The following is a 56,665-nucleotide window of genomic DNA, read 5'->3' as shown; positions in this document are numbered from 1 at the left end:
CACAGACTGGTGCCGGTTGAGGGTGTCTTGTCGAAGCGGGTTGCACGCCGTTGTTGAAGGGTGCCGTGCTTGTGAGTCATGTGTCGCGCCCGTGGTGGTGACGAGCAACATCGCTCGTGCCTGGGTGCGGCTTGCATCAAGAGTCATGCCTTCTTTAATTTAAATATATAAATCAATAAGTTAAGAATTTACCTCTTCAGAAATGGTTATTTTTCGTACAAAAACCATGAAAAAGTGCGCAAGCCGCTGCGCACCTGCGCAAGATGTTGCCCAGACGACGGAAGCGCCTGGCTCATAAGGCCTGGCAGAGGTTTTGAGGGGGATTTGTCAAAGAGGGGTGCGCAAGAATTTGCGCATCAAGGCTTGATGCCAGTAGCCATCAAAAAGCTCGCTGCCGGGAGCAGCGAGCTATCTATCGGGTATCAGAAAACCAGCTTGAACAGCGCAATGACCACGATCAGACCGATCAGGAAAATGATGCCGACGGTGCCACCTAGAAACTTGAGCATTTTGTCTCTCCATAAATGAATGCCTCAAGTTAGGGACCACTGTGTTTTGCAGTCGTTTCTTATATTTTTTACATCGACTGCAAAGGTCGGGTTATCCAAAATTCGATAAAACTTTCTCGTTGTTCATCACTCACACCTAGTGACGATCCCGCCGAGCCCTTCACCAAGAGCGGGACGAAAACCTGATGAACCATGGAGATAAATCATGATTTCTGCACCCCAGCTATCCGATGTCAGCAGCCTGCGTGAACGCGCACGTCACAACGTTGAGAACGGTGCCGTCACCGAAGGGTACAGCGCGGACCGGGAGACCATCCTGCGTCTGCTCAATGAGTCGCTGGCAACCGAACTGGTCTGCGTATTGCGCTACAAACGTCACTACTTCATGGCAAACGGCCTGAAGGCAAGCGTGGCTGCTGCGGAGTTTCTGGAGCATGCACAGCAGGAAGCGGAGCACGCCGACAAGCTGGCCGAGCGCATCGTGCAACTGGGCGGCGAACCGGAGTTCAACCCGGACCTGCTGACCAAGCACTCGCATGCACAGTACGTTGCCGGTAATACCCTCAAGGAAATGGTGTACGAAGACCTGGTTGCCGAACGCATCGCCGTCGACAGCTACCGTGAAATCATCCAGTACATCGGCGAATCCGACCCGACCACCCGCCGTATCTTCGAAGACATCCTGGCACAGGAAGAAGAGCATGCGGATGACATGGCCGATATCCTGAACGACCTCTGATCCACCGCGTAGGAGCGAATTCATTCGCGAATGAATTCGCTCCTACATAGCCTGCAGTTTTATTTCACGGTCTTGGGCGCCTTGCCCGCCCTCATCTGCTCCAGCAATGGCCCGCACTGATTCGGTGTGCTGTCACCCGTAGCGACCAGTGCCAGCAGCCCCGCCGCCGGACCGACCGTAGCGCCCAACAACACCATGCCCGCGCCGCGCAACAGCAATGGGCCTGATTGCACGCCTGCATTGGGGCTGGCGAACGGGCCGTTCACGTAGAGTGGCGAGCGCAGCGAGAACACCCTGAAACCCTTGGACTCTGGGTTGATCTTGAGGTCCAGTTGTTCGGTCTTGAAGTTCGCCGTGCCGTCGATGTAGATGATTGCGTTCTCGGTATCGAACACGAACAGGCGACTGGTGGCCAGGCCGTCCTTGATGCCGAAATCCGACGCCGCGCAGTTGATCTTCACGTCCTTGTCGCCAAACAACCTGCCGACCACGTAGTTACCCACGTTGAGCCCCGCAATTTCCATCAGGCCCCGGCTGATGGCGCCGTCGTTGACCAGCATTTTCAAGTCACCATTGGCGGTGCCCAGCAAGGCTGCAATCGAGTTGCCGCGACCGCTGATATCGGCATCGCCATTGAGCTCACCGAAGCTGGTCTTCATGGGCTCGAAGGTCGGGAACAGTTGCTTGAGCTTGAAGTTGCGCGCCGACAGTCTGGCGCGGCCCTGCAATGGCTGGGTGCGGCCATCAAGACGGATTTCGGCATCCAGCTTGCCGCCTGCCACACCAAAGCGTAGCGGCTGAAGGCTCAGTTGGCCGTCATTGAGCAACAGATGCGTATACAGATCGGTAAAGGGCAAGTCCGGGCTCTGGACGATGCGCTTGCCGGTGAATTCCACATCGGCATCCATCGCCCGCCAGCGGTCAGTCTGGAACTCTTCCACGGGCAGGACCTTGCCCTTGGGCTGCTTGCTCTCGCCACCGCGCTTTTTCTGCGCGGCATTGGAGTCGGCACCAATCAGCGGCGCAAGGTCGCTGAACAGCAACTGGTTGGAAACCAGCACACCGCTGAGCTTGGGACGTGGCTGGCTGGCCACGAAGCTCAGGTCGCCATGAATATCGCTGTTGCCGATCTTGCCGTTGAAGCCTTCGTAGCGAAAATTCGCTCCGGCAGCGTCGTGCAGTTTGGCGATCAGTCGGCCATCGGTGGAATAGGCCGGCGAGTCAGGCAAGGCAACGCCAGTCAATGGATAGAGATGGCTCAGGCTGGTGCCGGACAGTTTCAGACGCAGATCCAGCGCACCGAGGTTCTGTGGATCGGTCAAGGTGCCGGCAATTGCAATTTGCGTATCGCCGATCTTCAAGTCGGCCTGCACCGGGAACGGCTGTGTGACGTCCTTCAAGGCCAGCAAACCGCCGACCTTGCCTGTACCGCTCAACTTCTGCTCGTGATACTGGCCTTTGACCGACAGGCCAAAGGCGTAGTCCTGCGGAACAGCGCCCTTGTCCTGAGCCTTCTTCGCCTCTTTGCTGCCGACGATGTCACCGAAGGGGATCGGCTTGCCCAGCATGTCGATCACCAGATCCAGCTGGGTCTTCAGGATCTGGTCATTGAAGCTGACCAACCCTTTATCGAACTTGATCGCGCCGATATCCAGCACCCAGTTGGAAGGCTCGGCATTGGGGTCGGACTTGGGCAGGTCGAAGACCCAGTTGGCGCGGCCATCGGCCAGGCGCTCAAGCCGGGCTTCGGGGCCGGTCAGGTCGATGCGCGGGATCACAACCTCCTGCACCAGCAAAGGCAGCAGGGCAAGACGAAACTCGACTTGCTTGAGGGTGACCATTTGCGGCGTTTTCGACCACTCGGGGTTGCCCAGGCTCAAGTCCTGAGCCACGAAATGCGGCCATGGCACCCAGGCGCGCCAGCCACCGGACTCCGGTTCACGCTGCCAGAGCACGGCAAGGTCACCGTTGATGGCGAACGGACGATGCAGCGCTTCGCTGACTTTTTCGTTGAGGGTGGGTTTGATGCGGTTCCAGTCGAAGGTGGCGATCACAATGACCAATACGGCAAGCACCAGTAACAACGTGGCGCCTGTCCAGGCGAAAATCTTGCGGCTGCGCGTCATCGCACGTCACTCCAAAAACCAACGCACCGGCCATGGTGCGTTGAATACGACATGTTCCTTCGACTGACAAAAGCGCCGAGGGTTTGCTGTGATAGGTAAATAGCCCAACAGGTTCCATTCAATGGAAAAGGTAGCCGCGTCAGGCCATCCCGGCAAAAAGCCTTTCGACGCATGCAAAGCTCATTTGCTAGAGTGCAACATAGTCCAATCGTAGAATTTTTTACCTCATGCTGCCCCGCGCCGAACAGAAACAACAGACCCGAAGAGCCTTGCTGGACGCCGCACATCAGTTGATGGAAAGCGGGCGCGGGTTCGCCAGCCTGAGCCTGCGGGAAGTCGCACGCACGGCAGGCATTGTACCGACCGGTTTCTACCGCCACTTTGAAGACATGGACCAGTTGGGACTGGCACTGGTCAGTGAAGTGGGCCAGACCTTTCGCGAAACCATTCGCCTTGTGCGCCATAACGAGCTGGTCATGGGCGGGCTGATTCATGCCTCGGTGCAGATCTTTCTCGATCAGGTGGCAGCCAACCGTTCGCAGTTCCTGTTTCTGGCCCGTGAGCAATATGGCGGCTCTCTCAAGGTGCGTCAGGCGCTTGGGGCCTTGCGCGAAGGCATCAGCGCCGACCTGACCACCGATCTGGCGAAAATGCCCAAATGGAAACACCTCGATATCAAGGCGCTGTCGGTGATTGCCGACCTGGTGGTCAAGAGCGTCTTCGCCATGCTGCCCGAGCTGATCGACCCGCCTGCTGCCACCCTCGCGGCCCATCTCACTCCCCAGGCCAAGATCACCCAGCAACTGCGCTTTATCTTCATGGGCGCCAAGCACTGGAAAGGTCTTGGAAGTAATGACTGATATCTCCGTCAGAAAAATCGCACCAGCTTGAAACACAAATAAACACTCGCACCAAAACAGAGCAATCAATTGACGCTTTTTTGTTCAGGCCTCCCGTCACGCCTGTCTTTTTATGATTCCTGCACTGTTGGCAAGCCCCTTGCTCTGATTTGAAGCATCGCAATTAGCTGGAAGCTTCCTGATGCTGGTGATTCATAAACGAATCGACCCCCAAACCGAATGGGCCGCCGAGCTGCATTTGAATTTCGAGGCCCGCAGCAAAAGCCGCCTGCGCTGCTTCAGTGCCGAGAACGAAGACGTAGGACTGTTCCTGCAACGCGGCCAGCCGCCTCTTCATGACGGTGAATTCCTACAGGCCGAAGATGGCCGCATCGTTCGGGTCTGTGCACGTCCAGAACAACTGATGCACGTAACCTGCAGCAGCACGTTTGAGCTGACCCGTGCGGCCTATCACCTGGGCAACCGCCACGTCGCTCTGCAAGTGGGCGACGGCTGGCTACGCCTGCTGGACGACTACGTGCTCAAGGCCATGCTCGATCAGTTGGGAGCAACCACCGAAACCATCGAAGCGCCCTTCCAGCCGGAGCACGGTGCCTACGGCGGTGGTCATCACCATTCACGGGCCGGTGAGGAAGACTTCAATTACGCACCGCGCCTGCACCAGTTCGGCGTGCGCAAGTGAACCGTGCCTGGGCGCTTCTGCGTCTGGCCAGCCCTCAGCTTCCGATTGGCGGCTACAGCTATTCACAAGGGCTGGAAATGGCTGTGGAGCAATCCATCGTGGTCGATCCGCAAACTGCTGCGCGCTGGATCGGTGATCAATTGCTGCTCAACCTCGCCCGTTTCGAAGCGCCCTTGATGCTCGCTCATTGCACAGCCGCCGCTGAGGAAGATTGGGGCCAGTTGCTGCAACTGAGCGAGCAGCACCGCGCCAGCCGGGAAACCCGTGAGCTGCACCTGGAAAGCCGGCAGATGGGCTATTCGCTGCAACAGTTGCTCAATGGCCTGCCGGAGCTGGATCGCCCTGCCCGCCGCTTTCTGGAACAGACCGGCGAGCCGCATCTGGCTCTGGGCTGGGCGCTGGCGGCACGGGCCTGGCAGATCAGCCCGCAGGACGCACTCGCTGCGTGGCTATGGAGCTGGCTGGAAAACCAGCTGGCAGTGCTGATGAAAACCCTGCCGCTGGGCCAGCAAGCTGCACAACGACTGACCAGTGAACTGCTGCCCTTGTTGCAGCAGGCCCAACAGAACGCCACTGCTCAAGACAGCCAACAGATCGGCAGCGCCGCTTTCGGTCTGTCACTGGCGAGCATGGCCCATGAACGTCAATACAGCCGGTTGTTCCGGTCCTAGAATCCATGGAGAACTCAATGAACAGCCAACCTCTGCGCGTCGGTATCGGTGGTCCGGTCGGTTCCGGCAAGACCGCACTGACTTTGGCTCTGTGCCTTGCCTTGCGTGAGCGCTACAACCTGGCGGTCGTGACCAACGATATTTATACCCGTGAAGACGCCGACTTTCTGGTACGCAACGAAGCACTGGCACCGGAACGGATCATCGGCGTGGAAACCGGCGGCTGCCCGCACACGGCGATTCGCGAAGACGCCTCCATTAACCTGGAAGCCGTTGACCAGCTCAACCGCCGCTTCGAGGGCCTGGACCTGATCATTGTCGAGTCCGGTGGCGACAACCTGTCGGCGACCTTCAGCCCTGAATTGTCGGACCTGACGATTTATGTGATCGACGTTTCGGCGGGCGACAAGCTGCCGCGCAAAGGCGGCCCCGGCATCTGCAAATCCGATCTGCTGGTGATCAACAAGATCGACCTGGCACCACTGGTGGGCGCCTCTCTGGAAATGATGGATCGCGATACGAAGAAGATGCGCGGCGATAAGCCTTTCGTGTTCAGCAACCAGAAAACCGGCCAGGGTCTGGAAGAGATCATTGCCATTATCGAGCGCCAGGGTCTGCTGACGATCAACGCCTGAATTCAAACCTCCAAGGAAACCTGTCAATGAACTACAAAAAAGCCCTCGGCGTCCTCGCCTTGCTGCTCACTCCTACATTGGCTCTGGCACACCCAGGCCATGGCGATAACGGCCTGATCGCGGGCCTCGGCCATCCGGTCGGTGGTCTGGATCACCTGCTGGCCATGCTTGCGGTCGGCTTGTGGGCCGCGCAACAGCAAGGCGCCGCCCGCTGGGCACTGCCTTGCACCTTCGTGGGCACCATGCTGATCGGCGGCCTGCTGGGCTTTGCCGGTCTGGAACTGCCTGCGCTGGAAAGCGGTATCTCGGCCTCGGTACTGGCGCTGGGCCTGGCCGTTGCGCTGGCTGTTCGTCCACCGCTGGCACTGGCCGTCGTGGCCACAGCCGTATTTGCGATGTTCCATGGCGTGGCCCATGGCCTTGAGCTGCCGGACATGTCCAGCCCATGGGCTTACGCAGCCGGTTTCGTCGCGGCAACGGCGGCCTTGCATGCGGCTGGCTACGCCGTCGTGCGCGTATTGCCTCAAGCCGCTGCGCCGCTGGTGCGGATTGCCGGTGCGGCTTCGGCGGCAACGGGTGTCTGGTTGTTGGCAGGCTGACACACATTTTTTCGCGAATAAATTCGCTCCTTCAAAATCCGTGGGAGCGACTTCAGTCGCGAAGAGGCCAGAAATATCCGTTAGCATGACGACTTGTTTTCCGTGGAAACGGTCATGCCTGATATTCAGCGACTTGTACTGCCCAATGGCTTGAACGTGGTGCTGTGTCATGCGCCACGGCTCAAGCGTTGTGCGGCGTCGCTTCGGGTTGCGGCCGGTAGCCATGATGTTCCACAGGCGTGGCCGGGGCTGGCGCATTTTCTGGAGCATCTGTTTTTTCTGGGCACCGAGCGCTTCGCTGCCGACCAGAACCTCATGGCTTTCGTACAACGCCATGGCGGGCAGATCAATGCCAGCACCCGCGAACGCACCACAGACTTTTTCTTTGAATTGCCTCCCGCTGCATTCGCCCAAGGGCTGGAACGGCTGTGCGATATGCTCGCTCACCCGCGCATGTCACTGCCCGATCAGTTGCGCGAGCGTGAAGTGCTGCATGCCGAATTCATCGCCTGGACTCAGGATGCCAAGGCCCGCCAGCAGATCAGCCTGCTTGAACCCATCAACCCGCGGCATCCCATTCGTGGCTTTCATGCGGGCAACCGTTACAGCCTTTCAGTGCCTAACCCGGCGTTTCAGCAGGCGCTTCATGAGTTTTATCAGCGCTTCTATCAAGCCAGGCAGATCACTCTGTGCCTGAGCGGCCCTCAATCGCTGGCTGAATTGAAGGACCTGGCCGCAGAGCATGGTGCGCTCCTCAGCGCCGGGAGCAGAGTCACGCAGCAAACGCCGCCGCGCCTGATCGATAAACGACCTGATCACAAAACAACCGGTACGCATCTGCTCTTTGCCTGCGAAGGCTTGCCGGCGAACACCGAAGAGGCTGTCGCATTTTTCTGCCACTGGCTGATGGAGCCCCAGAGGGGCGGGCTGGTTGCAGCACTTATTAGCCAAGGGCTGATCGACTCGCTCAAGGCCACGCCGCTGTATCAATTCGAGGGTCAGTTGCTGCTTGATATCGAGTGCGTTGGCGCAGCGCCTGATTCATCCGGCACCCTGGCCACGCTGTTTTTCGACTGGCTCGCCTTCTTCAAGACCCGCTGGCCCGAGCTGATCGATGAATACCGTCGCCTGCAACAACGGCGTCTGCAAACCTGTGGTGCCCTGGAGCTGGCGCATCATTTTTGCCGCAATGCGTCCGGTGACGACCTGCACGCACTGAGTGCAGTGCTCGACCAACTGAAACCCGAAACCCTTCTCACCGCACAGCCTGTGGACAACCCGGCCTGCGGACAAATCGAATGGCGCCTGCCGACCGCCAATCCTTTGCTGTTGGTCGAAAGCACCGACAGTGCCGAAGCGGCCCTCTTTCTGCGCTGGCGGTTGCAGGCCCCACAACTCCGATTGTGGCGGATGCTCAATGGCAGCCTGCAGAACCTGATCGAACAGGCTCGGCAAGCCGGTGTGACAGTATCTTTCAGCGCCTACGGCACTTATTGGGAGCTCAGGCTGAGCGGCATTCACGAACCGATGCCAGCCATCATCGAACACGCCCGGCAATTGTTGCTGCACCCCGACCCGCGCCATGCTCAGGCGCACAGCGGGCCAGCGCTGATTCCGATTCGAGAATTGCTCAAGGCGCTTCCCGATCAGTTCCTGAACATGACTGCCGGGCAATGCAGTGATGATATTCAGACCGTCTGGGCCAGTTCCCGACGGATCAGCCTTGTCGTTGGCCTGCCCGCCCACAGCCTGGCGCTCGTCAATGCCGCATTACAGGACATGCCTGGCGCAGTGGATGACACGGCAACTGAAGCGCCCTCAATACTACCCGGCAAGCGCTGGCACACGCAGGAATCAGGCTCGCCGGAAGATGCCGTGCTGGTGTTCTGCACCGCTCCCGGCCTGTCCATGGAAGATGAAGCAGCCTGGCGTCTGCTGGCGCACTTGATACAGGCTCCCTTCTATCAACGCCTGCGAGTCGAACTGCAACTGGGCTACGCCGTTTTCAGCGGCCTGAGGCAAATCGCCGGACGAACCGGGTTGTTGTTTGGCGTGCAATCGCCCACATGCAGCGCCGGGCAGATTGTCCGGCACATCGAGACGTTCATGGGTGAGCTGCCAGACCTGATCGACGACGCCGACCTTCCGGGACTGCGGCAGACACTGGCCGGGCAGTTCGATACAGCGACAATGCCCCATGAACAGACGGCAGAATTGCTGTGGCAAGCTCGCTTGGCCGGGCATGAAAAGAGCGGTCCCGAGCCGCTTAAAAAAGCACTGTTACATCTGGAAAAACACTCGTTACTCGCTGCCGCCGGTCAGTTGAACGATGCCAGCGCAGGGTGGCTCATTCTGTCCAACCGCCCTGTTCCTGCGGCCTGAACGGGCAACCGCTGATTGTGACAGGCATCTTTCATGAAACTCGCACCCTGCCAAATCGTTAAATTAAGTAAGATAGCTCCCTAAGCATCTGAACGTATGCACGCGCGTACGCACTAAGATGTAGTCACCAACCGCTGCAATCATCTGAAGGAGTCTCCCATGTGGACCAAACCTGCTTACACTGATCTGCGTATCGGCTTTGAAGTCACCATGTACTTCGCAAGCCGTTGATACACATGCGGTGCAAAGCCTCGGTTCGCCGGGGCTTTTTTTATTGGCCGGGCCATTTTTATTTCAGCGTTTCAGGTCACGCGGTATGGAGCTGACATGTACATCCAGATTCTAGGTTCCGCTGCCGGCGGTGGTTTCCCCCAGTGGAACTGCAATTGCGTCAATTGCGCAGGCTTTCGTGATGGCAGCCTTAACGCCAGGGCACGCACCCAATCGTCCATCGCAATCTCCGACGATGGCGTCAACTGGGTCCTGTGCAACGCCTCGCCGGACATCCGGGCACAACTGCAAGGTTTCGCGCCGATGCAACCGGGCCGGGCACTGCGCGATACCGGCATCAACGCCATTGTGCTGATGGACAGCCAGATCGACCACACCACGGGGTTGCTCAGCCTGCGCGAAGGTTGCCCGCATCAGGTCTGGTGTACCGACATGGTCCACGAAGACCTGAGCACCGGTTTCCCGCTGTTCGAGATGCTCAAGCACTGGAATGGCGGTCTGAACTGGAACCGTATCGAGCTGCAAGGCAGTTTCGTCATTCCCGCCTGCCCGGACCTGCGCTTCACGCCCTTCCCACTGCGCAGCGCCGCACCGCCCTACTCGCCGCACCGCTTCGACCCGCATCCGGGCGACAACATCGGCCTGATCGTCGAAGACCTCAGAACCGGCGGCAAACTCTTCTACGCGCCAGGCCTTGGCAAGGTCGATGAGGCGCTGCTGGAAAAGATGCACGCCGCCGATTGCCTGCTGGTGGACGGAACACTGTGGGACGACGACGAAATGCAGCGCCGCGGCGTCGGCACGCGCACAGGCCGGGAAATGGGCCACCTTGCCCAGAACGGCCCGGGCGGCATGCTGGAAGTGCTCGAAGGCTTTACAAAGCAGCGCAAGGTACTTATCCACATCAACAACACCAACCCCATCCTCGACGAAGATTCCCCGGAACGCGCCGAGCTGGTTCGCCGCGATGTCGAAGTGGCTTATGACGGCATGAGCATCGAACTTTAGGAGCCAAGATGAGCGAAGTTGCGCTGTCGCGCGCCGAATTTGAACAGGCCCTGCGCGCCAAGGGTGCCTACTACCATATTCATCACCCGTTCCACGTGGCGATGTATGAAGGCCGGGCGACTCGCGAGCAGATTCAGGGTTGGGTCGCCAACCGCTTCTACTATCAGGTGAATATCCCGCTCAAGGATGCGGCGATTCTGGCCAACTGTCCGGATCGCGAAATCCGCCGCGAGTGGATTCAGCGCCTGCTGGACCACGATGGCGCCCCCGGCGAAGACGGCGGCATCGAAGCCTGGCTGCGCCTGGGCCAGGCCGTGGGGCTGGACCCGGACCAACTGCGCTCGCAGGAGCTGGTGCTGCCAGGTGTTCGCTTTGCCGTGGATGCCTATGTGAACTTCGCCCGACGCGCCAATTGGCAGGAAGCGGCCAGCAGCTCATTGACCGAACTCTTCGCGCCGCAGATCCACCAGTCGCGCCTGGACACCTGGCCGCAGCATTATCCGTGGATCGATCCGGCAGGCTATGAGTACTTTCGCACTCGCCTCGGTCAGGCACGTCGCGATGTTGAACATGGATTGGCGATTACACTTGAGTACTACACCACCCATGAAGGCCAGCAGCGCATGCTGGAAATTCTGCAGTTCAAACTCGACATTTTGTGGAGCATGCTGGACGCCATGAGCATGGCGTACGAGTTGCACCGCCCGCCTTATCACAGCGTCACCAACAAGAACGTATGGCATAAGGGAATCAGCCTATGAGATTCGATAGACAGTTAGTCCCCTCCTGGCGTCAGGGTTATCGCTTCCAGCACGAAGTTGCGCAGAAGTGCGATGTGCTGCTTTATCCCGAAGGCATGATCCAGTTGAATGAAAGTGCAGGCCTGATCGGCGCTTTGGTAGACGGGCAACGCAATGTGGCGCAGATCATCGCATCGTTGCAGGAACGCTTCCCGAACATTCCGGAGCTGGGCACCGATGTTGAAGACTTCATGAGCGTCGCTCATAAAGAGAGTTGGATCAACCTTGACTGAGACAGGGCTCACAACCGGGGACGTCCTCATTCCGCCAACGCCACCTGTGGGGCTGCCACTGTGGCTGCTGGCGGAGTTGACCTATCGCTGCCCGCTGCAATGCCCGTATTGCTCCAACCCGCTGGACTTTGCAAAACAAGGCCAGGAGTTGAGCACCGAGCAGTGGTTCACGGTCATGCAACAGGCACGACAGATGGGCGCGGCGCAGATTGGTTTCTCCGGCGGTGAACCGCTGGTGCGCCAGGATCTGGCCGTGCTGATCGCTGAAGCCCGACGACTGGGCTACTACACCAACCTGATCACTTCCGGGATCGGCCTGACCGAACAGAAAATCATCGATTTCAAGGAAGCAGGCCTGGACCATATCCAGATCAGTTTCCAGGCCAGCGACGAGCAGGTGAACAACATGCTCGCGGGCTCGAAAAAAGCCTTCGCGCAAAAACTGGAAATGGCCCGTGCAGTGAAAAAGCACGGCTACCCGATGGTGCTGAACTTCGTCACCCATCGGCACAATATCGACCGGATCGACAGGATCATCGAGCTGTGTCTGGCGCTGGAAGCCGACTTCGTGGAGCTGGCAACCTGTCAGTTCTATGGCTGGGCGCACCTGAACCGTGTGGGTCTGCTGCCCACCAAGGATCAACTGGTACGGGCAGAAGCCGTCACCAACCAGTACCGGGAAAAGCTGGCGACCGAAAAACATCCCTGCAAGCTGATCTTCGTCACGCCGGACTACTACGAAGAACGCCCCAAGGCCTGCATGAACGGTTGGGGCAAGCTGTTTCTGACCGTGACCCCGGACGGCACTGCGCTGCCCTGCCATGGCGCGCGTCAGTTACCGGTCGAGTTTCCCAATGTGCGCGACCACAGCATGCAGCACATCTGGTACGACTCGTTTGGCTTCAATCGCTTTCGTGGTTACGAGTGGATGCCCGAACCTTGTCGCTCCTGCGACGAGAAGGAAAAAGACTTCGGCGGCTGCCGTTGCCAGGCCTTCATGCTGACGGGCGATGCCGCCAATGCCGATCCGGTGTGCAGTAAATCCCCGCATCACGGAATGATCACCCAGGCCCGTGACGAAGCTGAAACAGCGACCCAAACCATCGAAGAACTGGCCTTTCGCAATGAACGAAACTCACGCCTCATCGCCAAGTCCTGATCTGTTCAGCGCCGCTCAGGCCGTTGCTGCCGGTGTCGACTATGCCGAACTGGCCGCAAGCCTGGTCGGCCTGTTCTGGAGCGAGTTTCGCCCGCAGGATGCGGCCAGCCGGATCTGGCATTGGTCCGAAGGCCATGCCCGCTGCCTGACGCCCGAAGGTTTCAGCGTTCGCAGCCGGGTGTACGAATACGGCGGTGGAGCCTTCTGCATTGCCGACGATGCCGTGGTCTTCGTCAATGAACGCGACCAGCAGCTCTATCGACAGGCACTGGACGCTGGCGCGCCCTTTCAGCTTACACATGGCGAGCGACGTTATGGCGCGGTGCATTTCGCTGACGGGCAGATTCTGGCGGTAGAGGAAGATCGCGCCACTCATCGTCTGGTGGCAATTGATCTGGTTGACGGCCAGCGTCATCTGCTGGCCGAAGGTGCGGACTTCTATTCGTCGCCTGTCCTCAGTCCCGACAAGCAACGATTGGCCTGGATTGAATGGCAACGCCCGCACCAGCCCTGGACCCGAACCCGGTTGATGTGTGCCGAGCGGCTGAGCGATGGCGGCTGGTCCAGGGAACGTTGCGTGGCAGGCGACGGCTCCGAGGACGAATCACTGCAACAACCGCGCTTCGATGCCCAAGGGCGGCTGTGCTGCCTGACGGATCGTGATGGCTTCTGGCAGCCCTGGGGTGAGACACCTTCAGGTTTTGCGCCCTTCCCCGCCGCGGCTGCCGATCACTCACCGGCCCCCTGGCAATTGGGCGGCTGCACCTGGTTGCCGGTGGACAGCGGCTACCTCGCCAGTTGGTCGCAAGACGGCTTTGGCGTATTGGGTTTGCGCCATCAGGATGGCTCGGTCGAAGACTTCAGCGGCGATTACACCCGGTTCCGCAGTCTGGCCATTGATGAGCAGTTCATCTATTGCATCGCAGCGTCAGCCACCAGCCCGTCGGCAGTGCTGGCCATTTCCCGCAAGGACCGCAGCACACAGGTATTGGCGGGCGGTGTCGCGCCCTTGCCACCCGAGCGCATCAGTCGCCCGCAATCCTTGCGTTACGCCAGTGGCGGGGCCGAGGCGTATGGCTATTTTTACCCGGCCATGGACGACACCGAAAAACCGCCGCTGCTGGTGTTTATCCATGGCGGTCCTACCTCGGCCTGCTACCCGGTGCTGGACCCACGCATCCAGTACTGGACCCAACGCGGTTTCGCCGTCGCCGACCTCAACTATCGCGGCAGCACGGGCTATGGCCGCGACTATCGACAAAGCCTGCATCTGAACTGGGGTGTTGCGGATGTAGAAGACGCCTGTGCGGTCGTGGAGCACTTGGCGCAACGAGGTTTGATCGACAAGGATCGGGCGTTCATTCGTGGAGGGAGTTCAGGCGGTTATACGACACTCTGCGCTCTGGCCTTCCACAAGGTCTTCCGCGCCGGAGCAAGCCTTTATGGCGTCAGCGACCCCATCGCCCTAGGCAAGGCGACTCACAAGTTTGAAGGTGATTACCTGGACTGGCTGATCGGCGACCCGGTGAAAGATATCGAACGCTATCAGGCCAGAACGCCTGTGCTGCATGCGCAACGCATCAGCGTTCCGGTGATTTTCTTTCAGGGCGAGCTGGATGCCGTGGTAGTCCCCGAACAGACCCGCGCCATGCTCAAGGCCTTACAGGACAACGGCATCCCGGCCCATGCGCATTTCTACCCCGACGAACGCCATGGCTTTCGCAAGGCCGAAAACCTGGCCGATGCGCTGGAAGCCGAATGGCAGTTTTACCGGGATGCATTTCGCGAATGAGTTCACCGTAGGAGCGAATTCATTCGCGAAGGGATTCAAATCACTTACGACTGGCGATGATATAAACGGCATGCACGATGCCCGGGATATAGCCCAGCAGTGTCAGCAGGATATTCAGCCAGAAGGCACCCGCGAAGCCGACTTGCAGGAAAACGCCCAGTGGTGGCAGCAGGATAGCGAAGATGATACGAATGATGTCCATGGGCAAGCTCCTAGTGGATGACCTTTTGCAGGCCTGGTAGCTAATCGACCCTGAGCATCAGCAAGGGTTCCACGCGATCTGGCACACAGCCATTATTAAATCGCAGGAACAAAGAAAGCCCCGCCTAAGCGGGGCTTTCCAGACTGTTTCCCTGATATCCCTTTCGTCCCGCCATCCTGGCAGGTATCCCTTCGTGTCCCTGTTATGTCTTATTGCGCATCCTGCGCTACGTCCATGGATTTAGAGTAACTTTGGATCCATTCTGAGGGAAGAGGCAAAAAGCCAACACGTTGTGTAAGCAAATGCTTACAGACTGTTACCTTCAAAATTGTGAAGCATCCATCAGATACAACGACTCACTGCCCGCACGCACGCTGGCATCCAGAGAGTGGATACGCGGCAGCAGGCGGGCGAAGTAGAAACGCGCAGTACCCAGCTTGCTGGCATAGAACTCTTCCTGCCCTTCCTTGCCCAGCGCTGCCTTGGCCATCCTCGCCCACATGTAGGCGTAAGCGGTGTAGCCGAACAGGTGCAGGTACTCGACCGAGGCCGCACCGATTTCGTTGGGGTTGGAACGCGCGCGGTCCAGTACCCAGCGAGTGAGCTCATTTAGCATGTCCAGCGCAGCGCCCAGAGGCTTGGCGAACTCGGCCAGTGAGCTGTCGGATTCGCTGATGAAGGCCTGCACTTCGTCGGCGAACAACTGATAGAACGCACCGTTCGACCCGACAATCTTGCGACCCACCAGATCCAGCGCCTGGATGCCATTGGTGCCTTCGTAGATCTGGGTGATGCGCACATCACGTACCAGTTGCTCCTGGCCCCATTCGCGAATGTAGCCATGGCCACCGAACACCTGCTGGCCGTGAACCGTGGTTTCCAGGCCGATATCAGTCAGGAATGCCTTGGCGACCGGTGTCAGCAGTGCGACCAGATCATCGGCGCGCTGACGAGCGGCATCGTCTTCGCTGAACTTGGCGATATCCAGTTGCAGGGCCACATAGCTGGAGAAGGCCCGACCACCTTCGTTGAAGGCTTTCATCGTCAGCAGCATGCGACGCACGTCCGGGTGAACGATGATCGGGTCAGCCGCCTTGTCCTTGTTTTGCGCGCCGGTGGGCGCACGGCTTTGCAGGCGGTCGCGGGCATATTCCACGGCGTTCTGATAAGAGCGCACACCGGAAGCCAGCCCCTGAATGCCAACGCCCAGGCGCTCGTAGTTCATCATGGTGAACATGGCCGCCAGGCCTTTATTGGGCTCGCCGATCAGATAGCCGACGGCATCGTCGAAGTTCATCACACAGGTAGCAGAAGCCTGGATACCCATCTTGTGCTCAATGGAGCCGCAGCTGACGGTATTGCGCTCGCCCAGGCTGCCATCCGCGTTGACCATGAACTTGGGCACCAGGAACAGGGAAATACCTTTAGGTCCTGCAGGCGCATCCGGCAGCTTGGCCAGTACCAGATGGATGATGTTCTCGGTCAGGTCGTGCTCGCCGCCAGTAATGAACACCTTGCTGCCGGTGATCTTGTAGGAGTTGTCTGCCTGAGGAATGGCCTTGGTGCGGATGATGCCAAGGTCGGTGCCGGCATGGGCTTCGGTCAGGCACATGGAGCCACACCAGACGCCCGAGTACATGTTCGGCAGGTAAATCGCCTTGAGTTCTTCGCTCGCGTGGGTGTTGATCGAGACGCAGGCGCCGGTGGTCAGCATCGGGTACAGCCCGAACGCCAGGCTGCCAGAGTTGAGCATTTCCTCGACCTGGGCCGACACCACCTTGGGCATGCCCATGCCGCCAAAATCCGGGTTGCCGCCAACACCGACCCAGCCGCCTTCGGCATAGGTCCGGTAGGCTTCGGGGAAACCCGCAGGCGTGGTGACGACGGTATCGTTCCAGTGGCAACCCTCTTCATCGCCGTTGCGGCTGAGCGGAGCGATGGTTTTACTGCAGACCTTGCTTGCCTCTTCGAGGATCGCATCGACCGTCTCGGCATCGACAGTTTCGGCAAGCGCGGGCAGTTGAGCCCAGAGTGTGGAAACTTCGAATACTTCATTGAGGACGAAACGCATATCGCGCAACGGGGCTTTGTAGTCAGCCATGGCAAACCTCACAAGCAGGGAGCAAGAAAAACCTGAAAGAAGATACGGGCACGCTGTATGCCCGGATCAGGTGGCAATGATCGCGAGTCTAACCGAACAACGATTCAGAGACATAGGGTCAAGGTGTGACTATAAATTAAATTAAAGTCACAAACTTGTCTGACAGACGAAACGACACGGCGCAGCCTGCACCGCTCATCTAAATCAGCTTGTGGCGTCAGCGGTACGCACCGCGCCGCGCTTGTTCTGCTGACCGTGGGAAATGACACAGTTGCGGCCCGCGCCCTTGGCGGCGTACAGCGCCTGGTCGGCAGACTTGAGAACTTCTTCGGGCGTGCGGTGCTCGGGCTGACGCTCGGCAACTCCGATACTCACCGTTACCGAAACACTGTTGGACGCTGTCGCTCCCCGTTTTTGCCGACCTTGCTGGTCGTCCTTGGGGCGATTGTCCTTGTTGCGCAGCAGGATTTCGTAATTGGCGATGCTCTCGCGAATGGCTTCCAGATGAGGCAGGCATTCTTCCAGGGTCTTGCCAGCGAAAACGATGGCGAACTCTTCACCGCCATAGCGATAGGCCTTGCCGCCGCCATTGGTGATTTTCGACAGTTTGCTGGCCACCAGGCGCAGCACCTGATCGCCCACATCATGGCCGTGGGTGTCGTTGAATTTCTTGAAGTGATCGACGTCGCTCATGGCCAGCACATAATTGCGCCCGAGGCGCTGCATGCGCTCGTTGAGCGCCCGACGCCCAGGCAAACCGGTGAGCTCGTCGCGGAATGCCATCTGATAGGCCTCGTGAGCGACCGCCGCAGCAATCATCAGCATCACCTGGCTGCACATGATATTCAGGGTGAACGGCAGGATGAAGGTCTTGGGCAATGCCCAGAAGAGTCCCAGTAAACCGACGATCTGCGCCGCATGCAAAGGCCGTGGCTTTTCCAGGTATTGCCAGATCAACAGACCGAACGACCCCAGAAACATCGCATACGACAGCTGGATCAGACTCATCCACGAACCATGCAGCGCAGGCCAGCGGATATCCGCCAGCCAGGTCTGCACTGCGACGGGATAACTTTGCTCAAGCCCGAATGCCACACTGCACACGGCCAGCAGCACCGCAATGCGCGCCACCAGATCCTGGAACAGGTGCGTACGCTCTTCCCAGGCCGCGTAAAGCCCGAACATCAACGGCAACAGCAGACACACAAGATGAAAGATCACCGCCGCATCTTCGCGAACCTTGCCATTATCGCGGTAGTAATCAGTCTGAGTGTCGAGAAGAAAGTAGGCGACGTAGACGGTGATCATCAGAAACAGCTCACGCTGACGCCGGTACACACCGCAATACGCACCGCCCAGCAACAGCACCAATGTCGGCAGCACGTTGAACAGGGAGGTGAAGAAAACGTTCAGGTCCTTGACGTAGGCAGCCGCCAGCCCTGCAAACAACAACGCTGCAGAAGGGAGAAAATGACTCAATCGTGCAGCAGATGGACGCAACAAGGGGAATATCTCCTACTCGGCATCGGAGTGAATATCTGGAGTAATGGCATTGTGCCTTTCTCCAGTGAACAATGCATACAGCAGGATTGATAGCTGGCTACTTTTCTGTAACGGCAGGAGACCGAAAAGGTTTATTGATTGCTTGAGCAAGAAAGCGCTTTCTCACGCTTTTTCATCAACCTACGAAAAAGCCGCCTGACCCCGAAGGGCCAGACGGCTTTGAGCTACGACCGGACTTGTCAGTAAGCCAGGCCGAAGTCTTCCTCTTTCATGTCCATCAGGTTGCCAGCACCGGAAAGGATGGCGGCGACGTGAGTACGGGTACGCGGCAGGATGCGCTGGAAGTAGAAACGCGCAGTCTGCAACTTGGCGGTGTAGAAGGCTTGCTCGGATGTGCCGGCTGCCAGTTTCTCGGCCGCCAGACGCGCCATGTCGGCCCAGAAGTAAGCCAGGCAGGCATAACCGGAATACATCAGGTAATCCACCGAAGCGGCACCGACTTCTTCACGATCCTTCATGGCGGCCATGCCCACTTTCATGGTCAGCTCGCCCCATTCCTTGTTCAGCGCCGCCAGTGGCGTCACGAATTCCTGAACGCTTTCGCTGCCTTCGTTGGCCTGGCAGAACTTGTGGACGATCTTGGTGAAGCCCTTGAGCGCTTCGCCCTGAGTCATCAGGACCTTGCGGCCCAGCAGGTCCAGCGCCTGGATGCCGGTGGTGCCTTCGTACAGCATCGAGATACGGCTGTCGCGAACGTTCTGCTCCATGCCCCACTCGGCGATGAAACCGTGGCCACCGTAGATCTGAACGCCATGGTTGGCGGCTTCGAAGCCCACTTCGGTCATGAAGGCCTTGGCAATCGGCGTCATGAACGCCAGCAGTGCGTCGGCGGCTTTCTTCTGGTCTTCGTCTTCGCTGTACTTGACGATATCGACCTGCTTGGCGGTGAAGTACACCATAGCCCGCGTACCTTCGGCGAAAGCCTTCATGGTCAGCAGCATACGGCGCACGTCAGGGTGAACGATGATCGGGTCAGCGGCCTTGTCGGGCGCTTTCGGGCCGGTCAGCGAGCGCATCTGCAGACGGTCGCGAGCGTATTTCAGGCCACCCTGAAACGCGACTTCGGCGTGGGCCAGACCTTGCAATGCGGTCCCCAGACGAGCGGTATTCATGAAGGTGAACATGCAGTTCAGGCCCTTGTTCGGCGGACCGATCAGGAAGCCCTTGGCCGAATCGAAGTTCATCACGCAGGTGGCGTTGCCGTGGATGCCCATCTTGTGTTCGATGGAGCCGCAGGTCACAGCGTTGCGCTCACCGATGCTGCCGTCGGCGGCAGGGAGGAACTTGGGCACGATGAACAGCGAAATACCTTTGGTGCCCGCCGGAGCATCCGGCAGACGCGCCAGCACGATATGGACGATGTTGTCGGCCATGTCGTGTTCGCCAGCGGAAATGAAAATCTTGGTGCCGGTGACGTTGTAGGAACCATCGGCCTGAGGCTCGGCCTTGGTGCGCAGCATGCCAAGGTCGGTACCGCAGTGAGGCTCGGTCAGGCACATGGTGCCGGTCCATTCGCCGGACACCAGCTTGGTCATGTAAGCCTCTTGCTGCTCAGGCGTACCGTGCTCGGAAATGGTGTTCATCGCGCCGTGCGAAAGGCCCGGGTACATGCCCCATGACCAGTTGGCCTCGCCAACCATCTCGCTGACGGCCAGGCCCAGAGACTCGGGCAGACCCTGACCGCCGTGATCGACGTCATGAGCCAGGCTCGGCCAGCCGCCTTCGACGAATTGCTTGTATGCCTGTTTGAAGCCGGTCGGCGTCTTAACGCCCGACTCGCTCCAGGTGCAACCTTCGGTGTCGCCGACACGGTTCAGGGGAGCCAGTACCTGTTCGCAGAACTTGGCACCTTCCTCAAGAATGGCATCGACCATGTCTGGCGTTGCGTCCTGGCATGCCGGCAGACTCTGATAGTGCGCCTCATAACCGAGCAGCTCATCACGAACGAAACGAATATCACGCAAGGGGGCCTTGTATTCAGGCATAGCGATAAACCTCTGCTGATGAATCCTGGAACGAATGACCGGGCGGTCGCCGGGAGCATACTCCCAGGCACCAGACAATCTCGTATGCCTTACGGTCAAACAGGTGTTTGAAACATACGTTTACGCCTAAATCTTGTCAATAGCGCTTCACACACCGTTTGTCATCAATACGCTACCGGCCGCGCACGCAAAGGCATACAGCGTCGAGAAAACGATACTGTGAGTCTAGGTGAGGGAAAAGAGGTTGCGCAGGCGATACAGGCTGCTGATAGGGGGAAATTCAGAAAATGACGCCGTGCACGGAAGGCACGGCGCTGGGGATCATGCGTAAGTGTCGATCAGTGTACCCAGCGCTTCATCGCTGGCTTTCTGAGCTGCCAGACCCGCCTGGATCTGTTCTTTGCCAGCGGCCAGCTCAACGATGTTGGCGGGCAGGTCGGAACGCTGGCTACGGTCGACAGAGCGCAGGTTTTCGAGCTGGAAATCCGAAGACTGGCTTCTGCCGGAAACTTCGATGTTGGTGCTGGCGATCTGGGTGGCCGCCTGATCGACACGCTCCTGCCCAACCTGAATCGCGCTCAGGCCTGGATAGAGAGTATTGTTCATGGTGATTTGCATAAGCCGGTCCTCAGTTCAAATAGCGAACAAGTGCTATTGAACCAGTAAATGCAGCGGAATACTCGACAAAAAGACTAATGGCACATAGCCGGATAATAGGTTATGCCTTGAACCGGGCAAAAGCGCCTTGTGTATCAGCGACATAGTGAATGTGTTTCAAAATCAGTCGAGCAGCTCCAGATGCAGGTGTTCCGCAACGGCTTCGGCACTCGCCTTCTTGAGGCGCGGCACACGCCCGATACAGGGTGCTGGCAGACGCTCGGACAGGGTGGCAAGGTTTTCTTCCAGCCGCGAGGTCTTGGGCTCGATGATATTGGCGACCCAGCCCGCCAGTTGCAGCCCGTCCTGGGCGATGGCTTCGGCAGTCAGGAGTGCATGGTTGATACAGCCCAGGCGCACACCCACCACCAGAATGACCGGCAGCCCCAGCCCCATGGCCAGATCGGAAAGGTTGCTCTGGTCCGCCAGCGGTACGCGCCAGCCGCCCGCACCTTCGATCAGGGTGAAATCCGCGTTTCGCTCCAGCAGGCGGCGCATGGGTTGCAGCAAGGCATTGACCGTCAGCGACACACCGGCCTCCCGGGCGGCCAGATGCGGCGCGATGGCGGGCTCGAAGGTAAAGGGATTGACGTCGTCGTAGCCAAGCTCCAGCGAACATTCGGCCAGCAAAGCCAGGGCATCGGCATTGCGCAGCCCTTGGGGAGTGATGACGCTACCGGAAGCGACAGGCTTGCCCGCCGCCGTGCTCAGCCCGGCCAGTCGGGCCGCATGCAGCAGGCCAGCGGCGACAGTGGTCTTCCCCGCGTCCGTATCGGTTCCAGTGATGAAATACGCAGCACTCATCTCGGCATCCTTCCCTTGTCTCGCAAGCCCATCAGTTTTTTTCCAGCACCCCATAGACCACTTGATAAGTCGCGGGCAGCCCTGGCTCCTGACGGAACCTTTCGTACGCCTCGACCAAACCACGAATCCGCGCCCTCCCCGTCAAGCCACCGGGACGTCCGGGATTGAGATTATGCGCGCCCAATGCTTTCAGTTCATGGGTCAGGCTGCGCACATCCGGGTAATACAACACGTGAGGCCGAACCTCAAGACTGCGCACCCTCAAGCCACTGGCCGCGCACAACTGACGATAGTCATCCTGCTCGCGAAAGCGATTGACGTGTACCAGGCCATCGACGCTCTGCCAGCTTTCCCGCAACTCCTGAAGTGTGCCGACGCACAGACTGGAAAACGCGAATACACCGCTCGGCTGCAAGACACGACTGGCTTCACCGAGCACGGCAGCAAAGTCTGCACACCATTGCACCGCGAGGCTGGAGAACACCAGTTCGCAACGGTGCGCCTGCAACGGCAGGCGCTCGGCATCGCCTGCCACAAAGTGACAGGCGCCGCCCAAGGGACGGGCATGACGCAACATGCCTTGGGCGATATCCAGTGCAACACCTTCGCTTTGCGGGAAGGCCTGTCCCAGCACCCGGCTGAAATAACCCGTGCCGCACCCCAGATCCAGCCAGCGCGAAGGGCTCAGTGTTTCAGGCAAACGGGCGAACAGCTCATGACCGACTGCGCGCTGCAAATCAGCCACGCTGTCGTAACTGCCGGCAGCCCGGGAAAACGATTCGGCCACCTGACGCTTGTCAGGCAGGCCGCCCGGTAATTTCACGTGAGAAAGATCAGTCATCGTCCGACTCATGCAAGAAGGCCTGGATCGCCGCCGCCACGCCGTGAGGGTTTTCCAGAATGAAGGCATGGCTGGCCTGTTCAATCAGACCCACCTCAATATCCGGCAGCAACGCCAGCAGATCACCCGCAGCCTCGGCTGGCACGAACGCATCGTGCCCCGCAAACAGATGCAGTTGCGGCCCGCGATAGGTCTGCAAGGCACTGCGGGTATCGAGCTGCCCGAGGACTTTCAGGCCATCGACCAGCGTAGTCGTCGACGTCTGTGGCGCTCCGGCCTTGAGCAGCCGTGACAAGCCACGCGGGTCTTCAGCGCCTTGGGTACACAACAGGCTGAAACGCTTCAAAGTCGCTTCGGCGTCAGCCGAGCAACCAGCCAGAAAAGCCGAGAACTCGCCCTCCGCCATCGCATTGGGCCACGCGCCACGGGTCACGAAACTGGCATTGCTGGCCAGGGTCAGCAGGCCGCAGCAATCGTCGCCGCGTCGTGCCGCCAGCTCCGCAGCCAGCATGCCACCCAGCGACCAGCCGCCCAGCCAGACACCGGTCGGGATGTTGGCGTCCAGTTCGTCGAGCCATTCCTGAACGTCGCTGCTGTCGAGTTCCGGCAAGGGCTCGATCTCGACCCGCAAATGCTCGTCCAGCCCGCGCAAGGCGGCCGCCAGCGGCTCAAGTGGCGAGACCCCAAGGCCCCAACCGGGTAGCAGGATCAAACGATCACGCATGCTCGGACTCCATCGATTCACTTGCGCCCAGCAGCGGGTAACACTGCTCCAGTGCATTCAACAATAGCTGCACTTGCTCGGCACTGTGCGCGGCAGACAACGTCACCCGCAAACGGGCGCTGCCAGCGGGCACGGTCGGGGGGCGAATCGCCGTCACCAGCAAGCCCCGCTCGCGCAGCATCTGCGACAGGCGCAAGGCGCGCCCCGCATCGCCGATCATGATCGGCTGGATCGGTGTGAAGCTGTCCATCAGTTGCAGACCGATCTGCTCGGCGCCACGTCGAAACTGCTGGATCAAGCGCCCCAGATGCTCGCGACGCCAATGTTCGGTGCGCAGCAGTTCCAGGCTCTTGAGCGTGGCGCAGGCCAGCGCGGGCGGCTGGCTGGTTGTATAAATGTAGGGCCGGGCGAACTGGATCAGGGTTTCGATCAACTCCTCGCTGCCCGCCACAAAAGCACCCGAAGTGCCGAATGACTTACCCAGCGTGCCGACCAGCACAGGCACATCTTCCATGCTCAAGCCAAAGTGCTCGACGATACCCGCACCGTTGGCACCCAGCGGTCCGAAGCCATGGGCGTCGTCCACCATCAGCCAGGCGCCTCTGGCTTTTGCGGCTTGCGCCAGTGCAGGCAGGTCGGCGATATCGCCATCCATGCTGAACACGCCATCAGTCACCACCAGCGTATCGCCGATGGCTTTTTCCAGCCGGACACTCAGGCTGGCCACATCGTTATGCAGGTAGCGGGAAAAGCGCGCACCGCTGAGCAGGCCGGCATCCAGCAATGACGCATGATTGAGCCGGTCTTCCAGCACCGTATCGCCCTGCCCCACCAGCGCCGTGACGGCACCGAGGTTGGCCATATAGCCATTGGAAAACAACAACGCTCGCGGGCGGCCGGTGAGTTCGGCCAAGGCTTCTTCCAGTTCGTGATGCGGGCCGCTGTGGCCGATCACCAGATGCGAAGCGCCGCCACCCACGCCCCAACGTTCTGCGCCTGTCTGCCAGGCGGCGATCACTTCGGGATGATTGGCCAGCCCCATGTAATCGTTGTTGCAGAACGCCACAAGCGGCTGGCCATCCACCGTTACCTGCGGACCTTGCGGACTTTGCAGCAGCGGGCGCTGGCGATAGAGATGTTCAGCGCGACGGGCTTCAAGGCGCGTGCGGAGATCGAAAGACATGCAAGCCCCGGTCTTCGGAAAAGATGATTCAAACCGGGCCGCTCGCAGGCGACCCGGTCACGAGGATCAGGCAGACGCCGCGTCGTAGAACATGGCGCTGCTCTTCTGCTCGACCAGCGCCTGCTCGATGGCGGCCTGATGCACTTCATCGGCGTGCTCTTCACGGGCTTCGGGCTTGATACCCAGACGCGAGAACAACAGCATGTCCTTGTCAGCCTGCGGGTTGGCGGTGGTGAGCAACTTATCGCCATAGAAGATCGAGTTGGCACCGGCGAAGAACGCCAGGGCCTGCATCTGCTCGTTCATCGCCTCACGACCGGCCGACAGACGCACATGGGATTGCGGCATCAGAATACGGGCCACGGCCAGCATGCGGATGAAGTCGAACGGGTCGACGTCTTCGGCGTTCTCCAGCGGCGTACCGGCGACCTTCACCAGCATGTTGATCGGCACCGACTCCGGGTGCTCAGGCAGGTTTGCCAGCTGGATCAACAGGCCAGCGCGATCGTCCAGCGACTCGCCCATGCCCAGAATCCCGCCGGAACAGATCTTCATCCCTGCATCGCGCACATACGCCAGCGTCTGCAGACGCTCGCTGTAGGTGCGGGTGGTGATGATGCTGCCGTAGAACTCCGGCGAGGTGTCCAGGTTGTGGTTGTAGTAATCCAGACCGGCCTGGGCCAGCGCCTCGGTCTGATCCTGATCCAGACGCCCCAGGGTCATGCAGGTTTCCAGGCCCATGGCTTTGACGCCTTTGACCATTTCCAGCACGTAAGGCATGTCCTTGGCCGATGGGTGCTTCCAGGCTGCGCCCATGCAAAAACGGGTCGAACCGATGGCCTTGGCGCGAGCGGCCTCTTCCAGAACCTTCTGCACTTCCAGCAGCTTTTCCTTCTCAAGACCGGTGTTGTAGTGACCGGACTGCGGGCAGTACTTGCAGTCTTCAGGGCAGGCACCGGTCTTGATCGACAGCAGAGTGGAAACCTGAACGCGGTTGGCATCGAAGTGAGCGCGGTGCACGGTCTGCGCCTGAAACAGCAGGTCATTGAATGGCTGTACGAACAGCGCCTTGACCTCGGCTAAAGTCCAGTCGTGACGCAGAGTGGCGGTGGTGCTGGCGCTCATCGGGCGGCTCCTTGGTTTTATTCAGGCAGTGCGCCCAGGCGAGGAAAGCCCACAAGCGCTACACGGATGTTCGGCATATTTAAGGAAGAGCCATGCACTGTCAACCCAATCACAACCACGAGGTTTACATCTGGTTAAAAAGTAAACATATCTGTTTATTATGCGATGAATTCAGCGATGCGCCTTTTCCCGTTTGTGTGGCCTGCGAAACCGAGTTGCCCTGGCTTGGGGATCAGTGCCTGCAATGCGCCCTGCCGCTTCCGGTCTCCGGCATGAATTGCGGGCAATGCCTCAAACGACCACCGGCATTCACGGAAGTCATCGCGCCCTGGCTGTACGATTTTCCGGTGGACAGCCTGATTACGCGCTTCAAACACCAGAGCCGCTGGCCCATGGGGCGCTTGCTGGCGGAGCTGGCCGGGCAGTTTCTGCAGCACCGCTTTGACGAAGGCCTGGCCCGACCCGATTGCCTGTTGCCCGTTCCACTGGCCACCCGGCGTCTGCGCCAGCGTGGCTACAACCAGGCAGGCATGCTGGCCGGCTGGCTGGGCAAAGCCCTGAATCTGCCCGTGGATGAACACCGGTTACTGAGGACGCGTGAGACAACAGCCCAGCAAGGACTGGATGCCAAAACCCGCAAACGCAACCTCAACGGCGCCTTCAAGGTAGTCGATGAGGCCTGGATGCAAGGCAAACATCTGGCCTTGGTCGATGATGTACTGACCACAGGCTCCACAGCCGATGTGATTGCCCGCACCTTGCTCAGGAGCGGTGCCCGGCGGGTGGATGTCTATTGCCTGGCCAGAACGCCCAGGCCGGAGGGCTGATCTGCTTCTGGACGCCGACTTGTCTTACACTCGCCTTTCCCATCCGCCACTCAATCCGTCGCCATGCCCTTACCGACTCTGCTGACGCAACACATGGTCCGTCGCCCACAGCGTATCGAGTTGCTGCAACACATCGCCGAGCAAGGCTCCATCACACGGGCCGCCAAAAGCGCAGGCCTGAGTTACAAGGCGACCTGGGATGCCATCGATGAGCTGAACAATCTGGCGCAAAAGCCTCTGGTGGAGCGCAGTGTCGGCGGGCGTGGTGGCGGCGGTGCGAAACTGTCTGCCGAAGGTGAGCGTGTGCTGCGTCTTTATCAGCGATTGCAGGCACTGCAAGCCCAGGTGCTGGAGGCCACCGAAGAAAGCACGGACCTGGACCTGCTCAGTCGCCTGACCCTGCGCACCAGCGCCCGCAACCAGTTACTGGGCCGCATCGTGAGCATCACGCGACATGGGCACAACGACCATATTCGTCTGCAAATGGCCGACGAGGTGTTCATCGAGGCGCAGATTACCCATGACAGCACCCAGCGTCTGGACCTGCACATCGGCACGGATGTGGTCGCTCTTATCAAGGCGGGCTGGCTTGAGTTGTATCCCCACGGACACAAAGAAACAAATGGAAACAATTGCCTGTTCGGGCTGATAGACAGCATTCTCGACGCCAAAGACGGCCCTTCTGAAGTCCGCATCAGTTTGCCCGGAGGCCAGACGCTGTGCGCCTTGACGCCTTCTGCACAGCTTCAGGCCTTGCACTTGGGAACGGGCAGTCGGGTGCAGGTCAGGTTCGCGCCATCTCAGGTCTTGCTGGGTACACCTTTGTAAGCGCCTGTGTCGTCATCCCGGCGACACAATTTCGTCATATGCGGCAATTATCGTGGCTGCCACCTCTGTGGGAGCCGTGATGATGAAACTATTAGAAGAAAATCAATCAACCGACCTCGAAAAGATGGTCGGCCTCACTCGCCGTGGATTCATCGGCGCAGGTGCTCTGTGCGGTGCCGCAATGTTTCTGGGCGGCAACCTGCTGACCCGTAGCGCACTGGCCACCAGCGTCAGCGCTGCCTCGGGCAAGCTGCTGGGCTTTGACAGCATTCCAGCCGCCACCGCCGACACCATCAGCCTGCCGCCAGGCTACAAATCTTCGGTTCTCATCAGTTGGGGCCAGCCCTTGCAGGCAGGCGGCCCGGCCTTCGACCCGAGCGGCAAAGGCACTGCCAAGGCGCAGGAAGTGCAGTTCGGCGACAACAACGACGGCATGAGCCTGTTCCCGATGCCCGGCCATAAAGACCGTGCACTGATGGCCATCAACAACGAATACACCAACTACCGCTACCTCTTCGATCACGGCAAGGAGCCGCAATCGGCCGAAGAAGTGCAGAAGGCACTGGCTGCTGAAGGCGTATCGGTGATTGAAGTCCAGCAGAAGAACGGCCAGTGGCAGTTCGTGCAGGACTCCAGGTACAACCGCCGCATTCATGGCAACACGCCCATCGACCTGAGCGGCCCGGCTGCCGGTCATGAATGGCTCAAGACCGACGCCGACAAGGCGGGCAAGCATGCCTTGGGCACGTTCCAGAACTGCGCCAACGGCAAGACGCCGTGGGGCACTTACCTGACCTGCGAAGAAAACTTCACCGACTGTTTCGGTAGCAGCAATCCAGAACAGAAATTCGATGCAGGCCTCAAGCGCTATGGCGTCGTGGCTGCCAGCAAGGACATCAACTGGCATCAACACGACCCACGCTTCGACGTGGCCAAGAACCCCAACGAGGTCAACCGTCATGGCTGGGTGGTCGAGATCGACCCGTTCGACCCGAAATCCACGCCGATCAAACGCACTGCGCTGGGCCGCTTCAAGCATGAAAACGCCGCCCTGACCGAAACCAAGGGCGGTCGTGTCGTGGTGTACATGGGCGACGACGAGCGTGGCGAGTTCATCTACAAGTTCATCAGCCGCGACAAGATCGACCATCAGGATCACAAGGCCAACCGCAACCTGCTGGACCACGGCACGCTGTATGTCGCGCAGTTCGATGGCGGCGACAACAACCCGAATCGTCCGAAAGGCAAAGGCCAGTGGATCGAGTTGACCCACGGCAAGAACGGCCTGGATGCCGCTGCCGGTTTCAACAACCAGGCTGAAGTGCTGATTCATGCACGTCTGGCCGCCAGCGTGGTAAAAGCCACACGCATGGACCGCCCGGAATGGATCGTGGTCAGCCCCAAGGATGGCCAGGTTTATTGCACTCTCACCAACAACGCCAAGCGCGGCGATGACGGCCAGCCGGTCGGCGGGCCGAACCCGAGGGCCAAGAACCAGTACGGGCAGATCCTGCGCTGGAAAGAAGCCGAAGATAACGCCTCGGCCATGGAGTTCGAGTGGGACCTGTTCGTGGTTGCGGGCAACCCGGTGGTGCATGCCGGCAAGCCACAAGGCGGGTCGAGCAACGTCAATGCCCAGAACATGTTCAACAGCCCGGACGGCCTGAGCTTCGACGAGGCCGGTCGCCTGTGGATACAGACCGATGGCGACTCCAGCAACAAGGGCGACTTCGCTGGCATGGGCAATAACCAGATGCTCTGCGCCGACCCGCACAGCGGCGAGATCCGTCGTTTTCTGGTCGGGCCGATTGGTTGCGAAGTGACCGGCATCAGCTTCGCGCCGGACTACAAGACGATGTTCGTCGGCATCCAGCACCCGGGCGAAAACGGCGGCTCCACCTTCCCCGAGCACCAGCCCAACGGCAAGCCCCGCTCTTCGGTGATGGTGATTACCCGTGAAGATGGCGGCATTATCGGCGCCTGATTCCAGCCGAATTTATTCGCGAGAAGCTCCATTCGCGAATAAATTCGCTCCTACGGCAAAACTGCGAGCACTCTGCGTTACCATCAGCAGTCCAACGCGGCGACTTGCTGCGCGCAGGAGTCAGCATGGCCCACCCGTTTGCAACACTCACCCCCGATCTCGTTCTCGACGCCGTAGAAAGCATCGGCTTTCTCAGTGATGCCCGTGTCCTGGCCCTCAACAGTTACGAGAACCGGGTCTATCAAGTCGGTATCGAAGACGAACAGCCCTTGATCGCCAAGTTCTATCGTCCGCAACGGTGGAGCAACGAAGCGATTCTTGAAGAACACAGCTTCACCTTCGAACTGGCAGAAGTCGAAGTGCCAGTCGTAGCCCCTCTGGTGCATGACGGTAAAACCCTGTTCGAGCACGGTGACTTCCGCTTCACGCTGTTCCCGCGCCGTGGCGGACGTGCGCCGGAGCCGGGCAACCTCGATCAGCTCTATCGACTGGGCCAGTTGCTGGGGCGCATCCATGCAGTGGGCGCAACCCGGCCGTTCGAGCATCGCGAAGCCCTGGCCGTGAAAAACTTCGGCCATGATTCCCTCGACTACCTGCTGAGCAACGATTGCATTCCGCGCAGCCTGCTCCCGGCCTACGAGTCCGTCGCCCGGGACCTGCTCAAGCGTGTCGAGGATGTCTACGCCGCAACACCCCACAGCAATATCCGCATCCATGGCGACTGCCATCCCGGCAACATGATGTGCCGCGACGAAATGTTCCACATTGTCGATCTGGACGACTGCCGAATGGGACCCGCCGTACAAGATATCTGGATGATGCTGGCAGGTGATCGCCAGGAATGTCTGGGACAATTGTCGGAACTGATGGACGGCTACAACGAGTTTCACGACTTCGATCCCGCCGAACTGGCGCTCATCGAGCCGTTGCGCGCCCTGCGCCTGATGCATTACAGCGCCTGGCTGGCGCGACGCTGGGACGATCCGGCCTTCCCGCGCAGCTTTCCGTGGTTCGGCACCGAACGCTATTGGGGCGACCATATCCTGGCCCTGCGTGAACAGTTGTCAGCCCTTAACGAAGAACCTCTGAAACTGTTCTGAAACCTGTTGTTGAGTACAAGGACGCTACATGCAAGCTGCCAACCCACGCCGTGGATACATTCTTGGCCTGAGTGCTTACATCATCTGGGGCCTGTTCCCGATGTATTTCAAACTCCTGGCCGCGGTTCCTGCCCTTGAGATCATCATTCACCGGGCGATCTGGTCGGCGCTGTTCGGCTCCCTGCTGCTCCTGTTCTGGAAACATCCCGGCTGGTGGCGCGAGCTGCGGGAAAACCCGCAACGGCTGGCGGTACTGGCACTCAGCGGCAGCCTGATTGCCTGCAACTGGATGGTTTACGTATGGGCCGTGAACAACGGGCGCATGGTCGAGGCCAGCCTGGGTTACTACATCAACCCGCTGGTCAATGTGCTGCTCGGGATGTTGCTGCTGGGCGAGCGCCTGCGACGTCTGCAATGGCTGGCGGTACTGCTGGCTGCCGCCGGAGTGGCCCAGCAGGTCTGGCAGGTTGGCAATCTGCCGTGGGTGTCGCTGCTGTTGCCTCTGACATTCGGTTTCTACGGCCTGATCCGCAAGAAAGCTCCGGTAGCCGCACTGCCCGGTCTGGTGGTGGAAACCTGGATGCTGGTCCCTCTGGCCATGGCCTGGTTGCTGCTCAACCCGATGGCCCAGACCGCACAGCCTGAATTCTGGACCACCAGCCAGGCACTGTGGCTGGCAGCGGCAGGTCCGGTGACGCTGGTGCCTCTGGTCTGCTTCAATGCCGCCGCCCGCCACTTGCCCTACACCACACTGGGCTTTCTGCAATACATAGCGCCGACCCTGGTTCTGTCACTTGCAGTGTTGTTGTATGGCGAGCACCTGAACATCAGCACCATCATCACCTTCGTCTGCATCTGGGCAGGACTGGCGATCTACAGCGTCGATGCCTGGCTGAGCCTGCGCCGCCGCACCTGATCAAAAAACATACAACCCTTTGCACGCCACGTTCTACATGGCCTGCAAAGGGTTCTCCAACGGTTATCCACAGGCAGGTTCACCTTATTTGTGCACAAGCCATTGAAACTGTTGAATTTTTGATCAATCCCTGCAAAGCCTTGCCTCTCAAGGCGCACAAGGCAATCTCCCCAGGTTATCCACAGGCGGGTGCACGGTTAATCTGGATAACCTGCAGTAGTGCGGTAGCAGCTACTCAAATATCCGTCTTCAACACCAACTCCACCATCAGATCATCCGCCAGGGTTTCCAGCCGGGCCTGCAGATCGTCCAGTGAAAGCGTGAGAGGCACGCCCAGTACGGCATCGGCATGGAACAGCAGTTCGCTGCTCATGGGTGCCGGGGAGATGTCGGTGATCAGGCTTTCGACGTTGACGCCCTGTCCGGTCAGCAAGCGGGTGATATCGCGCACGATGCCGGGCCGGTCATTGCCCACCAGTTGCATGCTGATGGTTTTCCAGGAGCCGAGGGCTTCGGCGGTGCTTTCGGCCAGTTGCACATGAATGCCGTGGACCGTCAGCACTCGCAAGGCCTGGATCAGTTCATCGTGGCTTTCGGCAGGGACACCGACCCGCAGGATACCGGCGAACTGTCCGGCCATCCGGGACATGCGGCTCTCCAGCCAATTGCCGCCATGATCAGCGATGCATTGGGCGATACGTCGACCTGGCCCGGTTTGTCGGGTGCAACCACAGTGACTACGAGATGATTCACAGGTGACTTCCTCTGCGTTCAAAAAGGTGCCGTCAGACCCCGGCGGATGTCGCGAAAGTATAGGCAAGGTTCACGCAGGCACCCTAAAGCACAGAACGTGTACCATTTTGATAATTATCTGGAACAATCGACGTCATTTTTGAGAACATCCGGCTCGGCAGCGTGACTGGTCGTGAAACTTCAGTCGTTTGGTGACATATTCATCCCCCATCGCTGCTGCTCATGTAGTATTCCGCGGCGCGCACTACATAACACCGAAACCAATAACAGAGCGCTCCTTGAGTGAGCTCGACCTGCTGAGCAGAGTGAGGCAAGTGCAATGACTGAGTACGTTCAAGTCGGTGACCTGCAGGTCGCCAAAGTCCTGTTCGACTTCGTGCAGAACGAAGCCACCCCGGGAACCGGCATCGATGCCGCAGTGTTCTGGGCCGGGGCTGACAAACTGATCCATGAGCTTGCGCCAAAGAACAGAGCCCTGCTCGCCAGACGTGATGACTTGCAGGCAAGAATCGATGCCTGGCACCAGTCCAATGCCGGACAGGCCCACGACGCCTCGGCTTACAAAGCTTTCCTTCAGGAAATCGGTTATCTGCTGCCAGAAGCGGCAGACTTCCAGATCACGACGCAAAACGTCGACGAAGAAATCGCCACCATGGCAGGCCCGCAACTGGTCGTGCCGGTCATGAACGCCCGCTTCGCCCTCAATGCCTCCAATGCACGCTGGGGTTCGCTGTATGACGCGCTCTATGGCACCGATGCCATCAGCGAAGAAGGCGGTGCCGAAAAGGGCAAGGGCTACAACAAGGTCCGCGGCGACAAGGTGATTGCCTTCGCCCGCGCCTTCCTGGACGAAGCCGCGCCACTGGCGGCCGGTTCGCACGTCGACTCGACGGCCTATAAGCTGATCGATGGCAAACTGGTCATCAGCCTCAAGGGCGGCAGCAATACCGGCCTCAAGGATGACGCACAACTGATCGGTTTCCAGGGTGATCCTTCTGCACCGCTGGCCATTCTGCTCAAGCACAATGGCCTGCACTTCGAGATCCAGATCGATGCTTACAGCCCGGTCGGCCTGACGGACCCGGCAGGTGTGAAAGACATCCTCATGGAAGCCGCGCTGACCACCATCATGGACTGCGAAGACTCCATCGCCGCAGTCGATGCCGACGACAAGGTCGTGGTGTACCGCAACTGGCTGGGCCTGATGAAAGGCGATCTGGCCGAAGAAGTCTCCAAGGGCGGCGAAACCTTTACCCGCACCATGAACCCCGACCGCGTCTACACCACGCCCGAAGGCAATGAAGTCACGCTGCATGGCCGCTCGTTGCTGTTCATCCGCAACGTGGGTCACCTGATGACCATCGATGCGATTCTGGACAAACAGGGCAACGAAGTGCCGGAAGGCATTCTGGATGGCCTGCTGACCAGCCTTGCTGCGATCCACAACCTCAAGGGCAATACGTCGCGCAGCAACAGCCGCAGCGGCTCGGTGTACATCGTCAAACCCAAGATGCATGGCCCGGAAGAAGCCGCATTCACCAATGAACTGTTCGGTAGCGTAGAGCAGGTGCTGGGCTTGCCGCGCAACACACTGAAAGTCGGGATCATGGACGAAGAGCGCCGCACCACGGTCAACCTCAAGGCCTGTATCCAGGCGGCGAGCGAGCGTGTGGTGTTCATCAACACCGGTTTCCTGGACCGCACCGGCGACGAGATCCATACCTCCATGGAAGCGGGCCCTGTGGTGCGCAAGGCGCAGATGAAGGCCGAGAAGTGGATCGGTGCCTACGAGAACTCCAACGTCGATATCGGCCTCAAGTGCGGCCTGCAAGGCCGGGCTCAGATCGGCAAGGGCATGTGGGCCATGCCGGACCTGATGGCCGCGATGCTGGAGCAGAAAATCGCCCATCCGCTGGCAGGTGCCAATACCGCGTGGGTGCCCTCGCCTACCGCTGCCGCCCTGCACGCCTTGCACTATCACAAGGTCGACGTGTTCGCGCGTCAGGCCGAACTGGCGCAACGAGTGCCCGCTTCGGTGGACGACATCCTCACCATCCCGCTGGCCCCACAGGTCAACTGGACGCCTGAAGAAATTCGGAACGAGCTGGACAACAATGCCCAGGGCATTCTTGGCTACGTCGTACGCTGGATCGATCAGGGCGTGGGTTGTTCGAAAGTGCCTGACATCAATGACATCGGCCTGATGGAAGACCGTGCCACGCTGCGCATCTCCAGCCAGCACATGGCCAACTGGCTGCGCCATGGCGTGGTCACCGAAGCGCAGGTGCTGGAAAGTCTCAAGCGCATGGCACCGGTGGTGGATCGTCAGAACGCCAACGACCCGCTATACCGCCCGCTGGCCCCGGATTTCGATAGCAATATCGCATTCCAGGCCGCCGTCGAGCTGGTGGTACAAGGCACTAAACAGCCTAACGGCTACACCGAGCCAGTGCTGCATCGTCGTCGTCGGGAGTTCAAGGCTCAAAGCAGGTAGTGGTTTTCGCGACTGAAGTCGCGAAAGCTACAAGCTACAAGCTACAAGCTACAAGCTACAAGCTAAGAGCACAGCGCCCGCTTTTTCTTGCAGCTTGAAGCTTGTAGCTCAATCTCTCCTACGAGCCGAGAGCGACTTCAGGCTCAGGCCATCCCCAACTCACGCTTCACCAACCTCACAAGCTGCTTGGTATTGAGCGGTTTGAGCAGGAAGTCCACCACACTCAAATGCATGGCATCGATGGCATCGCGCACGTTGGCGTCGCCTGAAACGATGATGATAGGCAAAGCTGCGCGTTCGGAGTCGCGGACCTGGCGGATGAGGTCCAGCCCGTCGCAAGGCGCCATGCGCAGATCGGTGATCAGCAGGCCTATGGACTGACGGGTTTCAAGCAGCTCCATGGCGCTGTTGCCGCCACCAGCCGTCAAACAACTGATGTCATTGAGACTAAGAATTTCTGCCAGCAACTCACGGGCGTCGCTGTCGTCATCGACGATCAGCACACGTTGCGGCAAGTCACGATTGGACTGGAGCATGACCTCTGTAAGGGCGTCGCGCTCTTCATCGCTCAAGATGTCGTGGTCACTCATTACAGTCTCATCATTCCCTGGACTAATTCCTACAGCAGATCAGGTTAAATCTGCAGCGCACTTTACGGGCCTCCCAGCCGGGTATTCGAGCGCGATCCCATGCGTTCGTCAAAACAGTTCTACACAAACCTGTGCATCAGGGCACTACCTGTCAGCGTAAGACTTACGTCCAATGGGCACTACGGCCCAAGCGGTCGACCATGACAACCAATAACAAAAACGCGGTACAAGTCATGAACAAAGCCGACGCGTTCAACCAGGCAGGCAAAACTGCGGTGTTGCAGAACATCCACGGCACCATGCAGTTCCTGCAAAGATTCCCGCCATTCAATCAGATGGAAAACGCCCATCTGGCATATCTGGTTGAACAGTGCCAACTACGTTTTTACGCCTGCGACGAGAGCATCATCAAGCCGGCAGATGGTGCAGTAGAGCACTTTTATATCGTTAAGCAAGGCCGAGTGGTAGGGGAACGACCACATTCGGCAAAAGGTGGCACCGAAACCACCTTTGAAATCACCACTGGAGAATGCTTCCCGCTGGCGGCTCTGTTGGGCGAACGGGCCACACGCACCGAACATCTGGCAGCCGAAGATACTTTTTGCCTGCAATTGAACAAGCAGGCCTTCATCAAGCTGTTTGCACTGTCCACCACTTTCCGGGACTTCGCCTTGCGCGGCGTCAGCAGCCTGCTGGATCAGGTCAATCATCAAGTCCAGCAACGCGCCGTGGAAACCCTGGGCACTCAATACTCCCTGAATACCCGTCTTGGCGAACTGGCCATGCGCCATCCGGTGATGTGCAGCCCTGAAACGCCGATGCGCGAAGCTGTGAAAATGATGCATGAGCAGCAAGTGGGCAGCATCGTGATTGTCGATGAGGAGCAGGCACCGCTCGGGATCTTCACCCTGCGGGACTTGCGCGAAGCGGTTGCCGACGTGAATGCCGACTTCAGCCAGCCCATCAGGCACACCATGAGCCAGGCGCCGTTTCACCTGAGCCCCGACGCCAGCGCCTTCGATGCGGCCATCGCCATGACCGGCCGCCATATTGCCCATGTCTGTCTGGTCAAGAACGGACGCCTGTGCGGCGTGGTATCGGAGCGCGACCTGTTTTCCCTGCAACGTGTGGATCTGGTGCATCTGGCCCGCACCATTCGCAATGCACCACGGATCGAAGCACTGACCAATCTGCGCGGCGATATTGTGCAACTGGTCGACCGCATGCTGGCCCACGGCGCCTCTTCGACCCAGATCACCCAGATCATCACCCTGCTCAACGACCATACTGTCTGCCGGGTCATCGAATTGACCCTGGAAGAAAGAGGCGACCCCGGCGTGCCCTTCAGTTGGCTGTGTTTCGGCAGTGAGGGACGGCGCGAGCAAACCCTGCACACCGATCAGGACAACGGCATTCTGTTCGAAGCCAGCGATGCCGTGCAGGCAGCCGAAATACGCACGCTGTTGCTGCCCATCGCCGAACGCATCAATCAGAGCCTTGCCCTGTGCGGCTTCAGCCTGTGCAAAGGCAATATCATGGCCAGCAATCCCGACCTGTGCCTGTCGCGCAGCGAATGGTCCAGACGCTTCTCGTCCTTCGTGCGCGAAGCCACGCCTGAAAACCTGCTGGCATCGAGTATCTACTTTGATCTGCGAGTGGTCTGGGGCGACGAAGCCGGGTGTGAACAATTACGCCGCGGCATTCTCGATCAGGTCGCAGACAATCGCCTGTTCCAGCGCATGATGGCCGATAACGCTCTACGGCAGCGCCCTCCTGTCGGGCGTTTCAAGGATTTCGTGCTGGCGCGCAAAGGCAGCGACAAAGACACTCTGGACCTGAAAACCGAAGGCCTGACGCCATTTGTCGATGGCGCACGGTTGCTTGCGCTGGCCAATGGCATCGGTGCCAACAACACACTGGAGCGACTGCGGCAACTGGTGGAGCGCGAGGTCATCGACCCGCTGGACGGCGCCGCCTATGAAGAGGCTTATCACTTCATCCAGCAGACCCGCATGCTGCAACATCAGTTGCAAAGCCGTCAGAACCTGCCGTACTCCAACCGCATCGACCCGGACACCCTCAACCACCTGGACCGGCGCATCCTGCGCGAATCATTTCGCCAGGCACAGCGCCTGCAAACCAGCCTGACCATGCGTTATCAACTATGAATCTGTTCGAGTGGCTACGACCACGACCGAAAAAGACGCCGCTGGAGCAGCAGCACCTGCAGCGTCTGGCAGAGCTGCCAGCCTTCGCGCCGCTGAACGAGGAGTCCTTGCGCAAGCAGCGCTGGGTCGTGCTCGACCTGGAAACCAGCGGCCTGAACATGAACCGCGATCAGGTCCTGTCCATCGGTGCCGTGGTGATAGAAGACGGTGCCATCGATCTGGGCCAACAGTTCGAGCGCACGATTCTACGCGTCGATCACAAGGTCAGCCCGGCCGTGCTGATTCACGGTCTGGCACCCAGCACCATCGCCGCGGGCAGCGAGCCGGTGGAGGCTTTTCTGGACTTCCTGGAGTTCGCAGGCTCAAGCCCGGTGCTGGCGTTCCATGCACCGTTCGACCAGCACATGTTGTCCCGCGCCCTGAAGGACAGCCTGGATTATCGCTTGCAGCATCCGTTCTTCGATGTCGCTGAAATCGCCCCGATGCTCTGCCCGGACGCCAACCTGCGTCAGGCTGGCCTGGACGACTGGACGAACTTTTTCGGGCTGCACGCCGAAGAGCGTCACCATGCCAGCGCCGATGCGCTGGTCACGGCTGAACTGGCCTTGATCCTGTTCAGCCATGCACGCCGCCAGGGCATAGACAGTCCCGCCCGCCTGGAGGAATCCCTGGGCCAATGGCGCAGGCGCAAGCAGAACCATTCGTTTTGATGTCTGTATTTCGCGAATGAATTCGCTCCTACGCGGCCACCGGTAGATTAGCGAAAACCATCCTAAAGCCCTTTCGAGGGCTTTTTTTATGCCCGATGAAAAAAGCCCGACCAATGTGAACTTTTGTTAAAAAAAAATACTTCACATTATCTACTCACTGATTCACTATCAGATTCACAGATCAGAACAATATCGCCCGTTTGCCAGCTCCACAGGCATCGGCACTGACTTGAGGATTGCATCATGACTACGAAGAATGTTGGCGTTATCGGCCTGGGTGCCATGGGTCTGGGCATTGCCCGTTCGCTGCTGCGCAGCGGCTTCAATGTCCATGCCTGCGATGTTCGCACCAGCGTGACCGAAGCGTTCGCTCAGGAAGGCGGTGTTGCCTGTGACTCGCCTGCCAGCATGGCCGCGGCCTGTGATGTGATCATTACCGTCGTCGTCAACGCCGAACAGACTGAAACAGTCCTCTTTGGCGAGAACGGTGCCATCGGCGCACTGCGTCCCGGCAGCCTGGTCATCGGTTGCGCCACCGTCGCTCCAACCTTCGCAGTCGAACTGGGCCAGCGCCTGGTCGATCAAGGCCTGCTGTACCTCGATGCACCTATCTCCGGCGGCGCTGCCAAGGCAGCAGCCGGTCAGATGACCATGATGACTTCCGGCCCGGCCGAGTCCTACGCCAAGGCAGAAGCCGTGCTCAACGGCATGGCGGGCAAGGTCTATCGCCTGGGCGATGTCCATGGTCTGGGCTCGAAAGTCAAAATCATCAACCAGCTGCTGGCTGGCGTACACATCGCGGCAAGCGCCGAAGCCATGGCCCTGGGCCTGCGCGAAGGTGTCGATGCCGACGCCCTGTACGAAGTGATCACCAACAGCGCCGGTAACTCGTGGATGTTCGAGAACCGTGTGCCGCACATCCTCAACGCGGATTACACCCCGCTGTCGGCGGTGGACATTTTCGTCAAGGATCTGGGCCTGGTACTGGATACCGCCCGCACCAGCAAATTCCCGCTGCCGCTGTCGGCCACCGCTCACCAGATGTTCATGCAGGCTTCCAGCGCCGGTTTCGGCCGTGAAGATGACTCCGCGGTGATCAAAATCTTCCCGGGCATCGAACTGCCAAAAGCCAAACCGGAACAAGCCTGAGGAGCGCCCCATGACTTCGACTTCCTCTCGCCCGTTGCTGGGCTGCATCGCCGATGACTTCACCGGTGCCACAGACCTGGCCAACATGCTGGTTCGCGGCGGCATGCGCACCGTGCAAAGTATCGGCATCCCGAGCGCTGAAATGGCGGCCGGTCTCGATGCCGACGCTATCGTGATCGCGCTCAAATCACGCACCACACCAACCGCCGAAGCCATCGATGAATCGCTGGCTGCACTCCAATGGCTGCGTGAACGCGGCTGTGAGCAGATCTTCTTCAAGTACTGCTCCACCTTCGACTCGACAGCCGCTGGCAACATCGGCCAGGTCAGCGAAGCCCTGCTGGAAAAACTCGGCAGCGACTTCACCCTGGCGTGCCCTGCGTTCCCGGAAAACGGCCGCACGATCTTCCGTGGCCACTTGTTTGTTCAGGACCAGTTGCTCAACGAATCCGGCATGCAGAACCACCCGCTGACACCCATGACCGACGCCAACCTTGTGCGTGTCCTGCAGGAACAGACCAGCAAGAAAGTCGGCCTGTTGCGCTATGACACCGTGGCCAAGGGCGCAGAAGCCGTGCGCAGCAAGATCGCCGAGCTGCGCGCCGATGGCGTGGGCATGGCGATTGCCGATGCCGTGTCCGATGCCGACCTCTATGTGCTGGGCGAAGCCTGTGCCGACCTGCCGCTGCTGACCGGTGGTTCGGGTCTGGCACTGGGCCTGCCGGGCAACTTCCGCAAGGCAGGCAAGCTGCGCGATATCGATGCTGCAAAACAGGCCGCCGTCAGCGGTGGCGAAGTCGTACTGGCAGGCAGCGCTTCGGTGGCCACCAATGGTCAGGTCGCGGCCTGGCTGGAAGACAACCGCCCTGCGCTGCGCATCAATCCGCTGGAGCTGGCGGCAGGCAAGCCGGTGGTCGAGCAGGCCCTGGCTTTCGCCCGCGATGCCGGGCAAACCGTTCTGATCTACGCCACCAGCACGCCGGATGAAGTCAAGGCCGTGCAAAAGGAGCTGGGTGTCGAACGCTCCGGCGCCATGGTCGAAGAGGCTTTGGGCCAGATCGCCAAAGGCTTGCTGGACGCTGGCGTGCGTCGCTTTGTCGTCGCCGGTGGCGAAACGTCGGGTGCCGTGGTTCAGGCGCTGGGCGTGCAACTGCTGCAGATCGGCGCACAGATCGATCCGGGCGTTCCGGCGACCGTCAGCAGCGGCGCACAACCGCTGGCGCTGGCACTCAAGTCCGGCAACTTCGGTGCCCGTGACTTCTTCGCCAAGGCCCTCAAACAACTGGCAGGAGAAGCTTGATGAGCAGCGAAAAAGCCCTGCGCGAAGAAATCTGCGATGTCGGCAGGCTGCTTTATGGCCGTGGCTACACGGTCGGCAGCGCCGGCAACATCAGCGCCCGCCTCGACGATGGCTGGCTGATCACTCCGACCGACGCCTGCCTGGGCCGTCTGGACCCGGCGGATATCGCCAAGGTCAATCTGGCGGGCGAATGGGTGTCCGGCAACAAGCCGTCCAAGACCCTGGCCCTGCATCGCGAGGTCTATGACCGCAACCCTGAAGTGGGCGGCGTGGTGCATACCCACTCCACGCATCTGGTGGCGCTGACCCTGGCTGGCGTCTGGAAAGAAGACGACATCCTGCCGCCATTGACCCCGTATCAGGTCATGAAAGTCGGGCATATCCCGCTGATTGGCTATGAACGTCCGGGCTCCCCGAAAGTCGCCGAGCGCGTCGCCCAACTGGCCAACAGTGTGCGCGGCGTGATGCTGGAGCGACTGGGCCCGGTGGTCTGGGAAAGCTCGGTCGCCAAGGCCTGCTACGCCCTGGAAGAACTCGAAGAAACCGCTCGCCTGTGGCTGATGACCAACCCCAAGCCTGCGCCACTGGACCCGGCAGCCCTCGAAGAGCTGCGTCAGGTCTTCGGCGCGAAGTGGTAACTCGCAAGTATTGATCGGGAGTTGCCTGGCGACTCCCGACCGACGACAGCATCACCACACACAATAACAACAGGACTCAAGAGCATGAATCATCCCTATCCCGCTTTTGTCAGCTATTGCTCAGCGTTTGTCTCGCTCACCCTTCGCCGGAGTGTACAGGCATGACTCCCTTCATGTTGATGGCCATCGCGGGCGCGGGTATCGCCCTGCTGCTGTTCCTGGTTCTCAAATACAAATTCCAGCCTTTCGTGGCCCTGATGCTGGTCAGCATCATCGTGGCGCTGGTCGCCGGTGTTAAACCGGCCGATCTGGTCGCGACCATCGAAGGCGGCATGGGCAAGACCCTCGGCCATATCGCGATCATCATTGCCTTGGGCGCGATGATCGGGCGCATCATCGAGCTGTCGGGAGGTGCCGAAGCACTGGCCAGGACGCTGATCGACCGCTTCGGCAACAAGCGCACGCCACTGGCGTTGACCGTTGCCGGTTTCATGGTCGGCATTCCGGTGTTCTTTGAAGTGGGCGTGATCATCCTCATGCCACTGGCTTACGGCGTGGCCCGTGCAGCGCGCAAACCGCTGCTGATCTTTGCCTTGCCGATGTGCGCCGCGTTGCTGGCCGTGCATGCCTTCCTGCCGCCGCATCCGGGTGCCGTCGCCGCTGCCAGCCAGTTGGGCGCAGACCTGGGTCGTGTGCTGATGCTGGGTATTCCGATGGTCGCGGTGCTGTGCATCATCGGTTACTTCGTGGCCGGTCGCATGACCCGCAAGACCTACCCGATGACCGACGATATCCGTGCCGAAGTCTACGGCCCGCATGTCACCAACGAAGACCTGGAAGCCTGGGCGCGCAACGACTACTCCACTGTTCGCGAAGCGACTCACGCCAAGTCCATGGGCGGCGAAGAAAGTGCCAGCAGCCTGGCAAGCAAGCTGCCGCCAGCACCTGCACCGGGTTTCGGTCTGATCATTGCTCTGATTCTGCTGCCTATCGTGCTGATCCTGCTGGGTACGCTGGCCACCACCATGTTGCCTGTGACTTCGACACTGCGCAGTGTTCTGACTGTATTGGGCGCGCCACTGGTTGCCCTGCTGATCGATACTCTGCTGTGCGCCTGGTTGCTGGGCACACGCCGCGGCTGGAGCCGTTCGCAAGTATCGGACGTCATCGGTTCGGCACTGCCGGGCGTGGCCATGGTGATCCTGATCGCCGGTGCCGGTGGCGTGTTCGGTAAAGTGCTGGTCGATACCGGAATTGGTGCGGTGGTTTCCGAAGCCTTGCGCAATACCGGCCTGCCGGTTCTGGCCCTGGGCTTCCTGCTGACCATGCTGCTGCGTGCGGTCCAGGGCTCCACCACTGTGGCGCTGGTGACTACCGCCGGTATTCTCAGCCCGCTGATCGCGACGCTCGACCTGAGCGCCAACCATCTGGCCCTGCTCTGCCTGGCCATGGGCGGTGGCGGTCTGGCCATGTCGCACATCAACGATGCGGGTTACTGGATGTTCACCAAGCTGGCAGGCCTGAACGTCGCCGACGGCTTGCGCACCTGGACCGTACTGGTCACGCTGCTGGGTACATTGGGCTTTGTCCTGACCCTGCTGCTCTGGCCCTTCGTCTGACCTTTAGAGACTGGAGTTAACATGCCTCGTTTTGCCGCCAACCTCAGCATGCTGTACCCACAGCATGATTTCCTTGAGCGCTTCGCCGCAGCCGCTGCCGATGGTTTCGGCGCGGTCGAGTATCTGTTTCCCTACGACTACAGCCCGCAGGAACTCAAGCAACGCCTGAGCGACAACGGTCTGGTGCAGGCGCTGTTCAACGCTCCACCGGGAGACTGGGCCGCCGGTGAACGAGGCATCGCCACCTTGCCGGGCCGCGAGGCTGAATTTCGCAGCGGCATCGAACGGGCGCTGGAATACGCGCAAGTGCTGGGCAATGACCGGATTCACGTCATGGCAGGCCTGCTGCCCAGCGAAGACCTGCGTCAACGCCATCAGGCGGTGTACCTGGAAAACCTTGGGTTTGCGGCCGAGCAAGCCAAAAAGGCCGGAGTCACCGTACTGATCGAGCCGATCAACACCCGCGACATGCCGGGCTTCTTCCTCAACCGTCAGGATCAGGCGCAGGATATCTGCCGTCAGGTGGGTGCCGACAACCTCAAGGTCCAGTTCGACTGCTACCACTGCCAGATCGTCGAAGGCGACCTGACAGCTAAGCTGCGTCGCGACTTTGCAGGGATTGGCCATATCCAGATCGCGGGCGTGCCGGATCGTCACGAACCGGATCTGGGCGAGCTGAACTACGCGCACCTGTTCGAGGTGATCGACCAGTTGGGCTATAAAGGCTGGATCGGTTGCGAATATCGTCCGAAAGGCGATACCAGGGAGGGTCGGGCGTGGCGGCCCCATTTGCGGGGCTGCCCGCTGCCCGCCCTGCCCCAGGCGCTGGAGGCAGCACGCTTCTCTTTATTCTTCCGGGATGTCGAACTGATCCTTGATGTAGCGGATTTCAGTGCGGCCATGGGGTGCAGGCAATCCGTCGTCGCCCAGATTGACGAATACCATCTTCTCTACCGTCAGGATGCTCTTGCGAGTGATCTTGTTACGGACCTCACACATCAGAGTGATCGACGTACGCCCGAACTCGGTGGCGGTGATCCCCAACTCGATGATGTCGCCCTGGCGCGAAGCGCTGACGAAGTTGATTTCCGAGATGTACTTGGTCACCACACGCTGATTGCCCAACTGGACGATGGCGTAGATCGCCGCCTCTTCATCGATCCAGCGCAACAGACTGCCGCCGAACAGCGTGCCGTTGGGGTTGAGGTCTTCGGGCTTGACCCACTTGCGGGTGTGGAAATTCATATTCACTCCTGAGCGACTGTCAATGGATGCCTGTCTTCGTGGCAGCATACCTAAAAACCCGGTGTCCGGGATTTCACCGATAGAAAACCTTGGGAAGAATCGCCAGCGCAGCTATACTGCCAACCGTTTCAAAACGGTCATCTTCACTTGATACCGTTCCCGCCACCTGTCCGAGGGGCGCTGCAGCAGGTTTTCCCTGTCAGGCTCGGATGGGGCGTTGTTTGGCCGGTCCACTGGTCAAGCCTTAAACGCACAACGGCGCCCATTCGCATTTTTATGGAATGGAGACTCTCAATGAGTGCTGTAATCACGCCTGCAGAATTCAACGATTTCAAAGTGGCCGATATTTCCCTGGCTGCCTGGGGCCGTCGCGAAACCATCATCGCCGAATCCGAAATGCCTGCCCTGATGGGTCTGCGCCGCAAGTACGCCGGTGAGCAACCGCTCAAGGGCGCCAAGATCCTCGGCTGCATCCACATGACCATCCAGACTGCCGTGCTGATCGAAACTCTGGTCGCACTGGGCGCTGAAGTTCGCTGGTCGTCGTGCAACATTTTCTCCACCCAGGATCAGGCCGCTGCCGCCATCGCCGCTGCCGGCATTCCTGTCTTCGCCTGGAAAGGCGAGACCGAAGAAGAATACGAGTGGTGCATCGAGCAGACCATCCTGAAAGATGGCCAGCCATGGGACGCCAACATGATCCTCGACGACGGTGGCGACCTGACCGAGATCCTGCACAAGAAATACCCACAGATGCTTGATCGCATCCACGGCGTGACCGAAGAAACCACCACTGGCGTACACCGCCTGCTGGACATGCTGGCCAAGGGCGAACTGAAAATCCCGGCCATCAACGTCAACGACTCGGTCACCAAGAGCAAGAACGACAACAAGTACGGTTGCCGTCACAGCCTGAACGACGCCATCAAGCGCGGTACCGACCACCTGCTGTCCGGCAAGCAAGCGCTGGTCATCGGTTACGGTGACGTGGGCAAGGGCTCGGCTCAGTCCCTGCGTCAGGAAGGCATGATCGTCAAGGTCACCGAAGTCGACCCGATCTGCGCCATGCAAGCCTGCATGGACGGTTTCGAGCTGGTTTCCCCGTTCATCGACGGTGAAAACGACGGCACCGAGGCCAGCATCGACAAGGCCCTGCTGGGCAAGATCGACCTGATCGTGACCACTACCGGCAACGTCAACGTCTGCGACGCGAACATGCTCAAGGCGCTGAAAAAGCGCGCTGTGGTCTGCAACATCGGTCACTTCGACAACGAAATCGACACCGCTTTCATGCGCAAGAACTGGGCATGGGAAGAAGTGAAGCCACAGGTTCACAAGATCCACCGCACCGGCGCTGGCGCTTTCGACCCACAGAACGACGACTACCTGATCCTGCTGGCCGAAGGCCGTCTGGTTAACCTGGGCAACGCCACAGGCCACCCGAGCCGCATCATGGACGGCTCGTTCGCCAACCAGGTTCTGGCTCAGATCTTCCTGTTCGACCAGAAGTACGCCGACCTGTCGCCAGCCCAGAAAGCCGAGCGCCTGACCGTTGAAGTACTGCCGAAGAAACTCGACGAAGAAGTGGCCCTGGAAATGGTCCGCGGCTTCGGCGGCGTCGTGACCAAACTGACCAAGACCCAGGCCGACTACATCGGCGTGACCGTCGAAGGCCCGTTCAAGCCACACGCTTATCGTTACTAAGTAGCGGCAAGCTGCAAGCCACAAGCAGCAAGTAAAAGCATTCCGTTTGCTTGCTGCCCGGGCCTGAAGCCTGCTCCTTTTATCGCTATTCATGCAGCCGTGAGCTGTAAGCTCCAGACTCTTGAGACAGGCGCACAGCCCTCTTGCAGCCTGGAGCTTGAAGCTTGCCGCTGGAGGCTCCCTCCACCATGTCCCAAGACCGCCGTTTCAGCTTCGAGTTCTTCCCGACCAAGACCGACGCTGGGCATGAAAAGCTGCTGACCGTTGCGCGTCAGCTGGCCAGTTACAACCCGGATTTCTTCTCCTGCACCTATGGTGCCGGTGGTTCTACCCGTGACCGCACGATCAACACCGTGCTGCAGCTGGAAAACGAAGTCAGAATCCCTGCCGCACCGCACCTGTCGTGCGTGGGTGACAGCAAGGCCGAATTGCGCGAGCTGCTGGCTCAGTACAAGAATGCCGGTATCAAACGCATCGTCGCCCTGCGCGGCGACCTGCCGTCCGGCATGGGTATGGCCAGCGGTGAACTTCGCTACGCCAGCGACCTGGTTTCCTTCATCCGCGAAGAAACCGGCGATCACTTCCATATCGAAGTGGCGGCGTACCCGGAGATGCACCCTCAGGCTCACAACTTCGAAAACGACCTGAAAAACTTCGTGCACAAGGCCAACGCCGGTGCAGACAGTGCGATCACCCAGTACTTCTTCAACGCCGACAGCTACTTCCACTTCGTGGAACGTGTCCAGAAGCAAGGCGCGAACCTGCCGATCGTGCCGGGCATCATGCCTATCACCAACTACAGCAAGCTGGCCCGTTTCTCGGATGCCTGCGGTGCGGAAATCCCGCGCTGGATTCGCAAGCAACTGGAAGCCTATGGAGACGACATCCAGAGCATCCAGGCGTTTGGCGAGCAGGTCATCACCGAAATGTGCGAACGCCTGCTCGAAGGCGGCGCACCGGGTCTGCACTTCTACACGCTCAACCAGGCAGAACCGAGCCTGGCCATCTGGAACAACCTGAAGCTGCCACGCTGACAGGCCATTCTCCAGACAGGGTCTTTCGGCGACTACCGTGCGAAAGATCCTGCAGCACAAACCGTTGGGCAGCATGAAAGCAGCGCAGCGCGTTTGCTCTGTTATACTCCAGCCTTCCCGCCAGGCTTACGCCCGGACGCTCGGTCTTGCAGAAGCCATCTCGATCACGAAAACAGCGCATTTCCAACCCGCGCCGATGACACGAGATGAATCAAAGACCCTGCAGGACCGGACGGGATCGCGTCTTCTCAGTCTTCGTACACAAGGTCGGCAATCCAGCGATTGGCCGCTTCTACAAGAGCTGAACGTCATTCGCGCCAGGCAGACTATCCCTTGAGCTCAAGCTCCAACAGAACAGGATTACTCATGTCCTTTGCTTCCCTCGGTCTCTCCGAGGCTTTAGTCCGCGCCATCGAGGCAGCGGGCTATACCCAGCCTACTCCGGTGCAACAGCGGGCCATTCCCGCCGTGTTGCAAGGTCGCGACCTGATGGTTGCGGCACAGACAGGTACTGGTAAAACCGGTGGCTTCGCCCTCCCGATTCTGGAGCGGTTGTTCCCCAACGGTCACCCGGACAAATCCCAGCGTCATGGCCCGCGCCAACCCCGCGTACTGGTCCTGACCCCAACTCGCGAACTGGCTGCCCAGGTGCATGACAACTTCAAGTTGTATGCCCGCGACCTGAAGTTCGTCAGCGCCTGCATCTTCGGCGGCGTCGGCATGAACCCGCAGGTCCAGGCCATGGCTCGCGGCGTGGACGTGCTGGTGGCCTGCCCGGGCCGCCTGCTCGACCTGGCCGGACAAGGCAGCGTCGATCTGTCCCACGTTGAAATCCTGGTGCTCGATGAAGCAGACCGGATGCTCGACATGGGCTTCGTCCACGACGTGAAAAAGGTCCTTGCCCGCCTGCCGGCCAAGCGCCAGAACCTGCTGTTCTCGGCAACGTTCTCCAACGACATCACCGCCCTGGCAGGCAAGCTGCTGCACAACCCCGAGCGCATCGAAGTCACGCCCCCGAACACCACGGTCGAGCGTATCGAGCAACGGGTTTTCCGCCTGCCAGCCAACCACAAGCGTTCGCTGCTTGCCCACCTGATCACTCAGGGCGCATGGGAGCAGGTTCTGGTCTTCACCCGCACCAAGCACGGCGCCAACCGCCTGGCCGAGTACCTGGACAAACACGGCCTCAGCGCTGTCGCGATCCACGGCAACAAGAGCCAGAACGCCCGTACCAAAGCCCTGGCCGACTTCAAGGCCGGTGACGTACGGATCATGGTCGCCACCGATATCGCCGCCCGCGGCCTGGATATCGACCAGTTGCCACACGTGGTCAACTTCGAACTGCCAAACGTCGATGAAGACTACGTACACCGCATCGGTCGTACCGGCCGTGCAGGCCGCACCGGCGAGGCCATCTCGCTGGTCGCCCCGGACGAAGAAAAACTGCTCAAAAGCATCGAGCGCATGACCCGTCAGAAAATCCCTGACGGCGACCTGATGGGTTTCGACATCACTGCAGTCGAGGCTGAAAAACCTGAAGTTCGTGAGCGTCCGGACGTTCGCAACCCACGCGCAGCCCGTGCTCCGCGTGCTGAAGGCGAAAAGAGCAGCAACAACGGCGGTCGTCGCGACAAGGGCAAGGACAAAGGTAAGGAAAAGCCGGCAGCAGCCGCAGCGTCCGGCGAACGTCCGGCACGCCAGCCGCGTGAAAGAAAACCTCGCGAAGGCACGCCACGCGAGCAACGTCAGTCGCAACCACCACGTCCATCGCCTGATCGCGCACCTGACGAGTTTCGGGATGACGACGTGGATAACTTCGGCAACCGCGCTGACTATGTAAGCCCTTATCAAGGCAAGAACCAGGGCCGTGGCCGTCGTCCCGGAGCCCCTGCCGCTCCAGGCGCAGCACCAACTGGCGCCGGACGTGCGCAAGGTTCGGGCCGCCCGGCCAACCCACGCAGCTCAGGCGCAGGTACTGGCACCGGCGCACCCGCCAAGCGTAATGGCTCGGGTTCCGGCCCGCGCACTGGTGGAGGTGCCCGTGAAGGTCAGCCACGCAATCGCCGTCCGGCACGTGACGATCAGTCACGTCAGGAACCGGCCGTTCGCAGCTCCCGTGAAGGTCAGCAGCCGCAGCCGAAAATCGTGCACAAGGAATCGAAAATCGACCGGTTCCCGTCTGCCGAGCAGCTTGATCAGTTGCCAAGCCGCCCACGCGGTGAGAAACCGGCCTTGCTGACTCGCAACCGCGATAGCTGACAGCACGGCTGACACAGAAACGCCCCGACTGGTTCGGGGCGTTTTTGTATGTGCTGCAAAAACAGGAACGCCGACACAAGGTCGGCGTTCCGTCGATCAGGCAGCGCTTACTTCTTCTGGATACCTTCCAGAGTGATGTCCAGGTCCAGCGTCTGAGAAGTCGGACCTGGGCCTTTGATGCCGAAGTCGTTCAGGTTCAGAGTGCTGGTGCCGTTGAAGCCGGCACGGTAGCCGCCCCATGGATCCTTGCCTTCGCCGTTGAAGGTGGCCTTGATCACGATTGGCTTGGTGACGCCGTGCAGGGTCAGGTCGCCAGTGACGTCAGCGGTTTTCGCGCCGGTGGATTTGACGCTGGTGGAAACGAACTTGGCTTCAGGGTATTTGCCAGCGTCCAGGAAGTCCTTGCTGAGGATGTGCTTGTCGCGCTCGGCATGGTTGGTGAACAGGCTGGCGGTTTTCAGTTCGACAGCAATCTTGCTGGCTTCAGGCTTGGCAGCATCGAAGCTGAAAGTACCGTCCCAGTCCTTGAAAGTGCCGTGGATGAAGCTGTAGCCCAGGTGGCTGATCTTGAAGTCGATGAAAGCGTGCTGGCCTTCCTTGTCGATCACATAATCGGCAGCCATCGCCTGACCGGCAGACAACAGAGCAGTACCAAGAGCCAGAGCGGCGAGAGACTTCTTCAACATGCTTTTATTCCCGTTTTGGTTGAACAATCAGTTACGACCCAGCATACGCTTGAGGGTCACATCGCGATCGATGAAGTGGTGTTTCAGTGCAGCCAGGCCATGGAACCCCGCAAAAACCACGATGGTCCATGCCAGATAAAAGTGAATCCAGCCCGCTGTCTCCGACTGTCCAGGCAAGCCGCTGATCAGCGCTGGAACCTCGAACAGGCCGAAGACCGGGATCCCGACACCATCGGCAGTGGAAATCAGGTAACCGGCGAACATCACGGCAAACAGAGCGGCATACAGAAAGAAGTGACCGAATGCAGCTCCGAGGCGCGTCAACCTACTGTAGCTGGCCAACGGCGCAGGTGGCGGGCTGATAAGGCGCCAGACCACTCGAAACAGCATCACGGCAAACAGCGTGAGGCCGATGCTCTTGTGCAGATCAGGCCCGGCCTTGCGCCAGGTATCGTAATAATCCAGCCCCATCATCCACAGCCCAAGCGCAAACAACCCGAAGACTACAACGGCCACGCCCCAATGCAGCACCATGCCGACCAGACCGTAGCGAGAGGATGAATTACGTAACTGCATCGCAAATACCCTGTTAGAAGTGTTACCAGACTAGCTTTTTATCTATCGATTGAAAGCGCAAAATTTTGCTCTGAACCATCGAAAAACATGATGAAGACTTTTCCATCCTCGATCTTTCGATTTCACCAGCGCCCTTTTGAGGACCGCTGGCGGTTCTGCTGGCGCAGCATCTCGATAAATTCCGCTCAGTAACACTGTGCTATGACCGTCGGCATTTCGATGGCGATGAACGGCACTATTGTTGAGGTTCCACTGCAAGGTTTTATAAAGAACGAATCGATCGCCCATAAAAAAAGGCGCGGTTTTATCCGCGCCTTTTCTGTCAGCCATGGCTTCAGTTCTTGACGTCGGCCGGTGCTGCTTCGGTTTTAACCGGTGTTTTCGGGGCAGCAGCCGGTTTGGCAGGTGCCTTTTCCTTCGCCGCTTCTTTCTTGGCGGCCTCTTTTTTCACAGGCTCTTTTTTCACGGTTTCCTTTGCCGGTGCCTTTTTGGCTGGCTCGGCCTTGGCCGCAGCTTTCTTGGCAGGCTCGGTTTTGGCAGGCGTCTTGGCCGGCTCAACCGCTGGTGCAACAACCGGAGCAACAGGCGCTGGCACAGGCGCCGGGACTGGAGCTGGAGCTGGCTCGGGTGCTTTTTCCACCGGCTTCTCGGCAGGTTTTTCAGCAGGCTTGTCGGAAGAATCACCGAAACCGAACAGGTTGCTGAAGAAACCACCTTCCGACTTCTTCACCGCTGGCGCAGGCGCAGGTGCCACAGGTGGAACCACCTTGACCGGCTCGAACGACTTGCCAGCCGCCAGATCCTGTACCTGACTGGCGGCACGCTGACCGCTGCGCAGAGCACCTTCCAGTGTGCCCGGATACAGAGCGTCAGTGTGTTCGCCCGCAAAAGCTAAACGCTGCACGGGCTTTTCCCACAGACGCCAGTATTTGCTGATCTGGCCGGGACCAAAGGCCAGGTAAGAACCGCCGGTGGATGGATCGACGCTGTAGCGACGGATTTCATAACCGGTGTAGGCGCCACGCGCCTGTGGATAAAACGTGTGCAGGCGGATCAGCACCTGATCCACCAGTTGCTTGTCGCCAAAGGCCTGCATGATCCGGGCATTGTCGCCAGACAGGTTGATCACCACATTGGCGCCACCCTTGAGCGCGGGCTCGATCCACAGCATGCCAAGGCCGGTATTGCTGAACACCTCGCCCGACATACGCGCCTTGCTGTCCCAGACCGGCGTCTTGAACTTGAGCATGATCTGGTCGCGCCAGCCATAGTTGGTGCCCTTCAGGGCGCCCAGGTGCCGGGCATCCAGCGCCGGGGTCATCTGAATGTTGCCCAGCGAGCGCAAAGGCACGGCCAGCACCACGTAATCGGCGCTGTAGCCGACGCTGCCGACCTTGACCGTAACGCTGTCCTTGTCCTGCACGATGGCCGAGACAGCAGAGCTGGTCTTGATGGTCTTGAGCTGTTTGACGAAAGCCTGGGCCAGTACCGCACTGCCGCCCGGCAGGCGTGCAGCGCGCTGATCGCGCTCGTCCACGCCACGGTAGACCCGCGATTGCTGGGCGAAATACAGCAGCGACAGACGCGAAGGCTCGTCATAGCGGGTGCGGATCTGCTGGTTGATCAACTGGCGCGCCGTCGCAGGCAGGTTCAGACGATCCAGCCAGTTGGCCACGTTGATCTGGTCCAGGGCGAACAGCGTGCTGTTGGAAGCCGGGTTTTCCGGGTCTTCGATGGAGCGGGCCAGGTTATCCAGCGTTTCCTCATAACGCTTGATAGCTTCGGCAGTCGCCGGTTGCTTGAGCGCCAGGTCGGCCTGGGTGAAATGCACGCCGTCGATCAGGTAGCTGGGGGTGCGCACGAACTCGGGAGCCGGCACGCTCTGGATCTTGAAGCTGTCCAGATAGCGGTTCAGGACAGGCTGCGCCTTGGCGTTGCCGATCCACTCACTGGTGGCGAGCCCCGAACGGCCGCCGATAACGGGCCGGGCTTCCAGCAGCGTGACCTGCCAACCTTTGTTCTGCAATTCATAAGCCGCCGTCAGGCCGGCCAGACCGCCTCCGACGACAATGGCTGTACGTTGTTTTTCATTGGCGAACGTCGAAACGCTGACCAGACCTATCACTATCAGCGCACACGCGCGCAGCCACCCAGAAAGCATTCCGCGAACTCCGAAAACGTGGGGAAAATTGCCAGAAACAAAGAAGAGGCGCGCAGCATACGCCAGCCATAAAATGCCCGCCAGCGATGTTCAAAGCGATACAAATGGTTGTCCCACAGCCATGCATTGCATAGGCTTGCGCGATTGTTCGCCCTCGCGTCATGCGAGTCGCTACCCGGAGATTGCCAATGGGCCTGAATGACCAGTGGATGCAACGTGACCTCAAGGTCCTGTGGCACCCCTGCACGCAGATGAAAGATCACGAAAACCTGCCACTGATCCCGATCAAGCGCGGTGAAGGCGTCTGGCTGGAAGACTTTGAAGGCAAGCGTTATCTGGATGCCGTCAGCTCCTGGTGGGTCAACGTGTTCGGCCATGCCAACCCGCGCATCAACCAGCGGATCAAGGATCAGGTCGACCAGCTTGAACATGTCATCCTGGCAGGCTTCAGCCACCAGCCGGTGATCGAACTGTCCGAGCGACTGGTCAAGCTCACACCCGAAGGGCTGACACGCTGCTTCTACGCCGACAATGGTTCGTCCTGCATCGAAGTCGCGCTGAAAATGAGCTTTCACTACTGGCTCAACCGCGGCAAGCCGGACAAGAAACGCTTTGTCACCCTGACCAACAGCTATCACGGCGAAACCATGGCCGCCATGTCGGTGGGTGACGTGCCGCTGTTCACCGAAACCTACAAAGCGTTGCTGATGGACACCATCAAGGTGCCGAGTCCGGATTGCTACCACCGGCCACAAGGCATGAGCTGGGAAGAGCACTCACGCAACCTGTTCGCTGCCATGGAACAGACCCTGGCCGAACATCACGACAGCGTTGCAGCCGTAATCGTCGAGCCGTTGATCCAGGGCGCAGGCGGCATGCGCATGTATCACCCGGTCTATCTCAAACTGCTGCGCGAGGCCTGTGACCGTTACGGCGTGCATCTGATCCACGATGAAATCGCCGTGGGTTTCGGTCGTACCGGCAGCATGTTTGCCTGCGAACAGGCCGGTATCCGCCCGGACTTCCTGTGTCTGTCCAAGGCCCTGACCGGCGGTTATCTGCCACTGGCCGCCTGCCTGACCACCGACGAAGTGTACGACGCCTTCTACGACGACTACCCGACACTGCGCGCCTTCCTGCACTCCCACAGTTACACCGGCAATCCGCTGGCCTGTGCGGCGGCCTTGGCGACTCTCGATATCTTCGAGCAGGACAATGTCATCGAAAACAACAAGGCGCTGGCACAACGCATGGCCACTGCCACGGCGCATCTGGTGGATCATCCCCATGTAGCCGAAGTACGCCAGACCGGCATGGCGCTGGCCATCGAGATGGTGCAGGACAAGGCGACCAAAACCGCCTATCCGTGGCAAGAGCGCCGGGGCCTGCAGGTTTTCCAGCACGCTCTGGGGCGCGGCGCATTGTTGAGGCCGCTGGGCAGCGTGGTGTACTTCCTGCCGCCCTACGTGATCACTCCCGAGCAGATCGACTTCCTGGCCGAAGTCGCCAGCGAAGGCATCGACATCGCGACCCGCAGCAGCATCAGCGTGGCCGTGCGCGAGAATTTCCATCCGGATTTTCGTGATCCGGGCTAAACCCCGTTGAACCGTAGGAGCGAATTTATTCGCGAGACGTCATTCAAGGCAGTGAATTTGTAGGGGATGTACCGGCCCTTCGCGAATGAATTCGCTCCTACGGAAATTCCTGTTTTGTTTTCATCATTGCACCTGTTAAAAAATAATCACCCAGAGACCCACCATGAGACTGTCCCGCTTCTTTACCGACGCCACCCTGAGCCTGGGCGAACACGAATTGCCCGAGGCACAGGCGCACTACATCAGTCGCGTCCTGCGCATGGCCGAGGGCGATGCGCTGCAACTGTTCGACGGCTCGGGCACGGAGTTTCGCGGCACGCTGGTGGAAGTCGGCAAGAAGCGCGTGCGCGTCCAGCTCACTGAAAGCCTGGCCGGGCAGATCGAATCACCGCTGCGCATTCATCTGGGCCAAGGCTTGTCTCGTGGCGAGCGGATGGACTGGGCGATCCAGAAAGCCACAGAGCTGGGTGTTACGGAAATCACGCCCATCGTCAGCGAGCGCTGCGAAGTCCGCCTCAAAGACGAGCGCGCCGAAAAGCGCCAGGCGCACTGGCAACAGATCGCAATCAGCGCCTGTGAGCAATGCGGCCGTTCGGTTGTGCCGGTTATTCATCCGCCGATGCCGCTGGCCGACTGGCTCAAGCAGACCGAGGCCGACCTCAAGCTGGTCCTGCACCCGGTCGCCGAAGCCCTGACCAGTCATGAAAAACCGACGACCCTGGCTTTTCTGATCGGCCCTGAAGGCGGTTTGAACGATGCAGAAGTCGAGCAGGCCAAAGCATCAGGCTTCCACGCCGCCCGCCTCGGCCCCCGCGTGCTGCGCACCGAGACAGCACCGGTGGTGGCGTTGAGCGTAGCGCAGCAGTTATGGGGGGATTTCTAAATCCGGTAGGAGCGAATTCATTCGCGACCTTTCGCGAATGAATTCGCTCCTACAGCACGTAAAACCAGATGGCCACGAAGTGCATCAGGCTTCCGGCAATCACGAACAGGTGCCAGATGCCATGCCAGTGGCGAATGTGGTCGTAGGCAAAGAAAATGATGCCCACGGTGTACAACACGCCACCGCCTGCCAGCCAGATGAAACCCGCCAACCCAAGTGTCGCCAACAGCGGTTTGACGGCCACCAGCACGATCCAGCCCATGACCGCGTAGATCACGATGGACATGATCCGGGCTTCGGAGCGTGGCTTGATCTCTTGCAGGATGCCGATCAGCGCCAGTCCCCAGACCACACCAAACAGGCTCCAGCCCCACGGGCCGCGCAACGTAACCAGACAGAATGGCGTGTAACTGCCTGCAATCATCAGGTAGATCGAAAAGTGATCGACCTTCTGCATGATGACTTTCGCCCGTCCGCGGACGCTGTGATACACCGTCGAAACGCTATACAGGCTCACCAGACACAGGCCGTAGATGGCCACGCCGACAATCTTCCAGATATCGCCCTGCAGGCTCGCCACCACCAATAACCAGATCGCACCGACAGCCGCCAATACAGCGCCCACCAGATGCGACCAGGCGTTGAATTTTTCTCCGTAGTACATCCGCACATGACCTCTGGCTGCAAGAAACACCTTTTTAGAGGCTCGCGGTTATTGATGTAAAGCGCAATGCAGATATTTGCAGCAGTCATCGTCTTCGGGGTCAGGCACAATCACCGCACACCAACAACAAGCGCCACGACATGCAGATCGATGACGAGCTGACCCTGAAAAAACTTGAAATCTTCCTGGCCTTCATGCGCACCGGCAATCTGGCGCGGGCGGCGGCGGAATTGCAGACCAGCAATGTCAGCGTGCATCGCGCCATTCATTCCCTGGAGAATGCCTTGCGTTGCCCGCTGTTCAAGCATGAGGGCCGCAACCTGACGCCGCTGGAAAGCGCCTATGTGCTGGAAGAGCGCGCACAGAAGCTGATCCAGGATGTGCTGAGTACCGTTGAAGCGACCCGCCAGGCTGCCGGCTTTTCGGCTGCACGTTTCAAGCTCGGGGCGTTGTATTCATTGACGGTCAAGACGGTGCCGCAGCTCATCATGGGCCTGAAGATCCGCCGCAGCGAACTGAATATCGACCTGATCCTGGGCTCGAACATCGACCTGTTCTACAAGCTCAAGAACATGGAAGTCGATGCGATGCTGGTCTCGCTGGATGAAAGTCTCAATGACACGGACTGCGAGCACCTGCCGCTGTTTTCCGACGATATCTTCCTCGCCGTACCGGCCGACTCACCCTTCTCCCATCATCAGGAAGTGGACCTGAGCGACCTGTGCGAATCGACCTTCATTACCCTGACCCAAGGCTTCGCCACCCACCGCGACGGCATACGGGTATTTCAACAGGCGGGGTTCGAGCCCAAGGTTGCGATGCAGGTGAACGACATCTTCACCCTGCTGAGCATGGTCAGCTCAGGCGTGGGTTACGCCCTGCTGCCGGGGCGCATAGCAGCGGTCTATGAAAACCGCGTGCGGCTGATCCCGCTGCAAGAGCGCTACCGCATGCAACAACACATCGGCCTGGTGTTTCTCAAATCCAGAGAACGGGACCCGAACCTGCTGGCACTGATCGCTGAGTGCCGGATGTATGCCAACCGCCTGCCTCAAACCCCGTAGGAGCGAATTTATTCGCGATGCCCTTCGCGAATGAATTCGCTCCTTGTATGTTGATCTGCACCCAACGAGAGAGGCTAGGCTTGGAGGGTGATATCAACAAGATGTGT

General features: G+C 59.5%; 49 protein-coding genes, 2 pseudogenes and 1 riboswitch. Of the genes and pseudogenes, 32 read left to right on the top strand and 19 right to left on the bottom strand.

The genetic code is table 11. The features are described from left to right. Positions 1 to 714 precede the first annotated feature (714 nt). On the top strand, positions 715 to 1,248 hold the full coding sequence (locus K5D32_RS21625) for a bacterioferritin (protein ID WP_025262186.1): 534 nt from the start codon (positions 715 to 717) through the stop codon (positions 1,246 to 1,248). A 59-nt stretch (positions 1,249 to 1,307) separates the two neighbouring features. On the opposite strand, the gene K5D32_RS21620 is transcribed toward K5D32_RS21625, so the two are convergent. After that, a complete protein-coding gene (locus tag K5D32_RS21620) occupies positions 1,308 to 3,374 on the bottom strand; it encodes an AsmA family protein (RefSeq protein ID WP_221601769.1) in 2,067 nt (688 codons plus the stop codon). Between the two features lie 227 nt (positions 3,375 to 3,601). On the opposite strand from K5D32_RS21620, the gene K5D32_RS21615 reads away from it, so the two are divergent. The 12 genes from K5D32_RS21615 (at position 3,602) to K5D32_RS21560 (ending at position 14,426) form a co-directional block, all read left to right on the top strand. After that, positions 3,602 to 4,234 carry a TetR family transcriptional regulator gene (locus K5D32_RS21615; protein ID WP_025262188.1) on the top strand — a complete coding sequence of 211 codons (633 nt, stop codon included), beginning with the start codon at positions 3,602 to 3,604 and terminating at the stop codon, positions 4,232 to 4,234. Between the two features lie 181 nt (positions 4,235 to 4,415). Further along, on the top strand, positions 4,416 to 4,916 hold the full coding sequence (gene ureE / locus K5D32_RS21610; RefSeq protein ID WP_198727629.1) for an urease accessory protein UreE: 501 nt from the start codon (positions 4,416 to 4,418) through the stop codon (positions 4,914 to 4,916). Then, a complete protein-coding gene (locus K5D32_RS21605; protein WP_200995194.1) occupies positions 4,913 to 5,587 on the top strand; it encodes an urease accessory protein UreF in 675 nt (224 codons plus the stop codon). The genes ureE and K5D32_RS21605 overlap by 4 nt, the downstream gene beginning before the upstream one ends. Positions 5,588 to 5,604: 17 nt before the next feature. Further along, complete coding sequence (ureG, locus tag K5D32_RS21600; protein ID WP_201005089.1) at positions 5,605 to 6,222, top strand: urease accessory protein UreG; 618 nt, start codon at positions 5,605 to 5,607, stop codon at positions 6,220 to 6,222. 26 nt (positions 6,223 to 6,248) lie between these two features. Then, positions 6,249 to 6,821 (top strand): HupE/UreJ family protein, encoded by a 573-nt coding sequence (locus K5D32_RS21595; protein ID WP_221601767.1) that lies wholly within the window; start codon positions 6,249 to 6,251, stop codon positions 6,819 to 6,821. Between the two features lie 114 nt (positions 6,822 to 6,935). Beyond that, a complete protein-coding gene (gene pqqF, locus K5D32_RS21590) occupies positions 6,936 to 9,203 on the top strand; it encodes a pyrroloquinoline quinone biosynthesis protein PqqF (RefSeq protein ID WP_221601765.1) in 2,268 nt (755 codons plus the stop codon). Positions 9,204 to 9,362: 159 nt separating this feature from the next. Beyond that, positions 9,363 to 9,434: a pyrroloquinoline quinone precursor peptide PqqA gene (gene pqqA / locus K5D32_RS21585; protein ID WP_008365141.1), complete on the top strand. Its 72-nt coding sequence runs from the start codon at positions 9,363 to 9,365 to the stop codon at positions 9,432 to 9,434. A 96-nt stretch (positions 9,435 to 9,530) separates the two neighbouring features. Further along, positions 9,531 to 10,442: a pyrroloquinoline quinone biosynthesis protein PqqB gene (pqqB, locus tag K5D32_RS21580; RefSeq protein ID WP_221601763.1), complete on the top strand. Its 912-nt coding sequence runs from the start codon at positions 9,531 to 9,533 to the stop codon at positions 10,440 to 10,442. Between the two features lie 8 nt (positions 10,443 to 10,450). Continuing rightward, positions 10,451 to 11,203, top strand: coding sequence for a pyrroloquinoline-quinone synthase PqqC (pqqC, locus tag K5D32_RS21575; protein ID WP_221601762.1), 753 nt, complete (start codon positions 10,451 to 10,453; stop codon positions 11,201 to 11,203). Beyond that, positions 11,200 to 11,475, top strand: coding sequence for a pyrroloquinoline quinone biosynthesis peptide chaperone PqqD (gene pqqD, locus K5D32_RS21570; RefSeq protein ID WP_221601761.1), 276 nt, complete (start codon positions 11,200 to 11,202; stop codon positions 11,473 to 11,475). The genes pqqC and pqqD overlap by 4 nt, the downstream gene beginning before the upstream one ends. Further along, the gene (pqqE, locus tag K5D32_RS21565; protein WP_221601760.1) at positions 11,468 to 12,634 is read left to right on the top strand and encodes a pyrroloquinoline quinone biosynthesis protein PqqE; all 1,167 of its coding nucleotides are present in this window, start codon (positions 11,468 to 11,470) and stop codon (positions 12,632 to 12,634) included. Before pqqD ends, pqqE begins: the two co-directional genes overlap by 8 nt. Next, the gene (locus tag K5D32_RS21560) at positions 12,600 to 14,426 is read left to right on the top strand and encodes a S9 family peptidase (protein WP_221601759.1); all 1,827 of its coding nucleotides are present in this window, start codon (positions 12,600 to 12,602) and stop codon (positions 14,424 to 14,426) included. The genes pqqE and K5D32_RS21560 overlap by 35 nt, the downstream gene beginning before the upstream one ends. A gap of 40 nt (positions 14,427 to 14,466) precedes the next feature. Here the strand turns inward: K5D32_RS21560 and K5D32_RS21555 are convergent, their stop codons facing one another. From K5D32_RS21555 to bioB, 10 genes are all read right to left on the bottom strand, one after another. Continuing rightward, positions 14,467 to 14,628: a YqaE/Pmp3 family membrane protein gene (locus K5D32_RS21555; protein ID WP_038400070.1), complete on the bottom strand. Its 162-nt coding sequence runs from the start codon at positions 14,626 to 14,628 to the stop codon at positions 14,467 to 14,469. A gap of 322 nt (positions 14,629 to 14,950) precedes the next feature. Next, on the bottom strand, positions 14,951 to 16,729 hold the full coding sequence (locus K5D32_RS21550; RefSeq protein ID WP_221601758.1) for an acyl-CoA dehydrogenase C-terminal domain-containing protein: 1,779 nt from the start codon (positions 16,727 to 16,729) through the stop codon (positions 14,951 to 14,953). A 204-nt stretch (positions 16,730 to 16,933) separates the two neighbouring features. Continuing rightward, positions 16,934 to 18,232 carry a diguanylate cyclase gene (locus K5D32_RS21545; RefSeq protein WP_221577166.1) on the bottom strand — a complete coding sequence of 433 codons (1,299 nt, stop codon included), beginning with the start codon at positions 18,230 to 18,232 and terminating at the stop codon, positions 16,934 to 16,936. Between the two features lie 239 nt (positions 18,233 to 18,471). After that, entirely contained in the window at positions 18,472 to 20,277 is a 1,806-nt protein-coding gene (locus tag K5D32_RS21540; RefSeq protein ID WP_198727619.1) for a phenylacyl-CoA dehydrogenase, read from the bottom strand. A gap of 321 nt (positions 20,278 to 20,598) precedes the next feature. Further along, entirely contained in the window at positions 20,599 to 20,895 is a 297-nt protein-coding gene (locus K5D32_RS21535) for a pyrroloquinoline quinone biosynthesis protein PqqE (RefSeq protein WP_095068362.1), read from the bottom strand. Between the two features lie 162 nt (positions 20,896 to 21,057). After that, positions 21,058 to 21,738, bottom strand: coding sequence for a dethiobiotin synthase (bioD, locus tag K5D32_RS21530; RefSeq protein WP_221561447.1), 681 nt, complete (start codon positions 21,736 to 21,738; stop codon positions 21,058 to 21,060). A gap of 31 nt (positions 21,739 to 21,769) precedes the next feature. Further along, positions 21,770 to 22,579, bottom strand: a complete 810-nt coding sequence (gene bioC, locus K5D32_RS21525; protein WP_221601757.1) for a malonyl-ACP O-methyltransferase BioC — start codon at positions 22,577 to 22,579, stop codon at positions 21,770 to 21,772. Further along, positions 22,572 to 23,303: an alpha/beta fold hydrolase gene (locus K5D32_RS21520; RefSeq protein ID WP_221601756.1), complete on the bottom strand. Its 732-nt coding sequence runs from the start codon at positions 23,301 to 23,303 to the stop codon at positions 22,572 to 22,574. The genes bioC and K5D32_RS21520 overlap by 8 nt, the downstream gene beginning before the upstream one ends. Further along, complete coding sequence (bioF, locus tag K5D32_RS21515; protein WP_221601755.1) at positions 23,296 to 24,486, bottom strand: 8-amino-7-oxononanoate synthase; 1,191 nt, start codon at positions 24,484 to 24,486, stop codon at positions 23,296 to 23,298. The genes K5D32_RS21520 and bioF overlap by 8 nt, the downstream gene beginning before the upstream one ends. A gap of 66 nt (positions 24,487 to 24,552) precedes the next feature. Beyond that, on the bottom strand, positions 24,553 to 25,611 hold the full coding sequence (gene bioB / locus K5D32_RS21510; protein ID WP_198727614.1) for a biotin synthase BioB: 1,059 nt from the start codon (positions 25,609 to 25,611) through the stop codon (positions 24,553 to 24,555). Positions 25,612 to 25,703: 92 nt separating this feature from the next. On the opposite strand from bioB, the gene K5D32_RS21505 reads away from it, so the two are divergent. From K5D32_RS21505 to rarD, 5 genes are all read left to right on the top strand, one after another. Further along, entirely contained in the window at positions 25,704 to 26,438 is a 735-nt protein-coding gene (locus tag K5D32_RS21505; RefSeq protein WP_221593594.1) for a ComF family protein, read from the top strand. Between the two features lie 63 nt (positions 26,439 to 26,501). Further along, on the top strand, positions 26,502 to 27,266 hold the full coding sequence (locus K5D32_RS21500) for a TOBE domain-containing protein (RefSeq protein ID WP_221601753.1): 765 nt from the start codon (positions 26,502 to 26,504) through the stop codon (positions 27,264 to 27,266). A gap of 82 nt (positions 27,267 to 27,348) precedes the next feature. After that, on the top strand, positions 27,349 to 29,250 hold the full coding sequence (locus K5D32_RS21495; protein WP_221601772.1) for a PhoX family phosphatase: 1,902 nt from the start codon (positions 27,349 to 27,351) through the stop codon (positions 29,248 to 29,250). 125 nt (positions 29,251 to 29,375) lie between these two features. Then, complete coding sequence (locus K5D32_RS21490; protein ID WP_221577172.1) at positions 29,376 to 30,350, top strand: serine/threonine protein kinase; 975 nt, start codon at positions 29,376 to 29,378, stop codon at positions 30,348 to 30,350. Positions 30,351 to 30,378: 28 nt separating this feature from the next. Then, positions 30,379 to 31,266, top strand: coding sequence for an EamA family transporter RarD (gene rarD / locus K5D32_RS21485; protein WP_221601752.1), 888 nt, complete (start codon positions 30,379 to 30,381; stop codon positions 31,264 to 31,266). 235 nt (positions 31,267 to 31,501) lie between these two features. Here the strand turns inward: rarD and K5D32_RS21480 are convergent. Continuing rightward, a pseudogene (locus K5D32_RS21480) lies at positions 31,502 to 32,019 on the bottom strand (glycine cleavage system protein R). Between the two features lie 319 nt (positions 32,020 to 32,338). On the opposite strand from K5D32_RS21480, the gene K5D32_RS21475 reads away from it, so the two are divergent. Then, on the top strand, positions 32,339 to 34,513 hold the full coding sequence (locus K5D32_RS21475; RefSeq protein WP_221601750.1) for a malate synthase G: 2,175 nt from the start codon (positions 32,339 to 32,341) through the stop codon (positions 34,511 to 34,513). A gap of 143 nt (positions 34,514 to 34,656) precedes the next feature. On the opposite strand, the gene K5D32_RS21470 is transcribed toward K5D32_RS21475, so the two are convergent. Further along, a complete protein-coding gene (locus K5D32_RS21470) occupies positions 34,657 to 35,103 on the bottom strand; it encodes a response regulator (protein WP_198727606.1) in 447 nt (148 codons plus the stop codon). A gap of 233 nt (positions 35,104 to 35,336) precedes the next feature. On the opposite strand from K5D32_RS21470, the gene K5D32_RS21465 reads away from it, so the two are divergent. The 7 genes and pseudogenes from K5D32_RS21465 to otnI all read left to right on the top strand — a co-directional run. Further along, entirely contained in the window at positions 35,337 to 37,271 is a 1,935-nt protein-coding gene (locus K5D32_RS21465; RefSeq protein WP_221601749.1) for a putative nucleotidyltransferase substrate binding domain-containing protein, read from the top strand. Beyond that, positions 37,268 to 37,981 (top strand): PolC-type DNA polymerase III, encoded by a 714-nt coding sequence (locus K5D32_RS21460; protein WP_221577177.1) that lies wholly within the window; start codon positions 37,268 to 37,270, stop codon positions 37,979 to 37,981. The genes K5D32_RS21465 and K5D32_RS21460 overlap by 4 nt, the downstream gene beginning before the upstream one ends. Positions 37,982 to 38,224: 243 nt before the next feature. Further along, a complete protein-coding gene (gene ltnD, locus K5D32_RS21455; RefSeq protein WP_198727604.1) occupies positions 38,225 to 39,130 on the top strand; it encodes an L-threonate dehydrogenase in 906 nt (301 codons plus the stop codon). Between the two features lie 10 nt (positions 39,131 to 39,140). Then, complete coding sequence (gene otnK, locus K5D32_RS21450) at positions 39,141 to 40,430, top strand: 3-oxo-tetronate kinase (RefSeq protein ID WP_221601747.1); 1,290 nt, start codon at positions 39,141 to 39,143, stop codon at positions 40,428 to 40,430. Beyond that, positions 40,430 to 41,068 carry an aldolase gene (locus K5D32_RS21445; RefSeq protein WP_025262219.1) on the top strand — a complete coding sequence of 213 codons (639 nt, stop codon included), beginning with the start codon at positions 40,430 to 40,432 and terminating at the stop codon, positions 41,066 to 41,068. The genes otnK and K5D32_RS21445 overlap by 1 nt, the downstream gene beginning before the upstream one ends. A gap of 161 nt (positions 41,069 to 41,229) precedes the next feature. Beyond that, positions 41,230 to 42,687, top strand: a complete 1,458-nt coding sequence (locus tag K5D32_RS21440; RefSeq protein WP_221577180.1) for an SLC13 family permease — start codon at positions 41,230 to 41,232, stop codon at positions 42,685 to 42,687. Positions 42,688 to 42,708: 21 nt separating this feature from the next. Continuing rightward, positions 42,709 to 43,467, top strand: a pseudogene (otnI, locus tag K5D32_RS21435) (2-oxo-tetronate isomerase); the annotation flags it as partial. Positions 43,468 to 43,533: 66 nt separating this feature from the next. Here the strand turns inward: otnI and K5D32_RS21430 are convergent. Then, positions 43,534 to 43,932 carry an acyl-CoA thioesterase gene (locus tag K5D32_RS21430; protein ID WP_025262222.1) on the bottom strand — a complete coding sequence of 133 codons (399 nt, stop codon included), beginning with the start codon at positions 43,930 to 43,932 and terminating at the stop codon, positions 43,534 to 43,536. A 166-nt stretch (positions 43,933 to 44,098) separates the two neighbouring features. Beyond that, positions 44,099 to 44,203, top strand: a riboswitch (S-adenosyl-L-homocysteine riboswitch). A gap of 23 nt (positions 44,204 to 44,226) precedes the next feature. Between K5D32_RS21430 and ahcY the strand changes: the two genes are divergently transcribed. The 3 genes from ahcY to K5D32_RS21415 all read left to right on the top strand — a co-directional run bounded on the left by ahcY (position 44,227) and on the right by K5D32_RS21415 (position 48,929). Then, the gene (gene ahcY / locus K5D32_RS21425) at positions 44,227 to 45,636 is read left to right on the top strand and encodes an adenosylhomocysteinase (protein ID WP_221577182.1); all 1,410 of its coding nucleotides are present in this window, start codon (positions 44,227 to 44,229) and stop codon (positions 45,634 to 45,636) included. Between the two features lie 188 nt (positions 45,637 to 45,824). Next, positions 45,825 to 46,670 carry a methylenetetrahydrofolate reductase [NAD(P)H] gene (metF, locus tag K5D32_RS21420; RefSeq protein WP_221577183.1) on the top strand — a complete coding sequence of 282 codons (846 nt, stop codon included), beginning with the start codon at positions 45,825 to 45,827 and terminating at the stop codon, positions 46,668 to 46,670. A gap of 366 nt (positions 46,671 to 47,036) precedes the next feature. Beyond that, positions 47,037 to 48,929 (top strand): DEAD/DEAH box helicase, encoded by a 1,893-nt coding sequence (locus tag K5D32_RS21415; protein WP_221601745.1) that lies wholly within the window; start codon positions 47,037 to 47,039, stop codon positions 48,927 to 48,929. A 107-nt stretch (positions 48,930 to 49,036) separates the two neighbouring features. On the opposite strand, the gene K5D32_RS21410 is transcribed toward K5D32_RS21415, so the two are convergent. From K5D32_RS21410 to K5D32_RS21395, 4 genes are read right to left on the bottom strand one after another with little or no spacing between them, the layout of a single operon-like run. Next, complete coding sequence (locus K5D32_RS21410) at positions 49,037 to 49,615, bottom strand: YceI family protein (RefSeq protein ID WP_221577185.1); 579 nt, start codon at positions 49,613 to 49,615, stop codon at positions 49,037 to 49,039. Between the two features lie 27 nt (positions 49,616 to 49,642). Continuing rightward, positions 49,643 to 50,191 (bottom strand): cytochrome b, encoded by a 549-nt coding sequence (locus tag K5D32_RS21405; RefSeq protein WP_221577186.1) that lies wholly within the window; start codon positions 50,189 to 50,191, stop codon positions 49,643 to 49,645. 42 nt (positions 50,192 to 50,233) lie between these two features. Then, positions 50,234 to 50,521, bottom strand: a complete 288-nt coding sequence (locus tag K5D32_RS21400) for a hypothetical protein (protein WP_221601744.1) — start codon at positions 50,519 to 50,521, stop codon at positions 50,234 to 50,236. A gap of 4 nt (positions 50,522 to 50,525) precedes the next feature. Then, positions 50,526 to 52,352, bottom strand: a complete 1,827-nt coding sequence (locus K5D32_RS21395) for a flavin monoamine oxidase family protein (protein WP_221601742.1) — start codon at positions 52,350 to 52,352, stop codon at positions 50,526 to 50,528. Between the two features lie 188 nt (positions 52,353 to 52,540). Between K5D32_RS21395 and K5D32_RS21390 the strand changes: the two genes are divergently transcribed. Both K5D32_RS21390 and K5D32_RS21385 read left to right on the top strand, forming a co-directional pair. Further along, positions 52,541 to 53,947, top strand: a complete 1,407-nt coding sequence (locus tag K5D32_RS21390) for an adenosylmethionine--8-amino-7-oxononanoate transaminase (protein WP_221601740.1) — start codon at positions 52,541 to 52,543, stop codon at positions 53,945 to 53,947. 163 nt (positions 53,948 to 54,110) lie between these two features. Further along, on the top strand, positions 54,111 to 54,830 hold the full coding sequence (locus K5D32_RS21385; protein WP_221537132.1) for a 16S rRNA (uracil(1498)-N(3))-methyltransferase: 720 nt from the start codon (positions 54,111 to 54,113) through the stop codon (positions 54,828 to 54,830). Between the two features lie 49 nt (positions 54,831 to 54,879). Here K5D32_RS21385 and trhA read toward each other — a convergent pair whose 3' ends face one another. Beyond that, entirely contained in the window at positions 54,880 to 55,494 is a 615-nt protein-coding gene (trhA, locus tag K5D32_RS21380; protein WP_221593582.1) for a PAQR family membrane homeostasis protein TrhA, read from the bottom strand. A gap of 140 nt (positions 55,495 to 55,634) precedes the next feature. On the opposite strand from trhA, the gene K5D32_RS21375 reads away from it, so the two are divergent. Continuing rightward, positions 55,635 to 56,558, top strand: coding sequence for a LysR substrate-binding domain-containing protein (locus K5D32_RS21375; RefSeq protein WP_221601739.1), 924 nt, complete (start codon positions 55,635 to 55,637; stop codon positions 56,556 to 56,558). Positions 56,559 to 56,665: the final 107 nt, after the last annotated feature.

It is taken from the genome of Pseudomonas cichorii (assembly GCF_019719005.1).
In the GTDB taxonomy this organism is placed as follows: Bacteria; Pseudomonadota; Gammaproteobacteria; order Pseudomonadales; family Pseudomonadaceae; genus Aquipseudomonas; species Aquipseudomonas cichorii_E.
This window is presented reverse-complemented; position numbering and strand designations above follow the sequence as displayed.

Excerpts from the sequence above, each read along its gene's own strand:
- K5D32_RS21625 (WP_025262186.1), top strand. The coding sequence starts at position 715 with ATGATTTCTGCACCCCAGCTATCCGATGTCAGCAGCCTGCGTGAACGC.
- K5D32_RS21620 (WP_221601769.1), bottom strand. The coding sequence starts at position 3,374 with ATGACGCGCAGCCGCAAGATTTTCGCCTGGACAGGCGCCACGTTGTTA.
- K5D32_RS21615 (WP_025262188.1), top strand. The coding sequence starts at position 3,602 with ATGCTGCCCCGCGCCGAACAGAAACAACAGACCCGAAGAGCCTTGCTG.
- ureE (WP_198727629.1), top strand. The coding sequence starts at position 4,416 with ATGCTGGTGATTCATAAACGAATCGACCCCCAAACCGAATGGGCCGCC.
- ureG (WP_201005089.1), top strand. The coding sequence starts at position 5,605 with ATGAACAGCCAACCTCTGCGCGTCGGTATCGGTGGTCCGGTCGGTTCC.
- K5D32_RS21595 (WP_221601767.1), top strand. The coding sequence starts at position 6,249 with ATGAACTACAAAAAAGCCCTCGGCGTCCTCGCCTTGCTGCTCACTCCT.
- pqqF (WP_221601765.1), top strand. The coding sequence starts at position 6,936 with ATGCCTGATATTCAGCGACTTGTACTGCCCAATGGCTTGAACGTGGTG.
- pqqB (WP_221601763.1), top strand. The coding sequence starts at position 9,531 with ATGTACATCCAGATTCTAGGTTCCGCTGCCGGCGGTGGTTTCCCCCAG.
- pqqC (WP_221601762.1), top strand. The coding sequence starts at position 10,451 with ATGAGCGAAGTTGCGCTGTCGCGCGCCGAATTTGAACAGGCCCTGCGC.
- pqqD (WP_221601761.1), top strand. The coding sequence starts at position 11,200 with ATGAGATTCGATAGACAGTTAGTCCCCTCCTGGCGTCAGGGTTATCGC.
- K5D32_RS21560 (WP_221601759.1), top strand. The coding sequence starts at position 12,600 with ATGAACGAAACTCACGCCTCATCGCCAAGTCCTGATCTGTTCAGCGCC.
- K5D32_RS21555 (WP_038400070.1), bottom strand. The coding sequence starts at position 14,628 with ATGGACATCATTCGTATCATCTTCGCTATCCTGCTGCCACCACTGGGC.
- K5D32_RS21550 (WP_221601758.1), bottom strand. The coding sequence starts at position 16,729 with ATGGCTGACTACAAAGCCCCGTTGCGCGATATGCGTTTCGTCCTCAAT.
- K5D32_RS21540 (WP_198727619.1), bottom strand. The coding sequence starts at position 20,277 with ATGCCTGAATACAAGGCCCCCTTGCGTGATATTCGTTTCGTTCGTGAT.
- K5D32_RS21535 (WP_095068362.1), bottom strand. The coding sequence starts at position 20,895 with ATGCAAATCACCATGAACAATACTCTCTATCCAGGCCTGAGCGCGATT.
- bioD (WP_221561447.1), bottom strand. The coding sequence starts at position 21,738 with ATGAGTGCTGCGTATTTCATCACTGGAACCGATACGGACGCGGGGAAG.
- bioC (WP_221601757.1), bottom strand. The coding sequence starts at position 22,579 with ATGACTGATCTTTCTCACGTGAAATTACCGGGCGGCCTGCCTGACAAG.
- K5D32_RS21520 (WP_221601756.1), bottom strand. The coding sequence starts at position 23,303 with ATGCGTGATCGTTTGATCCTGCTACCCGGTTGGGGCCTTGGGGTCTCG.
- bioF (WP_221601755.1), bottom strand. The coding sequence starts at position 24,486 with ATGTCTTTCGATCTCCGCACGCGCCTTGAAGCCCGTCGCGCTGAACAT.
- bioB (WP_198727614.1), bottom strand. The coding sequence starts at position 25,611 with ATGAGCGCCAGCACCACCGCCACTCTGCGTCACGACTGGACTTTAGCC.
- K5D32_RS21505 (WP_221593594.1), top strand. The coding sequence starts at position 25,704 with ATGCACTGTCAACCCAATCACAACCACGAGGTTTACATCTGGTTAAAA.
- K5D32_RS21500 (WP_221601753.1), top strand. The coding sequence starts at position 26,502 with ATGCCCTTACCGACTCTGCTGACGCAACACATGGTCCGTCGCCCACAG.
- K5D32_RS21495 (WP_221601772.1), top strand. The coding sequence starts at position 27,349 with ATGAAACTATTAGAAGAAAATCAATCAACCGACCTCGAAAAGATGGTC.
- K5D32_RS21490 (WP_221577172.1), top strand. The coding sequence starts at position 29,376 with ATGGCCCACCCGTTTGCAACACTCACCCCCGATCTCGTTCTCGACGCC.
- rarD (WP_221601752.1), top strand. The coding sequence starts at position 30,379 with ATGCAAGCTGCCAACCCACGCCGTGGATACATTCTTGGCCTGAGTGCT.
- K5D32_RS21475 (WP_221601750.1), top strand. The coding sequence starts at position 32,339 with ATGACTGAGTACGTTCAAGTCGGTGACCTGCAGGTCGCCAAAGTCCTG.
- K5D32_RS21470 (WP_198727606.1), bottom strand. The coding sequence starts at position 35,103 with ATGAGTGACCACGACATCTTGAGCGATGAAGAGCGCGACGCCCTTACA.
- K5D32_RS21465 (WP_221601749.1), top strand. The coding sequence starts at position 35,337 with ATGAACAAAGCCGACGCGTTCAACCAGGCAGGCAAAACTGCGGTGTTG.
- K5D32_RS21460 (WP_221577177.1), top strand. The coding sequence starts at position 37,268 with ATGAATCTGTTCGAGTGGCTACGACCACGACCGAAAAAGACGCCGCTG.
- ltnD (WP_198727604.1), top strand. The coding sequence starts at position 38,225 with ATGACTACGAAGAATGTTGGCGTTATCGGCCTGGGTGCCATGGGTCTG.
- otnK (WP_221601747.1), top strand. The coding sequence starts at position 39,141 with ATGACTTCGACTTCCTCTCGCCCGTTGCTGGGCTGCATCGCCGATGAC.
- K5D32_RS21445 (WP_025262219.1), top strand. The coding sequence starts at position 40,430 with ATGAGCAGCGAAAAAGCCCTGCGCGAAGAAATCTGCGATGTCGGCAGG.
- K5D32_RS21440 (WP_221577180.1), top strand. The coding sequence starts at position 41,230 with ATGACTCCCTTCATGTTGATGGCCATCGCGGGCGCGGGTATCGCCCTG.
- K5D32_RS21430 (WP_025262222.1), bottom strand. The coding sequence starts at position 43,932 with ATGAATTTCCACACCCGCAAGTGGGTCAAGCCCGAAGACCTCAACCCC.
- ahcY (WP_221577182.1), top strand. The coding sequence starts at position 44,227 with ATGAGTGCTGTAATCACGCCTGCAGAATTCAACGATTTCAAAGTGGCC.
- metF (WP_221577183.1), top strand. The coding sequence starts at position 45,825 with ATGTCCCAAGACCGCCGTTTCAGCTTCGAGTTCTTCCCGACCAAGACC.
- K5D32_RS21415 (WP_221601745.1), top strand. The coding sequence starts at position 47,037 with ATGTCCTTTGCTTCCCTCGGTCTCTCCGAGGCTTTAGTCCGCGCCATC.
- K5D32_RS21410 (WP_221577185.1), bottom strand. The coding sequence starts at position 49,615 with ATGTTGAAGAAGTCTCTCGCCGCTCTGGCTCTTGGTACTGCTCTGTTG.
- K5D32_RS21405 (WP_221577186.1), bottom strand. The coding sequence starts at position 50,191 with ATGCAGTTACGTAATTCATCCTCTCGCTACGGTCTGGTCGGCATGGTG.
- K5D32_RS21400 (WP_221601744.1), bottom strand. The coding sequence starts at position 50,521 with ATGGCTGACAGAAAAGGCGCGGATAAAACCGCGCCTTTTTTTATGGGC.
- K5D32_RS21395 (WP_221601742.1), bottom strand. The coding sequence starts at position 52,352 with ATGCTTTCTGGGTGGCTGCGCGCGTGTGCGCTGATAGTGATAGGTCTG.
- K5D32_RS21390 (WP_221601740.1), top strand. The coding sequence starts at position 52,541 with ATGGGCCTGAATGACCAGTGGATGCAACGTGACCTCAAGGTCCTGTGG.
- K5D32_RS21385 (WP_221537132.1), top strand. The coding sequence starts at position 54,111 with ATGAGACTGTCCCGCTTCTTTACCGACGCCACCCTGAGCCTGGGCGAA.
- trhA (WP_221593582.1), bottom strand. The coding sequence starts at position 55,494 with ATGTACTACGGAGAAAAATTCAACGCCTGGTCGCATCTGGTGGGCGCT.
- K5D32_RS21375 (WP_221601739.1), top strand. The coding sequence starts at position 55,635 with ATGCAGATCGATGACGAGCTGACCCTGAAAAAACTTGAAATCTTCCTG.